The 56,049-nt window shown below is 68.1% G+C and carries 57 protein-coding genes and 1 riboswitch (2 of these 58 cut by a window edge); of the genes, 36 read left to right on the forward strand and 21 right to left on the reverse strand.

The window, feature by feature from the left end; genetic code table 11:
• Positions 1-422, forward strand: partial view of a Dps family protein gene (locus tag BEP68_RS04640; protein WP_053095544.1) — the 3' portion only. 133 nt of this gene lie to the left of the window's left edge; only the last 422 of its 555 coding nucleotides appear in the window; its start codon lies beyond the left edge, outside the window; it ends in the stop codon at positions 420-422.
• A gap of 9 nt (positions 423-431) precedes the next feature.
• Here the strand turns inward: BEP68_RS04640 and BEP68_RS04645 are convergent, their stop codons facing one another.
• Positions 432-965, reverse strand: coding sequence for a DUF6328 family protein (locus BEP68_RS04645; RefSeq protein ID WP_053095545.1), 534 nt, complete (start codon positions 963-965; stop codon positions 432-434).
• A gap of 69 nt (positions 966-1,034) precedes the next feature.
• On the opposite strand from BEP68_RS04645, the gene BEP68_RS04650 reads away from it, so the two are divergent.
• The gene (locus tag BEP68_RS04650; RefSeq protein ID WP_053095546.1) at positions 1,035-1,256 is read left to right on the forward strand and encodes a hypothetical protein; all 222 of its coding nucleotides are present in this window, start codon (positions 1,035-1,037) and stop codon (positions 1,254-1,256) included.
• A gap of 10 nt (positions 1,257-1,266) precedes the next feature.
• Here the strand turns inward: BEP68_RS04650 and BEP68_RS04655 are convergent, their stop codons facing one another.
• A complete protein-coding gene (locus BEP68_RS04655; protein ID WP_187249373.1) occupies positions 1,267-1,848 on the reverse strand; it encodes a 1-acyl-sn-glycerol-3-phosphate acyltransferase in 582 nt (193 codons plus the stop codon).
• A 95-nt stretch (positions 1,849-1,943) separates the two neighbouring features.
• Between BEP68_RS04655 and BEP68_RS04660 the strand changes: the two genes are divergently transcribed.
• Positions 1,944-2,087, forward strand: a complete 144-nt coding sequence (locus BEP68_RS04660) for a hypothetical protein (RefSeq protein WP_164481686.1) — start codon at positions 1,944-1,946, stop codon at positions 2,085-2,087.
• Positions 2,088-2,113: 26 nt separating this feature from the next.
• Here the strand turns inward: BEP68_RS04660 and BEP68_RS04665 are convergent, their stop codons facing one another.
• A complete protein-coding gene (locus BEP68_RS04665) occupies positions 2,114-3,592 on the reverse strand; it encodes an MDR family MFS transporter (protein WP_053095548.1) in 1,479 nt (492 codons plus the stop codon).
• A 171-nt stretch (positions 3,593-3,763) separates the two neighbouring features.
• On the opposite strand from BEP68_RS04665, the gene BEP68_RS04670 reads away from it, so the two are divergent.
• On the forward strand, positions 3,764-5,809 hold the full coding sequence (locus BEP68_RS04670) for an ABC transporter ATP-binding protein (protein WP_187249374.1): 2,046 nt from the start codon (positions 3,764-3,766) through the stop codon (positions 5,807-5,809).
• A 7-nt stretch (positions 5,810-5,816) separates the two neighbouring features.
• On the opposite strand, the gene BEP68_RS04675 is transcribed toward BEP68_RS04670, so the two are convergent.
• The 7 genes from BEP68_RS04675 to BEP68_RS04705 are packed head-to-tail and all read right to left on the reverse strand — an operon-like array spanning position 5,817 to position 13,152.
• On the reverse strand, positions 5,817-6,590 hold the full coding sequence (locus BEP68_RS04675; protein WP_187249375.1) for an SDR family NAD(P)-dependent oxidoreductase: 774 nt from the start codon (positions 6,588-6,590) through the stop codon (positions 5,817-5,819).
• Between the two features lie 20 nt (positions 6,591-6,610).
• A complete protein-coding gene (locus BEP68_RS04680) occupies positions 6,611-7,558 on the reverse strand; it encodes a glycosyltransferase family 2 protein (protein WP_187249376.1) in 948 nt (315 codons plus the stop codon).
• A gap of 36 nt (positions 7,559-7,594) precedes the next feature.
• Positions 7,595-8,734, reverse strand: coding sequence for a cysteine desulfurase family protein (locus BEP68_RS04685; RefSeq protein WP_187249377.1), 1,140 nt, complete (start codon positions 8,732-8,734; stop codon positions 7,595-7,597).
• A gap of 5 nt (positions 8,735-8,739) precedes the next feature.
• The gene (nadC, locus tag BEP68_RS04690; protein WP_187249378.1) at positions 8,740-9,591 is read right to left on the reverse strand and encodes a carboxylating nicotinate-nucleotide diphosphorylase; all 852 of its coding nucleotides are present in this window, start codon (positions 9,589-9,591) and stop codon (positions 8,740-8,742) included.
• Complete coding sequence (gene nadB / locus BEP68_RS04695; protein ID WP_187249379.1) at positions 9,591-11,105, reverse strand: L-aspartate oxidase; 1,515 nt, start codon at positions 11,103-11,105, stop codon at positions 9,591-9,593. The genes nadC and nadB overlap by 1 nt, the downstream gene beginning before the upstream one ends.
• Positions 11,102-12,439, reverse strand: a complete 1,338-nt coding sequence (gene nadA / locus BEP68_RS04700) for a quinolinate synthase NadA (RefSeq protein WP_053095554.1) — start codon at positions 12,437-12,439, stop codon at positions 11,102-11,104. Before nadA ends, nadB begins: the two co-directional genes overlap by 4 nt.
• Complete coding sequence (locus tag BEP68_RS04705) at positions 12,436-13,152, reverse strand: NUDIX hydrolase (protein WP_053095555.1); 717 nt, start codon at positions 13,150-13,152, stop codon at positions 12,436-12,438. The genes nadA and BEP68_RS04705 overlap by 4 nt, the downstream gene beginning before the upstream one ends.
• 243 nt (positions 13,153-13,395) lie before the next feature.
• Between BEP68_RS04705 and BEP68_RS04710 the strand changes: the two genes are divergently transcribed.
• The 13 genes from BEP68_RS04710 (at position 13,396) to BEP68_RS04770 (ending at position 29,678) form a co-directional block, all read left to right on the forward strand.
• On the forward strand, positions 13,396-15,087 hold the full coding sequence (locus tag BEP68_RS04710; RefSeq protein WP_053095556.1) for an ABC transporter substrate-binding protein: 1,692 nt from the start codon (positions 13,396-13,398) through the stop codon (positions 15,085-15,087).
• A gap of 39 nt (positions 15,088-15,126) precedes the next feature.
• Positions 15,127-16,122: an ABC transporter permease gene (locus BEP68_RS04715; RefSeq protein WP_053095557.1), complete on the forward strand. Its 996-nt coding sequence runs from the start codon at positions 15,127-15,129 to the stop codon at positions 16,120-16,122.
• The gene (locus BEP68_RS04720) at positions 16,115-17,095 is read left to right on the forward strand and encodes an ABC transporter permease (protein WP_187249380.1); all 981 of its coding nucleotides are present in this window, start codon (positions 16,115-16,117) and stop codon (positions 17,093-17,095) included. The genes BEP68_RS04715 and BEP68_RS04720 overlap by 8 nt, the downstream gene beginning before the upstream one ends.
• Positions 17,092-17,955, forward strand: coding sequence for an ABC transporter ATP-binding protein (locus BEP68_RS04725; RefSeq protein ID WP_053095559.1), 864 nt, complete (start codon positions 17,092-17,094; stop codon positions 17,953-17,955). Before BEP68_RS04720 ends, BEP68_RS04725 begins: the two co-directional genes overlap by 4 nt.
• Positions 17,952-18,788, forward strand: coding sequence for an ATP-binding cassette domain-containing protein (locus BEP68_RS04730; RefSeq protein WP_072590993.1), 837 nt, complete (start codon positions 17,952-17,954; stop codon positions 18,786-18,788). Before BEP68_RS04725 ends, BEP68_RS04730 begins: the two co-directional genes overlap by 4 nt.
• A gap of 127 nt (positions 18,789-18,915) precedes the next feature.
• Positions 18,916-19,010, forward strand: a riboswitch (glycine riboswitch).
• Between the two features lie 155 nt (positions 19,011-19,165).
• The gene (locus BEP68_RS04735; protein ID WP_187249381.1) at positions 19,166-20,350 is read left to right on the forward strand and encodes a glycine cleavage system aminomethyltransferase GcvT; all 1,185 of its coding nucleotides are present in this window, start codon (positions 19,166-19,168) and stop codon (positions 20,348-20,350) included.
• Positions 20,347-20,724 (forward strand): glycine cleavage system protein GcvH, encoded by a 378-nt coding sequence (gene gcvH / locus BEP68_RS04740; protein ID WP_187249382.1) that lies wholly within the window; start codon positions 20,347-20,349, stop codon positions 20,722-20,724. The genes BEP68_RS04735 and gcvH overlap by 4 nt, the downstream gene beginning before the upstream one ends.
• 61 nt (positions 20,725-20,785) lie before the next feature.
• Positions 20,786-23,617 (forward strand): aminomethyl-transferring glycine dehydrogenase, encoded by a 2,832-nt coding sequence (gene gcvP / locus BEP68_RS04745; protein ID WP_222839188.1) that lies wholly within the window; start codon positions 20,786-20,788, stop codon positions 23,615-23,617.
• Positions 23,618-23,842: 225 nt separating this feature from the next.
• Positions 23,843-25,480 (forward strand): ABC transporter substrate-binding protein, encoded by a 1,638-nt coding sequence (locus BEP68_RS04750; RefSeq protein ID WP_150115049.1) that lies wholly within the window; start codon positions 23,843-23,845, stop codon positions 25,478-25,480.
• Positions 25,481-25,581: 101 nt separating this feature from the next.
• On the forward strand, positions 25,582-26,508 hold the full coding sequence (locus tag BEP68_RS04755; RefSeq protein ID WP_187249384.1) for an ABC transporter permease: 927 nt from the start codon (positions 25,582-25,584) through the stop codon (positions 26,506-26,508).
• Positions 26,501-27,445, forward strand: coding sequence for an ABC transporter permease (locus BEP68_RS04760; protein ID WP_053095565.1), 945 nt, complete (start codon positions 26,501-26,503; stop codon positions 27,443-27,445). Before BEP68_RS04755 ends, BEP68_RS04760 begins: the two co-directional genes overlap by 8 nt.
• A complete protein-coding gene (locus BEP68_RS04765; protein WP_053095566.1) occupies positions 27,442-29,115 on the forward strand; it encodes a dipeptide ABC transporter ATP-binding protein in 1,674 nt (557 codons plus the stop codon). The genes BEP68_RS04760 and BEP68_RS04765 overlap by 4 nt, the downstream gene beginning before the upstream one ends.
• A gap of 2 nt (positions 29,116-29,117) precedes the next feature.
• Positions 29,118-29,678, forward strand: a complete 561-nt coding sequence (locus BEP68_RS04770) for a PH domain-containing protein (RefSeq protein ID WP_187249385.1) — start codon at positions 29,118-29,120, stop codon at positions 29,676-29,678.
• 14 nt (positions 29,679-29,692) lie between these two features.
• Here the strand turns inward: BEP68_RS04770 and BEP68_RS04775 are convergent, their stop codons facing one another.
• Positions 29,693-30,478, reverse strand: a complete 786-nt coding sequence (locus tag BEP68_RS04775; protein ID WP_232224531.1) for a CPBP family intramembrane glutamic endopeptidase — start codon at positions 30,476-30,478, stop codon at positions 29,693-29,695.
• Positions 30,479-30,581: 103 nt separating this feature from the next.
• Between BEP68_RS04775 and typA the strand changes: the two genes are divergently transcribed.
• The 4 genes from typA (at position 30,582) to BEP68_RS04795 (ending at position 36,392) form a co-directional block, all read left to right on the forward strand.
• Entirely contained in the window at positions 30,582-32,495 is a 1,914-nt protein-coding gene (gene typA / locus BEP68_RS04780; RefSeq protein WP_053095568.1) for a translational GTPase TypA, read from the forward strand.
• Positions 32,496-32,660: 165 nt separating this feature from the next.
• Positions 32,661-33,545, forward strand: a complete 885-nt coding sequence (locus tag BEP68_RS04785) for a phospholipase (RefSeq protein ID WP_187249386.1) — start codon at positions 32,661-32,663, stop codon at positions 33,543-33,545.
• A gap of 173 nt (positions 33,546-33,718) precedes the next feature.
• Complete coding sequence (glsA, locus tag BEP68_RS04790) at positions 33,719-34,732, forward strand: glutaminase A (RefSeq protein ID WP_072590998.1); 1,014 nt, start codon at positions 33,719-33,721, stop codon at positions 34,730-34,732.
• Positions 34,733-34,760: 28 nt separating this feature from the next.
• Positions 34,761-36,392, forward strand: a complete 1,632-nt coding sequence (locus BEP68_RS04795; protein ID WP_072590999.1) for an MFS transporter — start codon at positions 34,761-34,763, stop codon at positions 36,390-36,392.
• 3 nt (positions 36,393-36,395) lie between these two features.
• Here the strand turns inward: BEP68_RS04795 and BEP68_RS04800 are convergent, their stop codons facing one another.
• Positions 36,396-36,944 (reverse strand): helix-turn-helix domain-containing protein, encoded by a 549-nt coding sequence (locus BEP68_RS04800; protein WP_187249387.1) that lies wholly within the window; start codon positions 36,942-36,944, stop codon positions 36,396-36,398.
• Between the two features lie 93 nt (positions 36,945-37,037).
• On the opposite strand from BEP68_RS04800, the gene BEP68_RS04805 reads away from it, so the two are divergent.
• The 7 genes from BEP68_RS04805 to BEP68_RS04835 all read left to right on the forward strand — a co-directional run bounded on the left by BEP68_RS04805 (position 37,038) and on the right by BEP68_RS04835 (position 41,963).
• A complete protein-coding gene (locus BEP68_RS04805) occupies positions 37,038-37,748 on the forward strand; it encodes an AzlC family ABC transporter permease (RefSeq protein ID WP_187249388.1) in 711 nt (236 codons plus the stop codon).
• A complete protein-coding gene (locus tag BEP68_RS04810) occupies positions 37,745-38,059 on the forward strand; it encodes an AzlD domain-containing protein (RefSeq protein WP_053095573.1) in 315 nt (104 codons plus the stop codon). Before BEP68_RS04805 ends, BEP68_RS04810 begins: the two co-directional genes overlap by 4 nt.
• A 35-nt stretch (positions 38,060-38,094) precedes the next feature.
• The gene (locus BEP68_RS04815) at positions 38,095-38,571 is read left to right on the forward strand and encodes a histidinol dehydrogenase (protein ID WP_230100669.1); all 477 of its coding nucleotides are present in this window, start codon (positions 38,095-38,097) and stop codon (positions 38,569-38,571) included.
• A gap of 9 nt (positions 38,572-38,580) precedes the next feature.
• Entirely contained in the window at positions 38,581-38,901 is a 321-nt protein-coding gene (gene fdxA / locus BEP68_RS04820) for a ferredoxin (RefSeq protein WP_042542002.1), read from the forward strand.
• A 3-nt stretch (positions 38,902-38,904) separates the two neighbouring features.
• Positions 38,905-40,017 (forward strand): succinyldiaminopimelate transaminase, encoded by a 1,113-nt coding sequence (dapC, locus tag BEP68_RS04825; RefSeq protein WP_187249389.1) that lies wholly within the window; start codon positions 38,905-38,907, stop codon positions 40,015-40,017.
• 144 nt (positions 40,018-40,161) lie between these two features.
• Positions 40,162-41,481 carry a citrate synthase gene (locus BEP68_RS04830; RefSeq protein WP_187249390.1) on the forward strand — a complete coding sequence of 440 codons (1,320 nt, stop codon included), beginning with the start codon at positions 40,162-40,164 and terminating at the stop codon, positions 41,479-41,481.
• A gap of 11 nt (positions 41,482-41,492) precedes the next feature.
• A complete protein-coding gene (locus BEP68_RS04835) occupies positions 41,493-41,963 on the forward strand; it encodes an SRPBCC family protein (RefSeq protein WP_053095575.1) in 471 nt (156 codons plus the stop codon).
• 75 nt (positions 41,964-42,038) lie between these two features.
• On the opposite strand, the gene BEP68_RS04840 is transcribed toward BEP68_RS04835, so the two are convergent.
• Positions 42,039-43,439 (reverse strand): DEAD/DEAH box helicase, encoded by a 1,401-nt coding sequence (locus BEP68_RS04840; RefSeq protein WP_053095576.1) that lies wholly within the window; start codon positions 43,437-43,439, stop codon positions 42,039-42,041.
• Positions 43,440-43,666: 227 nt separating this feature from the next.
• Positions 43,667-44,620: a 2,3,4,5-tetrahydropyridine-2,6-dicarboxylate N-succinyltransferase gene (dapD, locus tag BEP68_RS04845; protein WP_187249391.1), complete on the reverse strand. Its 954-nt coding sequence runs from the start codon at positions 44,618-44,620 to the stop codon at positions 43,667-43,669.
• 65 nt (positions 44,621-44,685) lie between these two features.
• Here dapD and dapE point away from each other — a divergent pair, with 65 nt between their 5' ends.
• The 3 genes from dapE (at position 44,686) to BEP68_RS04860 (ending at position 47,228) form a co-directional block, all read left to right on the forward strand.
• Positions 44,686-45,759 (forward strand): succinyl-diaminopimelate desuccinylase, encoded by a 1,074-nt coding sequence (dapE, locus tag BEP68_RS04850; protein WP_056278082.1) that lies wholly within the window; start codon positions 44,686-44,688, stop codon positions 45,757-45,759.
• Positions 45,741-46,958, forward strand: a complete 1,218-nt coding sequence (locus BEP68_RS04855; RefSeq protein ID WP_187249392.1) for a hypothetical protein — start codon at positions 45,741-45,743, stop codon at positions 46,956-46,958. The genes dapE and BEP68_RS04855 overlap by 19 nt, the downstream gene beginning before the upstream one ends.
• A 96-nt stretch (positions 46,959-47,054) precedes the next feature.
• The gene (locus BEP68_RS04860; RefSeq protein ID WP_067122349.1) at positions 47,055-47,228 is read left to right on the forward strand and encodes a DUF3117 domain-containing protein; all 174 of its coding nucleotides are present in this window, start codon (positions 47,055-47,057) and stop codon (positions 47,226-47,228) included.
• Positions 47,229-47,319: 91 nt separating this feature from the next.
• Here the strand turns inward: BEP68_RS04860 and BEP68_RS04865 are convergent, their stop codons facing one another.
• Positions 47,320-47,955 carry an O-methyltransferase gene (locus tag BEP68_RS04865; protein WP_053095580.1) on the reverse strand — a complete coding sequence of 212 codons (636 nt, stop codon included), beginning with the start codon at positions 47,953-47,955 and terminating at the stop codon, positions 47,320-47,322.
• 89 nt (positions 47,956-48,044) lie between these two features.
• On the opposite strand from BEP68_RS04865, the gene BEP68_RS04870 reads away from it, so the two are divergent.
• A complete protein-coding gene (locus tag BEP68_RS04870; RefSeq protein ID WP_053095581.1) occupies positions 48,045-48,431 on the forward strand; it encodes a twin-arginine translocase TatA/TatE family subunit in 387 nt (128 codons plus the stop codon).
• Positions 48,432-48,468: 37 nt separating this feature from the next.
• On the opposite strand, the gene BEP68_RS04875 is transcribed toward BEP68_RS04870, so the two are convergent.
• Genes BEP68_RS04875 through BEP68_RS04890 form a run of 4 tightly spaced genes read right to left on the reverse strand, consistent with a single transcriptional unit; the run spans position 48,469 to position 51,876 of the window.
• A complete protein-coding gene (locus BEP68_RS04875; RefSeq protein WP_082297768.1) occupies positions 48,469-48,942 on the reverse strand; it encodes a hypothetical protein in 474 nt (157 codons plus the stop codon).
• Positions 48,943-48,950: 8 nt separating this feature from the next.
• Complete coding sequence (locus tag BEP68_RS04880) at positions 48,951-50,069, reverse strand: Mrp/NBP35 family ATP-binding protein (RefSeq protein WP_056278087.1); 1,119 nt, start codon at positions 50,067-50,069, stop codon at positions 48,951-48,953.
• Entirely contained in the window at positions 50,066-50,611 is a 546-nt protein-coding gene (locus BEP68_RS04885; protein WP_053095584.1) for a DUF1003 domain-containing protein, read from the reverse strand. The genes BEP68_RS04880 and BEP68_RS04885 overlap by 4 nt, the downstream gene beginning before the upstream one ends.
• The gene (locus tag BEP68_RS04890; RefSeq protein WP_053095585.1) at positions 50,611-51,876 is read right to left on the reverse strand and encodes a magnesium transporter MgtE N-terminal domain-containing protein; all 1,266 of its coding nucleotides are present in this window, start codon (positions 51,874-51,876) and stop codon (positions 50,611-50,613) included. Before BEP68_RS04890 ends, BEP68_RS04885 begins: the two co-directional genes overlap by 1 nt.
• A 101-nt stretch (positions 51,877-51,977) precedes the next feature.
• On the opposite strand from BEP68_RS04890, the gene BEP68_RS04895 reads away from it, so the two are divergent.
• The 4 genes from BEP68_RS04895 to BEP68_RS04910 are packed head-to-tail and all read left to right on the forward strand — an operon-like array spanning position 51,978 to position 54,942.
• The gene (locus tag BEP68_RS04895; RefSeq protein WP_230100666.1) at positions 51,978-52,745 is read left to right on the forward strand and encodes a general stress protein; all 768 of its coding nucleotides are present in this window, start codon (positions 51,978-51,980) and stop codon (positions 52,743-52,745) included.
• Complete coding sequence (locus BEP68_RS04900) at positions 52,745-53,524, forward strand: DUF4870 domain-containing protein (RefSeq protein WP_187249393.1); 780 nt, start codon at positions 52,745-52,747, stop codon at positions 53,522-53,524. The genes BEP68_RS04895 and BEP68_RS04900 overlap by 1 nt, the downstream gene beginning before the upstream one ends.
• Complete coding sequence (locus BEP68_RS04905; RefSeq protein ID WP_187249394.1) at positions 53,524-54,174, forward strand: alpha/beta family hydrolase; 651 nt, start codon at positions 53,524-53,526, stop codon at positions 54,172-54,174. The genes BEP68_RS04900 and BEP68_RS04905 overlap by 1 nt, the downstream gene beginning before the upstream one ends.
• Positions 54,175-54,186: 12 nt before the next feature.
• Positions 54,187-54,942 (forward strand): metallophosphoesterase family protein, encoded by a 756-nt coding sequence (locus BEP68_RS04910; RefSeq protein ID WP_187249395.1) that lies wholly within the window; start codon positions 54,187-54,189, stop codon positions 54,940-54,942.
• Positions 54,943-54,946: 4 nt separating this feature from the next.
• Here the strand turns inward: BEP68_RS04910 and BEP68_RS04915 are convergent, their stop codons facing one another.
• Positions 54,947-55,837 (reverse strand): phosphotransferase, encoded by an 891-nt coding sequence (locus BEP68_RS04915; protein WP_187249396.1) that lies wholly within the window; start codon positions 55,835-55,837, stop codon positions 54,947-54,949.
• 8 nt (positions 55,838-55,845) lie between these two features.
• Positions 55,846-56,049: the 3' portion of an aminopeptidase P family protein gene (locus tag BEP68_RS04920; protein ID WP_072591008.1), read on the reverse strand. The gene runs 1,218 nt beyond the window's last position; only the last 204 of its 1,422 coding nucleotides appear in the window; the start codon falls outside the window, past its right edge; it ends in the stop codon at positions 55,846-55,848.

A 56,049-nucleotide genomic window follows, 5' to 3' on the forward strand; every position in this document is an offset into this window, starting at 1 on the left:
TCGTGCTGGTCGACCTGATCGAGCTCTCACTACAGGGCAAGCAGGCACACTGGAACGTCGTCGGACGCAACTTCCGGGACACCCACCGTCAGCTCGACGAGATCATCGACGCCGCGCGCACGTTCAGCGACACGGTCGCCGAGCGGATGCGGGCACTGCACGCGGTGCCAGACGGACGCACGGACACGATCGCGGAATCGACCTCTCTTCCTGCGTTCCCGATGGGCGAGGTCTCGACGACCGACACGATCGACCTCATCACCGCGCGCCTCGAGGCGACGATCGGGACGATCCGCGACGTGCACGATGCCGTCGACGAGGAAGACCCCACGTCGGCAGACATCCTGCACGCGGTGCTCGAGAGCCTGGAGCAGTTCGCGTGGATGGTGAGTGCCGAGAACCGCACTCCCGCGACCAGCTGAGCTGACGTCTCACTCTCGTTCGTCCTCCCGCGTACGGTCGGCCTCTCGCCGGACCAGGCGCGGGAGGACGAGCCAGAGGAGGAGGACGGCGACCAGTGAGGAGACGAGCGCGATGAGTCCGGCGGCGCGATCGACGGTGAAGTCGATGATGAGGGTGGTCACACCGATCGTCAGTGCGGAGATCGCCACGAGGTCGATCTTCACGATCCGAGCGGCCACCCGGACGAGTTCGGGTTTGCGGCGGCGACCGAACAGCGCCCGATGCATGCCCACCGGCGCGAGCGCCAGGATCGTCGCCAGCGCGGCGAGTGCCACCAGCACCACGTACAGATCCCGCTGGACCTCGTCCATGTCCTCGAAGCGGGGAGTGAAGGCGACGGCCAGCAGGAATCCGGTGAGGATCTGCGTACCGGTCTGCATCACTCGCAGCTCCTGCAGGAGCTCCTCCCAGTTGCGGTCGGCGCGCTCGTTCCGAGTCTCGTCGCGTCCGTCTCGTCGGTCGTCGAGCTCGCTCGACGGTGCAGATCGGTGGTCGGGTTCCATGCAGTCAGTTTTGCGGCACCGCTCGGAGTCTGTCCAGACTCTTGCGCAGATGCACTCGAGGAGCAGGGGATGACGCTTCCACCGATCCGCGAGTGGTGGCCCGGGCTGTCGCTCGAGGCGCGAGTCGAGGTGCTCGGAGATACCGCGCCGCACCTCGGCGAGCGAACGCGGGATGAGATCAGGACGATCACCGGGGCTGTGGTCGGCATGGCCGAGACGCTGTCCGACGACGATCTGGAGTACGCCCGTTCCGAGGCCCGGTCGGAGATCGAGCAGGAGGACTCGGCCTGAGACGGCGTTGTCAGCTGTCGCCGTTCGCGTGCTCCTCGCGCAGCCGCGGCACGGTGCGGCGTTCGGGACGGAGACCGGCCTTGTCTGCGTAGAACGCCCGGATCCTGTCCATGTCAGCGGCGACGTCCCCCGTCAGCTCGATCGTGGGGCCGAGTCCGGTGGTCATCGTGGTGCGGTCGACGAAACCGAGAGTCACCGGCATCCCGGTCTCTCGTGCGATCCGATAGAAGCCGGACTTCCAGTACTCGTTGCCCCCGCGAGTGCCGTCGGGCGTGATCACGAGGCCGAAGACGCCGCCGGAATGGACCTGCTCCACGACGTCGTTGACGACCCGCGCCGGGTCGGCGCGGTCGACGGCGATGCCGCCGAGACGACGCATGATCGGACCCCGCCACCCGCGGAACAGGCTGTTCTTGCCGAGCCAGTGCACCTCGATGCCCAGTCTCCACGCGATCGCCAGCATGAGCACGAAGTCCCAGTTGGACGTGTGCGGCGCACCGATGAGGATGGTGGGTCTCTGAGGAGTGGCCTCGGCGGTGAGGGTCCAGCGGCTGACTGCCCAGAAGAAGCGGGCGAGGAGTCGTTTGAGCACTCGTCCACCGTAGGGCAGAACGTCTGATGATCAGCCGCCCCCGGCCGCCGCCGCATTTCCGCGCCATGCCGTCGCCACAGGCGTACGATCGAATGATGGCCAAGACACAGGACTCCGCCGAGCAGGACGCACCGACCGTGCTTCAGCCGCTGACCGGAACTCCGAACCTGCTTGATGACGACGCCGCCGGGTACTGCAGCGGCGGCGTCTGCCACTTCCCTGCGCCGAAGACGCAGTAGCAGGAGACGCCGCCGCAGCGGGACGATCAGTGCCCGCCGTGCGCTCCGCCGGAGACATCGTCTGCCGGCTTGCGGACGAAGGGGCTCAGCGCCACCGCAGCCAGCGAGATGATCGCGGCGATGAGGAATGCCATGCGGGCACCCGGCGCACCGGCGACCGCCGTGGGGAGCCCTTCGGCTTCTCCGGCGTGCAGGATGGCGGAGTACGTCACCGTCAGCACCGCCACGCCCGCCGCGCCACCGACCTGCTGGAGGGTGTTCAGCACAGCGGAGCCGTGTGAGTACAGCGAACGCTGCAGCGACCCGAGCGACGCGGAGAACAACGGCGTGAACGACATCGCGAGTCCGACCGACATGGCCGCCTGCACGATGATGAGGACCCACCACACTGTGTGCTCGCCGACGGTCGAGTAGTAGAACAGCGCGGCCGACACGAGGATCGTTCCGGGGATCAGCAGCGGGCGAGTGCCGCGTGCGTCGTACACCCGACCCATGATGGGGCCGAGCAGACCCATCAGCACCGAACCGGGAAGGAGGATGAGGCCGGACTCGAGGGCGTTGAGGCCGGCGACGTTCTGCAGGTACTGCGGCAGAAGGGTCAGCGTCCCGAACATCGACAGCGCGAGGATCGTCATGATGACGACCGAGAACGTGAAGTTCGCCGAGCGGAACACGCGCAGGTCGAGCAGTGCGTCGTCGACCCGCTGCAGCACCAGCTGGCGCCACACGAACAGCGCGAGTGCGACGGCACCCACGACGAGAGCGACGACCCCGGCGGTCTCGCCGGATCCGCCTTCGCCGCCGAACTGGCTGAGACCGAAGACGATGCCGCCGAATCCGAGAGCGGCGAGCGGGATGGAGACGACATCGAGGGGGACCACGCGGGTCTCACCCAGGTTGGTCATCCACTTGACGCCGATGAGCAGCGAGACGAGCGCGATGGGCAGGATGATCGCGAACAGCGCACGCCAGTGGAGCGTCTCGAGGACCGCACCGGCGAGCGTCGGTCCGATCGCGGGAGCGAGCGAGATGACGAGTCCGACGCGCCCCATCATGCGTCCGCGCGACTGGGCGGGGACGACGTTCATGATGGTGGTCATGAGGAGCGGCATCATGATGCCCGTGCCGGCGGCCTGGATGACGCGGCCGGCGAGGAGGATCTCGAATCCGGGCGCCACGAGGGCGACCAGGGTTCCGAGCGAGAACGAGATCATCGCGGCGATGAAGACCTGACGGGTCGTGAAGCGCTGCAGGATGAACCCGGTCGTCGGGATGACGACCGCCATGGTGAGCATGAATGCGCTCGTCAGCCACTGGCCGAGCTCGGGCGGGATGCCCAGATCGACGTTCAGATGGGGGATCGCGATGCCCATCGTGGTCTCGTTGAGGATCGCGACGAACGCGGCGACGAGCAGGAGCCAGATCACGCGCATGTCGCTGCGGGCGATCTCGCCGCTGCGCGCGGGAGGGGGCGTGGTGATCGACCCGGTGTCGACGGCAGACATACGGCCTCCAAGGCACTGAAGAGAGGGGGAGATCGCGCGAGTGCGCGGGGACCACTCAGCGTAACCACAGGTTCGGACATTTCATTCCGGATCCCTCTGAATCCGCTCTCAGCGGACGGACGCCCGCGCTGAGCGCGTCCCGGGGTCATGCGTGCTGACTACGCTGGCGACATGAGCATGGGTGGTGGACGCGGGGGATTCCGCGGTGTGGACGAGAGCGCACAGCGTCGGCTCAACGCCGAGGCACCGCGCATCAGCGGGCTCGGATCCAGGGTGATCGCGCTGTTCCGTCCGTACCGCTGGCGCATCTTCTGGACCGGCGTATTGGTTGTGATCGGCGCCGCCATCGCCGTGATCCCGCCGCTGATCGTGCAGCGCATCTTCGACGACGCGCTCTTCCCCGTCGACGGCGGTGTTCCCCAGCTGCAGCTCCTGATCTGGCTGGTCTCGGCGATGGTCGGGCTCTTCCTCCTCTCCGCCGTCCTCGGCGTCGCGCAGACCTGGCTCACCTCGACCGTCGGCAACAGCGTCACGGGCGATCTGCGGGTCCGGCTGTTCGAGCATCTGCAGGCCATGGAGCTCGGATTCTTCACCCGGACGAAGACCGGCGTCATCCAGTCGCGTCTGCAGAACGACGTCGGCGGCGTCTCGGGCGTCCTGACCAACACCGTGACCAGCATCCTCGGCAATGTCGTGACGGTCATCGCCTCCCTCGTCGCGATGATCCTGATCGATTGGCGGCTCACGCTGATCGCTGTCGTGCTCATGCCGTTCCTCATCATCGTGCAGCGACGCGTGGGGCAGGTCCGTGCGCGCATCGCCGGCGAGACCCAGGAGTCGCTGTCCGAGCTCACCTCCATCACGCAGGAGACTCTGAGCGTGTCGGGGATGCTCCTGTCGAAGGCGTTCAACCGACAGCGCACCGAATCGCAGCGGTACCAGGCCGAGAACCGCAACCAGGTGAGGCTGCAGGTACGGCGGGCGATGAGCGGGCAGGGCTTCTTCGCGGTCGTCCAGGTGCTGATGGCGAGCGTCCCCGCGGTCATCTACCTCGTCTCGGGCTACCTGATCGCCGGCGGCACCGGCGCGATCACCGCGGGAACCGTCGTCGCCTTCACGACCGTCCAGGCCCGTCTGCTGCAGCCGCTGATGGGCCTCATGCGGGTGTCGCTCGACCTCCAGACGTCGTCCGCGCTGTTCGCGCGCATCTTCGAGTACCTCGACCTGGTGCCCGAGATCCGGGACGCCCCGGATGCGATCACGGTCGCTGAAGCGCCGGGGCCACGGGGACGGATCGAGTTCGCCGACGTCGTCTTCCGCTATCCGGACGCGGCACCCGATGCTCGCCCCACCCTGCAGGGCGTCTCCTTCGTGGCCGAGCCCGGTCAGCACGTCGCATTCGTCGGTCCCTCGGGTGCGGGCAAGACGACGGTGCTGTATCTGGCGCCGAGACTGTACGAGGCGCATGGCGGCGCGGTGCTGTTCGCGGGAGCGGACGTGAAGACCCTCACGCAGGAGTCGATCATCGACCAGGTCGGCATCGTCTCGCAGGAGACGTACCTGTTCCACGCGACGATCCGCGAGAACCTGCTGTACGCCAGACCCGACGCGACGGACGAGGAGATGATCGCCGCCTGCACCGCAGCGAACATCCATCACATCATCAGCGGGTTCGAAGACGGCTATGACACCGTGGTCGGAGAACGGGGATACCGTCTCTCGGGCGGTGAGAAGCAGCGCATCGCGATCGCCCGAGTGCTGTTGAAGGATCCGCCCGTGCTGCTGCTCGACGAAGCGACGTCCGCTCTCGACACGGTGTCGGAGCGCGTCGTGCAGGAGGCGTTGGACGAAGCGGCCAAGGGGCGCACGACGCTGACGATCGCGCATCGACTCTCGACGATCATGGGGGCCGACGTCATCCATGTCGTCGAAGCCGGCCTGATCGTGGAGTCGGGCACTCACGCAGAGCTCCTCGCGCGGGGCGGTCTCTATGCCGAGCTCGCCGCGCAGCAGGTGGCCGCTTCGCGTGTGCTCGATACGGAGAGGGCCGTCGAGACGGCCGTCTCGGGAGGCGTGCGCGCGGCCCTCGCCCACCGTCGGGCCGACCGGGCTCCGGAGGATTCCGCCGGGGCGGATGCGGTCGACGCGCTCACCGCTCCGGTTCCGCTGCTCGACGTGTCCCGTGCCGACGAGCGGGTCTACCCGGCCGAGGGGTGAGACGTGCTCAGTGCACCGACAGGCCGCCGTCGATGAACAGCGACTGCCCGGTGACGTAGCTCGAGCCGGCGCCGGCGAGGAACACGGCCGCGGCCGCGAAATCCGACGGCAGTCCGTTGCGTCCGATCATGGTCCGTGCGGCGAGGGCGGCGATCTGCTCGGGGTCCTCCTGCAGCCGGGCGTTGAGCGGGGTGAGCACGAACCCCGGGACGAGACTGTTGCTCGTGACTCCGGTGCCTCCCCATGCCTCGGCCTCCGAGCGCATCAGCGACTCCACGGCTCCCTTCGAGGCGCCGTAGACGCCGCTGCCGACGAACGCGCGATGCGCCTGCTGGGAGCTGATGTGGATCAGGCGCCCGTAGCCCCGCTCGGCCATGCCGGTGGCATAGCGCTGGCCGAGCAGGAAAGGTGCGAGCGCATTCACGGTCATCGTCGCGTCCCAGTCGTCCTCGGTGATCTCGGCGAACGGCGGGCGGATGTTGATCCCTGCGGAGTTCACCAGGATGTCCGGCTCGCCGAACGGCTCGACGGCCGCTTCAGCGAGGGCTCGGATTCCCTCCCGCGTGCCGAGGTCTCCGACGACTCCTGCCGCCCGGCATCCGGCGCGGGTGAGCTCCGCCACGGTCTCGGCAATCCGCGCTTCACCGCGCGCCACGATCACGGTCGAGGCGCCTGCGCTCGCGAGTGCCGTCGCGATGCCGCGTCCGATGCCCGAGCTGCCACCGGTGACGACGGCGGTGCGCCCCTCGAGCGAGAAGAGGTCGGCGAGGTACTGGTTCATCGGTCTCCAGAGTGCGCGTCTCACCACGCCAGCGCGGCGGTGAGGGCGGGATCGGGGCGGGCGGCGGCGTGCTCGGGGAGTGCTTCGATCTCGGCGACGAACGCGTCGACCTCGTCTGAGTAGTCCGGTTCGGTGTGCGTGCGCGCGATCTCGAGCAGCGGCGGAATGTCCATGGCCAGGATCAGCTCGAGACGGGCAGTGACGGCGGCCTGTGCCCCCGCCTCGTGCAGCACGCGGATTCCTCCGCGCAAAGCCGTGAGATAGTCGCGCAGCACGGGGAGCTTCGCACGCCCCTGCGTGATCGAGGTGCCGTCCGCGCGCAGGCGCCAGCGCACCACGGTGTCGGGGATGACATCGAAGCTGCGCGCCCGTGTGTACATCAGCTGGGCGACCACCTGATCCTCGTAGGCGACGCCCTCGGGGAACCTCAGGTCGTTCCAGAACTCGGTGCGGCTGACCTTCGACCAAGCCACGATGTTCGCGCTCGCTCGAGGGTGCTCCGCGATCGTGGTGGCGAGTCGTTCGGGCGACGTCGCTGCCGACACCCACGGCTGCACGCGCCCCGCGACGTAGCGCTCGCCGTCGAAGCGCGACCGCACGTAGGCGCCGGCGACGAAATCGCTGCCGGTCTCGGCGAGCGTCCCGACGAGTCGTTCGAGGGCCGAGGGCGTGAGTTCGTCGTCTGCGTCGAGGAAGCCGATCAGGGGAGTGTCGACGAGGTCGATGCCGACGTTCCGCGCGGCACCCAGGCCTCGGGACGCCTCGTGCTGCACCGCCCGGAACCGTGGATCCGATGCGGCGGCCGCGGCGAAGATCTCCGCCGTGTCGTCTCTGGATCCGTCGTCGATGAGGATCGCGTTCCACCGCGTCTCGGTCTGCGAGCGCAGCGACTCGAGTGCGGCAGGAGCGAAGGCGCCGATGTCGCGGCCGGGGACGATCAGGGTCACGATCGGGGCGGAGGCGGTCACGAGCCGAGTCTATGGCCGGCCGGTCGGGCTCGTCGTTCAGGGGTGGGTGACCGCGCGCACCGATTCGGCGACCAGCCCGGCGAGCCGTTCGGCCAGGTCGTGCGGGAGCGCCTCGCGTCCGAAGGTGAACCGCACAGAGGTCTGCGCGACCGCGGGGGAGATCCCGCATGCGAGAAGCACATGCGAGGGCTCGTCGCTTCCGGCGGCGCAAGCAGAACCGCTCGACGACACCACGCCCCGACGCTCGAGCTCGAGCAGGACAGCCTCCCCGCTGACTCCGGCGAACGTGAAGCTCGCCGTGCCGGGCAGCCGTGTCACGGGGTCGCCGGTGAGGGCCGCCTGCGGCACGAGTGCGTGCACCGCGGTGATGAAGCGCCCCGTCGACTCAGCGACCCGGGCGCTCGCCTCCTCGCGCTCCGCGTCGGCGAGCTCCAGCGCTGTCGCGAGGGCCACCGCGCCCGCGACGTTCTCGGTGCCCGAACGGCGTCCTCGTTCCTGGCCGCCCCCGTGCATGAGCGGCTCGAGCGCGACGCGCCCTCGCACGGCGAGCGCTCCGACCCCCTTCGGAGCTCCGAGCTTGTGCCCGGCGATCGCGACGGCATCCGCTCCGAGGCCGCTGAGCGGCAGCCACCCCGCAGACTGCACGGCGTCGACATGCACCGGGACGCCTGCCTCCCTCGCGGCTGCTGCGAGGGAGGCGACGTCCTGGACCGTGCCGATCTCGTTGTTGGCGTGTCCGAGGGCGACCAGTGCGGTGTCATCGCGCAGGGCCTGGGTCAGAGCGGCGACGGAGATCCTGCCGAGGCCGTCGACGGGGATCGGCGTCACCTCGACGTCGTGGAAGCGCCGCAGGTGGTCGGCGGATTCGAGGATCGACTCGTGCTCGATCGGCGAGACGACCAGATGCCGGCGACCGCGTGCGAGGGCTGCCAGCACGATGCCCTTCACCGCGAGATTGTTCGATTCCGTTCCACTGGATGTGAAGATCACATCGCCCGCGCGCATGCCGAGCACTCGGGCCACCCGCGACCGCGCGTCGTCGAGTGCGCTCGCCGCGGCCTCACCGTACGTGTGGTGGCTCGACGGATTGCCGAAGACCCCGGTCAGAAACGGGCGCATGGCCTCGACGACCTCCGGTCGCACCGGAGCCGTTGCGGCGTGATCGAGATAGAGCATCCCCGTCAGTCGATCCGCACGTCGAGACCGAGATCGAGCGCCCGGGCGGAGTGCGTCAGGGCGCCGACCGAGATGACGTCGACCCCGGTCGCCGCGATCGCCCCGACCGTGTCGAGAGCGACCCCGCCCGAGGCTTCGACCTGCGCGCGATCGCCGATCATCGAGACTCCGGCGCGCAGGTCGTCGAGAGAGAAGTTGTCGAGCAGCACCGTGTGCGCACCCCCGTCGAGCACGGCGGGGATCTGATCGAGCCGGTCGACCTCGACGACCACGTGCGTCGTGTGAGGCAGTCGGGAGAGCGCATCCCGCAGAGCCGAGGCGAGGTCGACGCCCGAGCGCTTCAGCACCGCGAGATGGTTGTCCTTGGCCATCACCGCATCGGACAGCGAGAACCGGTGGTTGTGACCACCGCCCGAGAGCACCGCATGCCGTTCGAACGCTCGCATGCCCGGGGTCGTCTTCCGCGTGTCGGCGATCCGCGCCGATGTCCCCTCGACCGCGCGCACGTAGGCGGCGGTGGCTGTCGCGACACCGCTCATCCGCTGGGTGAAGTTCAGAGCGATGCGCTCGGCGGTGAGGATGCCGCGGGCCGAGCCGGATACCGAGGCGAGCACGTCGTCCGCATCGAAGGCGTCTCCGTCGCCCACATGCACGTCGACCGCGATCGCCGGATCGGTGAGGTGGAACGCGGCCGCGAACACCTCGCCGCCGCTGAAGGTGCCCGCTTCGCGGGCGACGAGATCGGCAGTGGCGGTGGCATCCGCGGGAAGCAGGGTCGCGCTCGTCAGGTCGCCCCAGGGGGCGTCTTCCTCGAGGGCTGCGCTGACGACGCGGGTGATGTGGGCGGCGGTGAGCATCAGACTGTCTCCAGGAGAGGTGAGGCGAGGGGTTCGCGGAAGTGCGCACCGACGGAATCGGTGCGAGCGAGCGCGGCAGACGCGGTCGCGCGGGCGAGCAGGAGGAGGTTCGCATCCTCGCGCTCGGCGACGGTGGCCGGCTCGGGAACCGCGCTGAGCCAGCGGCCGACAGTGGCTGCGACGTGTCGCAGACCCTCTTCCGAGCGCAGCGGGCCGACGTGGTCCCACATCAGGCGCTGCAGCGCTGCGCGACTGAAGTCGGCGCCGACAGCGATCTCGCCGGTGGATTCCGACTCCTCGGACAGAGGTGCGCGAGGCGCCGAGCCGCGCTGCGAGCTGACGGGAGGATGCTGCCAGGGCGTGCCGAGCGCGGCTGCCGCGCGGGCTCCGAAGACCGCGCCTTCGAGCAGCGAGTTCGAGGCGAGACGATTCGCACCGTGCACGCCGGTGCGCGCGACCTCGCCCACGGCGAAGAGCCCGGGGACGGAGGTGCGCCCGTCGAGGTCGGTGACGACGCCTCCCATCAGATAGTGGGCGGCGGGTGTCACCGGGATCGGAGTGGAGGCCCAGTCGAGACCGCGTTCCCGCGTCACGCGATCGATCGTCGGGAACCGCTGCGCGAGCCTGAGTCCGCCGATCCTGGTCGCGTCGAGACGCACGGGGGAGCCCTGTCGGGCGGACTGGCGGGCGATCGCCCGCGCGACGACGTCGCGCGGGGCGAGCTCGCCGTCCGGGTGGCTGTCGAAGACGAATCGCCGACCGTCGGCGTCCACCAGCGTCGCCCCTTCGCCGCGGACCGCTTCCGAGACGAGGAAGGCGGGACCCTCGGCCAGGATCGTCGGATGGAACTGCACGAACTCGAGGTCGGCCACCGCGGCCCCGATCCGCACGGCGGCGGCGATGCCGTCGCCCGTGGTGCCGAGGGGATTCGTGGTGTGCGCATACAGGTGCCCTGCGCCGCCCGTGGCGAGCACGACCGCGTCGGCGGAGAGCTCCGAGACCGCCCCGCCGACCTGGACACGCACGCCGCGCACGACGCCGTCCTCGGCGATCACGTCGGCCAGGAAGGCGCCCTCCACGACGGTGACATCCGCGTCGCGGACCGAGGCCACCAATGCCCGGGTGATCGCTGCTCCCGTGGCATCCCCTCCGGCGTGCACGATGCGTGCGTGACGGTGCGCGGCCTCCCGCCCGAGCAGCACCCGCCCGTCGGGTGAGCGGTCGAACGCGACGCCTCGGGCGATCAGCTCCGCGATCCTGGTCGCGCCCTCGTGCACGAGAACATCGACCGCGGCGGGATCCGAGAGTCCTGCTCCGGCATCGATGGTGTCTGCGGCGTGCTGTGCCGCCGAGTCGCCGACGCCGTAGATTCCGGCGACGCCGCCCTGCGCGTACCCTGTGCAGCCGTCGCCCAGCGCACCCTTCGTCACGATCGTGACCGAGTGGCCGGTCTCGTGCGCGTGCAGGGCCGTCGTGAGTCCGGCGATGGCCGAGCCGACGACGACGACGTTCATCGGGCGCTCGCCGCCACGGGCGGCTTCGCCGCCAGCATCCGTTCGAGGGCGATGCGGGCGGGGTCGGCCACGTCCGCCGTCACCGTGATCCGATTCGGCGTGCGGCCCGCGACGAGCTCTTCGAGCACCCAGGCGAGATACCCGGGGTGGATGCGGTACATCGTCGAGCAGGGGCACACCACCGGGTCCAGGCAGAAGATCTCGTGCTGGGGGAACTGCGCCGCGAGGCGACGGACGAGGTTGATCTCGGTGCCGATCGCGAAGGTGGTCGGCGTGGTCGCCGCGGCGATCGCCCGACGGATGTAGTCGGTCGATCCCGCCTCGTCCGCCGCGTCCACGACGGCCATCGGGCACTCGGGGTGCACGATCACCCGGACCCCGGGGTGCTCGGCCCGCGCCTGGTCGATCTGATCCACGGTGAAACGGCGGTGCACCGAGCAGAACCCGTGCCAGAGGATCACCTGCGAGTCGACGAGCTGTGCCGCGGAGGATCCGCCGAGCGCCTGGCGCGGGTTCCACATCGGCATCCGCTCGAGCGGTACGCCCATCGCCTTCGCGGTGTTGCGGCCGAGGTGCTGGTCGGGGAAGAAGAGCACGCGCTGACCGCGCTCGAATGCCCACTCGAGTACGGTCTGCGCATTCGAGGAGGTGCACACGATTCCTCCGTGGCGCCCCACGAAGCCCTTGATCGCGGCCGACGAGTTCATATACGTGACGGGGATCACCGGCACCCGTCCACCCGCATCGGGTGTGTCGAGGTCGCCCAGCACGTCTGCGAGCTGCTCCCAGCAGTCCTCGACCTGATCGATGTCCGCCATATCGGCCATCGAGCATCCGGCCGCCAGATTGGGCAGGATCACGGCCTGGTCGGGTCCCGAGAGCAGATCAGCCGTCTCGGCCATGAAGTGCACTCCGCAGAACACGATCGCCTCGGCGTTCGGACGCTCCTTCGCCGCGGTCGCGAGCTGGAACGAGTCGCCCACGTAGTCGGCGTGCCGCACGACCTCTTCGCGCTGGTAGAAGTGCCCGAGCACGACGGCGCGGTCACCGAGGGTGGCCTTCGCGATGCGGATGCGCTCGTCGAGGTCGGCCTCGCCGGCCTCTCGGTACTCGGCGGGGAGCTCTCCCTGCCGCGGAGCGCCGGTGGGGATGACGTCGCCCATCGACGACCCGGGACCGTATCCGGGGCGGGAGTCGAAGTCCCAGGGGCCGGCGGCGAGGTCGGTCGCGCACGTCGCGTCGGTCGAGGCGCCGGACACGATCGACTGGATCGCGTGATCGACAGAGGCGTCGATCGGCTGGACGACCGGTGTGGGAACGAAGGTGATGCTCATCGGGTGCTCGTCTCCTCGGGGCCGAGGGGGCCGTGATCGGCCAGCTCGACGTCGGTGTTGTAGCGGTACAGGCGGGCGGGTCGGTGGTTGCCGGTGCGGAACCGGTCGGTGGGAAGGAGGTTGCCGGCGGATTCGACCTGGCGGCGGAAGTTGGCCGGATCCAGGTGCTTGCCGAGAATGGCCTCGTACGCCTCGCGGAGATCCGCCAGGGTGAACTCGGCAGGAAGGAAGCCGTGGGCGACGCGGCTGTAGCCGACCTTGTTCCGCAGTCGCCACAGGGCGTACTCGACGATCTTCGTGTGATCGAAGGCCAGCGCCGGGAGCTCATCGAGGTCGACCCAGCGCACGTTCTCCGGAGCCTTGCCGGATGCCCGATGCGCCGCGCTCTGCGCGTCGACGTCATCCTGGCGGAGCAGTGCCCAGTACACGATCGACACGACGCGGGTGGGGGAGCGGTCGACGGCCCCGAAGGCGTAGAGCTGCTCGAGATAGCTCGGCGTCAGTCCCGTCGTCTCGGCCAGAGTCCTGGCTGCGGCGTCGACAGCCGATTCGGTCTCGGTGAGCCAGCCGCCTGGGAGGGCCCACTGGCCGGCGAACGGCTCGCGCGTGCGCAGCACGAGTGGCAGCGCGAGCACCGCCGAGCCGTCCTCGGTGCGTCGAAGGGTGAGGATCACGGTCGACACGGCGACGTCGATGCCTCTGCTTTGGGTCATATATACCTTAACCTCCTGTTCTGATCTTAGTGTCATCTCGACTGTTAGTGCATCTTCGTGACGCCACCGCCCCTGAGGCCGAAACGTTATATACCAGCGTTCTGGACTCTTGTCGCTATGAAAGGGATTTGTTAGGTTACTGTCCTAACAAATCCCTTTCGGGATCTGTTGCGAACTCCATCCGGAGTTCGACTCCACCCGGAGAAATCCCTCCTGCAGTGCAGCACCGAGAGGAAATACAGAATGATCCGTAACGGAAGGCGCAAGATCGCGCTCACCGCTGTGGCGGGGGCATCCGTCCTCGCCCTGGGCCTGACGGCCTGTGGCGCAGGCGGAGGCAACGAGGGGAGCGGTGGCGATGGCGACCGTGCTCTTCGTGTCTGGGCCGGCAGCCAGACCCCCATCACCGCGAACTACAACCCGTTCGCCCCGACCGTGCTCCACGGTGCACTCGGGCCGATCTACGAGCCGCTGTTCTTCTTCAACAAGACGGCGGATTCCGAGCCCGTCGGTCTGATCGGAGACTCGTACGAATACAACGAGGACGGCACGGTGATCACGATCGCCATCAAGCCCGATCTCAAGTGGAGCGACGGAGAGCCGCTGACCGCCGCCGACGTCGCGTTCTCCTTCACCTACGAGGCCAACAACCCTGAGGGCAACGGTCTCGTCTCGGCGGAGGCTACCGACGACACCACGGTCGTCCTCACGTACACGACCGCGCAGTACACGACCGAGTTCCAGCGCCTCGGTTCGACCTACATCCTCCCCGAGCACGTGTGGGCGGAGGTCACCGACTTCGCGAACTTCGCCAACGAAGAGCCTGTCGGCTCCGGCGCCTACGTGGTCGACAAGACGACGAGCGAGTCGTACACGCTCGTCGCGAACGAGAACTTCCGCGACGCCGACGAGCTCGGAGTCAAGAAGGTCCAGTACATCGCGGTCGACAACAACCAGACCGCACAGGACCTGCTCGCCGCCGGCAAGCTCGACTGGACGGGCATGTTCATCCCGAACCCGGACGACGTCACGGGCAACGGAGCGATCGATTGGATCAACACGCCGCAGGACCCGACCGTCCTGTACACGTGCTCGAACGCCGAGCTCGGCTGCACGGGTCCCCAGACCGACGTCGCGGTTCGACAGGCGCTCAACGTCGCGATCGACCGCGCGGCCATCAAGGACAAGGCGTTCGTCGGTCTGACCGGCGACATCTCGCCGACCTTCGCGCTGCTGCCCCGTGACGAGAAGTGGGTCGCGGACTCCGCCAACGAGATCAGCCCCCAGGAGGCGAACGCCGACGAGGCTGGCGAGATCCTCGAGGCCGCCGGCTACACGAAGGACGGCGACTTCTACGCGAAGGACGGCGTGCCGCTCGAGCTCAGCCTGATCTCGGTCGACGGCTGGACCGACTACAACGATGCGGCGAAGCTGATCGCCGAGCAGGCAGAGGCTGCCGGCATCAAGATCACGGCATCCACGGTGCAGTGGCAGGAATTCTCGGACGCCCGTCAGGGCGGTGACTTCCAGCTGATCGTCGGCGGTGTGGTCGGAACCTCGGTGGCCGACCCGTTCCAGATCTACCGCGACTGGTTCGGCGGCACGACCGTCGGTTCGACCGCAGCGGTGGGCTCGGAGGTGCCCGCGGGGCGTTGGAACTTCAGCCGATACAGCAACCCCGTCGTCGACACGGCCGTCCAGGCCGCGATCAGCACGAACGACGAGGCAGAGAAGAAGGAGCTGTACGGCACGATCCAGACCGAGATCGTCCGTGATCTGCCCTACATCCCGCTCGTGATCAACGCGACGCAGACCTTCTACAACACGAAGGACTTCACGGGATGGCCGACGGAGGAGGACCTCTACGCCTTCCCGCCGTCCTGGGGTGCGATCGCGGCGGGCTACGTCCTGACGCAGCTCGAGCCGGCGAACTAAGCACATGGAGTCGGGGGAGCAGGAAGCACGGTCAGTGACATGAAGTTCTATGCACGAAGAATCGGGTTCTACGCGTTCACGCTATGGGCCGCGATCTCACTCAACTTCCTGCTTCCCCGGCTCATGCCGGGGAACCCGGCGGACATCATGATCGCCAAGATGCAGCGAGCGGGCGGCGAGGTCTCCGAGACCACGATCCGCAACATCAAGCTGCTTCTCGGCGGTGATGACTCGTCCCTCTGGGATCAGTACATCGCGTACTGGGGGCGCATGTTCCAGGGCGACCTGGGCATCTCCGTCACCAAGTTCCCCGCGCCGGTGAGCGAGCTGATCGGGCAGGCGCTGCCCTGGACGCTCATCCTCGTCGGCACGGTGACCGTGATCTCCTTCATCCTCGGCGTCGTCCTCGGCGCCTGGGCGGGATGGAAGCGCGGAACGTGGGTCGACCACCTCATCCCGGCGACCACCGTGCTGCAGTCCATCCCGTACTTCTGGATGGCGCTGCTGCTCGTCTCGGTGTTCGCGGTCGGGCTCGGCTGGTTCCCGATCTTCGGCGGCTACGACGTGTTCGACTTCCCGGACGGTCCCGAGCCGACCTGGGCGTTCTTCATGGATGCGCTCTCGCACGCCATCCTGCCCGCACTGACGATCGTGATCTCGTCGGTGGGCGGCTGGATGTTCGGGATGCGCAACATGATGGTGCAGACCATGGCCGAGGACTACGTGCTCACGGCCGAGGCCAAGGGGCTCCGTCCGCGTCGCATCATGACGACGTACGCCGCCCGCAATGCCGCGATCCCGTCGATCGCCGGCTTCTCGATCACCCTGGGATTCGTTGTCGCCGGCTCCATCGTCATGGAGCAGGTCTTCACCTACCCGGGCATCGGGAAGCTGATGTTCCAGGCGGTCACGAACAACGACTACGCGCTGATGCAGGGACTCTTCCTCGTCATCACGATCACGGTGCTCGCCGCCAACTTCATCATGGACCTCGTCTATGGCTTCATCGACCCGAGGGCTCGCCAGAATGTCTGACACCGAGAACACAGTGCTGATCACGAAGGATCAGCCCATGACCCAGCCTGCGAGCACGATCTCTCTCGCCACCCAGCGGGGCCGCAGACGCCGCCGCGTCCTTCCCACCTCATCGACGAAATTCATCATCGGCGCGAGCATCGTGATCGCGATCGTGCTGTTCGCGATCATCGCGCCGATCTTCTCGCAGGACCCTCGAAGCACCGACAACCCCGCACTGATCCCGCCCTCGCCGGAGCACTGGTTGGGCACCACCAAGCTCGGCAACGACATGTTCGCCCAGCTCGCCATCGGCGCCCAGGGCTCGCTCCTCGTGGGCGTGGTAGCGGGCGGAATCGCCATCATCCTGTCGCTTGTCTTCGGAGTCCTCGCGGGGTACCTCGGCGGATGGCGCGAGGACACCCTGGCGCTGCTGACCAACGTGATGATCGTGATCCCCGGCCTGCCGCTGGTGATGGTGATCTCCTCCTTCGTCCCGCAGCGCAGCTGGCAGCTCGTCGCGTTCGTGCTCGGCATCACGTCCTGGGCCGGTGCCGCCTACGTGCTCAGGCTGCAGACCCGATCTCTGCGCACGCGTGACTACGTCTACGCGTCCAAGGTCGCGGGAGAGCGATCCTTCCGCGTCATCCTGGTCGAGATCATGCCGAACCTGCTGCCGTTGCTCACCGCGCAGTTCCTGTTCGCGATCATCTTCGCGATCCTCGGCGAGGCCGGTCTCTCGTACCTTGGTCTCGGCCCCAACTCCTCCATCACCTGGGGGACGATCCTCAACGACGCGCAGTCAGGGCAGGCGCTCGGACGAGGCGCCTGGTGGTGGTTCGTCCCACCGGGAATCATGATCGCCATGCTCGGCGCCGGACTCTCGCTCATCAACTTCGCGATCGACGAGGTCATCAACCCCAAGCTCCGCAATGCACCCGACGCCGCTCGGCGCGTGCGCAAGGCGGCCAAGACGAAGGGGGTCGCCGCATGAGCGCTCCGGATGCCGTGCTGACCGCACGGGACGTGTCGATCGAGTACGAGGTGGATCCGCCCGTGAAGGCGGTCCGCAACGTCTCTCTCACACTCAACCGAGGCGAGATCCTCGGCCTCGCCGGTGAATCCGGCTGCGGCAAGACGACGCTCGCCTACGGCATGAATCGGCTGCTCAAGGCTCCTGCGCTCATGACCAGCGGCGAGATCGTGTTCCATGACCGCGACGGCCACGACATCGACATCGTCGCTCTCGACGGCGATGGGCTGCGGGCCTTCCGCTGGGACAAGATCTCGATGGTGTTCCAGGGTGCGATGAACTCGCTCAATCCGGTCATCAGCGTCAAGGCGCAGATCTTCGACATCTTCGAGACCCATCGCCCCGGCATGTCCAAGAAGGACAAGCAGGCGCGGGCCGAAGAGCTGCTGACCCTGGTCGGGGTCGACCCGTCGAGACTGACGAGCTTCCCCCATGAGCTGTCCGGTGGCATGCGTCAGCGCATGATGATCGCGATGGCGCTCGCGCTGGACCCTCAGGTGATGATCATGGACGAGCCGACCACGGCGCTCGACGTGGTCGTGCAGCGCGGGATCATCCGCGAGATCATGCGGTTGCGTGAGCGGCTGGGCTTCGCGGTGATCTTCATCACGCACGACCTGCCCATGCTGATCGAGATCAGCGACCGCATCGCCGTGATGCTGCAGGGGCAGATCGTCGAGGAGGGCACCGCGGAGGAGATCTACCGCACGCCCCAGCACGAATACACCAAGAAGCTCCTGTCGAGCTTCCCGAGTCTGACCGGCGAGCGCGGAGATTTCGTCCGCACCGGCAACCAGCCCAGTCAGGAGGAGGTCCGATGAGTGCTCCCACCCTCGAAGCCCGCAACCTGGTGAAGGACTTCACGCTGCGATCCGGCCTCAAGACGTCGGTCCTGCACGCGGTGAAGGACGTCTCGTTCACCATCGAAGCGGGGAAGACGGTCGCTCTCGTCGGCGAATCCGGGTCGGGCAAGTCGACGATCGCCCGGATGCTGATGAAGCTCGAGACGCCGACGGGCGGGCAGATCCTGCTCGACGGCAAGGACTCGGGCATGCGAGGCCGCGCCGTGGAGGACTACCGCTCCCAGGTGCAGATGGTCTTCCAGGACCCCTTCGCGTCACTCAACCCGTTCCACACGATCATCCATCACCTGGAGCGGCCGATCCGGCTCCACCACCCCAAGCTGTCTGGCTCCCAGGTGCGGGCGCGGGCGATCGAGCTGCTCGAGCGCGTGCGGCTGTCGCCCGGCGAGAGCTTCGCCGAACGTCGCCCGCATGAGCTGTCCGGTGGCCAGCGGCAGCGCGTGGCGATCGCTCGTGCGCTCGCCCCGGGAGCGCGGTTCATCGTCGCGGATGAGCCGGTCTCGATGCTCGATGTCTCGATCCGACTGGGAGTGCTCAACCTGCTGGCAGATCTGCAGCGGGAGGAGAACCTCGGCGTGCTCTACATCACGCACGATCTCGCGACGGCACGTCACTTCAGCGACGAGATCATGGTGCTCTACAAGGGCGATGTCGTCGAGCGCGGCCCCGCCGACGAAGTCATCCTCAATCCGCAGCACGAGTACACCAGGACATTGCTGGGCGCCGCGCCCGAGCCCGAGAACCTCGGGCGTCTGAGAGACGAGGTCAGAGCCGAGCTGGCGGGTCGCTGACCTCCAGTGCATGACGCCGCGCTCGCCTGGCGCCCCACCTTCGGGGCGTCGGGGGAGCGCGGCTTTCTGCGGCCTGTGCCGACGACGTCGACCCGCTAGACTGAGGCCACAAGTGAAGACAGGCCGAATGACCCACGCGGGAGAGCCCCGGCGAATGCAGCCGGGCACCGAAGGAGCAAGCCTCCCCGCCAATCTCTCAGGTACGCGTACCGCGCGGTTCCGGCCACTCTGAAAAGCGATCTCGAGCGACGCCGCGTCAGCTCGGATCCGCCGACGGTGAAAGCCCAGTCTCTGGGCGAAGCTCTCAGGCTCATGACAGAGGGGGAGTTCCCAGGAGCAGCGTCGCTGTTCCGCCCGATCCAGCCCGGGAGAACTCCATGTCCGACCCCCGCTACACCCCGCTGCGTGAGCGCCACGAGGCGCTCGGTGCATCGTTCACCGACTTCGGCGGTTGGCAGATGCCGGTGCGATACACGTCCGACCTCGCCGAGCACCACGCCGTGCGGCAGGCGGCCGGCATCTTCGACATCTCCCATATGGCGGAGTTCCTCGTCACCGGCGACTTCGCCGGGGAGTTCCTCGACTACTCGCTCGCGGGCCGGCTGTCGGCGATGGCGGTCGGCAAGGCGAAGTACTCCCTGATGCTCGCCGACGACGGCGGGATCATCGACGACGTCATCGTCTACCGGCTCGCAGACGACCGCTTCCTGGTGATCGCGAACGCGGGGAACCGCGGATTCGTCGACGCGGCGTTCGCATCGCGCGTCCGTTCGTTCCCATCGCGGATCGAACGCGAGATGCCCGCCAGGGCCGAGGGAGAGGACCGCAGCTTCGCGGGTTTCATCGGCGACAGGGGCGTGGACGTCGAAGACGTCTCCGACGACTATGCCCTGCTCGCGGTCCAGGGCCCCGCCTCCGAGGCGATCGTCTCGTCGACGCCGGGCATCACCGATCTCGGCACCCCATGGGCGGAGCAGAAGTACTACGCCTGGGCCGATGCGCTGTTCCAGGGTGCACCGCTGCTGCTCGCCCGCACGGGCTACACGGGTGAGGACGGATTCGAGCTTCTGGTGAGAGCCGCCGACGCACCCGCCCTGTGGGACGCCCTCGTCGAGGCGGGTGAGCCGCACGGGCTCGTCCCCGCGGGCCTCGCCGCGCGCGACACCCTCCGGCTCGAAGCGGGGATGCCTCTCTACGGTCACGAGCTCTCGCGCGAGACGAAGCCGTCTCAGGCCGGTCTCGGCCGAGTGGTGGTGTCCGACAAAGACGACTTCATCGGCAAGGGAGCGGTGCATGCCGCATCCGACGCTCCGGTGCTCGTCGGCCTGGTGGCCGAGGGCAAGCGTGCCGGACGCGCGGGCTACTCGGTGGTCGACGCGGACGGCATCGTGCTGGGCGAGGTCACCAGCGGTGCACTGAGCCCGACGCTCGGCCACCCGATCGCGATGGCCTACGTGGCACCTTCTTCCGCTGCCGCGGGAACCGCAGTATTCCTTGATGTGCGGGGGACCAGGATCCCCGCGACCGTGACCGCCCTGCCTTTCTACCGGAGGACCAAATGACCGATCTCAACGCACTCAGCTATACCGACGAGCACGAGTGGATCGCCGCTGACGGTGACACCGTGACCATCGGGATCACCGACTACGCGGCCGACAAGCTGGGAGACGTCGTGTTCGTCGAACTCCCCGCCGTCGGCAGCGAGATCACCGCAGGGTCGGTCGTCGGTGAGATCGAGTCGACCAAGTCGGTCGGCGAACTCTACGCCCCGGTCACCGGCACGGTCGTCGAGATCAACGACGCCGTCGTCGACGACCCGTCGCTCGTGAACGCCGAGCCGTTCGACGGAGGCTGGCTCATCAAGGTCTCCGTCGCCACCGGTGCGCTCGAGGGCCTGATGGACCGCGACGCGTACGTCGCTCTCACGGAGGGCTGATCGTCCAGTGGTCTCTTTCGCCGATCGTCATATCGGAACCACCGCCGCCGCCCAGCGCCAGATGCTCGACACGCTGGGCGTCGAGTCGAAGCTCGAGGACTGGAGCCCGGTCGAGGCGCTGATGCGTCAGGCCGTGCCCGCTTCGATCTTCACCCCCGCCTCCACCGAGTCCGTGATCCCGCGCGCAGCGAGCGAGACCGAGGCGCTCGCCGAGCTGCGAGCGCTCGCGTCCCGCAACACGGTGAACCGGCCGATGATCGGTCTCGGGTACTACGGCACGATCACCCCTCAGGTGATCCAGCGCAACGTGCTCGAGAATCCGTCGTGGTACACCGCGTACACGCCGTACCAGCCCGAGATCTCGCAGGGTCGCCTCGAAGCACTCATCAACTTCCAGACGATGGTCGCCGAACTGACCGGCCTGACCACCGCGAACGCGTCGATGCTCGACGAATCGACCGCTGTGGTCGAGGGGATGCTGCTGGCACGCCGCGCGTCGAAGAAGGCGTCGAACGTCTTCGCCGTCGACGCCGACGCGTTCCCGCAGACGAAGGCACTGCTCGAGACCCGTGCCGAGGCCGTGGGCATCGAACTGGTGTCCGTCGACTTCGCGGCGGGCGAGGAGCTGCCCGCCGAGCTGTTCGGCGTCTTCGTGCAGTACCCGGGGGCCTCCGGGCGAGTCTGGAACCCGGCGGCCGTGATCGATGCGGCGCACCTCGCGGGCGGGCTCGCCGTCGTCGCGGCCGACCTCCTCGCGCTCACCCTCATCGCGTCGCCCGGCTCGCTCGGGGCCGATGTCGCGGTCGGGACGACGCAGCGCTTCGGCGTGCCGATCGGCTTCGGAGGCCCGCACGCGGGCTACATGGCTGTGCGCGCAGGGCTCGAACGTCAGCTGCCCGGCCGTCTCGTCGGCGTCTCTGTCGATGCCGACGGCAAGCCGGCGTATCGGCTGTCGCTGCAGACCCGCGAGCAGCACATCCGCCGCGAGAAGGCGACGAGCAACATCTGCACCGCTCAGGTGCTGCTCGCCGTGATGGCGTCGATGTACGCCGTCTACCACGGTCCCGATGGACTGAAGGCGATCGCCCGGGAGGTCGCGGCCAAGACCGCGATGCTGCGCGACTGGCTCGCCGATGCGGGTGCGGACGTCGTCCACGACTCGTTCTTCGACACCCTCCAGGTGCGGGTGCCGGGGCGCGCTGCCGAGTTCGTGGAGCAGGCCCATCACGGTTTCGGCATCCTGCTGCACGCCGCGGATGCCGATACGATCGGCATCTCGATCGACGAGACCACGACGGTCGCCGAGCTCCATCAGGTCGCTCAGGTCTTCGGCGGTGCCCGGGAGCGCGCATTCGGATTCTTCGGCTCCGGTTCGCTGGGCGGCCTCCCCGGCGATCTGCTCCGTCAGGACGAGTACCTCACGCACCCCGTCTTCCACGCGCACCGCAGCGAGACGGCGATGATGCGCTATCTCAAGAGCCTCGCCGATCGTGACTATGCGCTCGACCGCGGCATGATCCCGCTCGGGTCCTGCACGATGAAGCTCAACGCGGCGACCGAGATGGCATCGATCACGTGGCCGGAGTTCGCGGGCATCCACCCGTTCGCGCCGGCATCCGATGTCGCGGGGTATCTCGACATGATCACGCAGCTCGAAGCCTGGCTCGCCGAGGTCACGGGGTACGACGCCGTCTCGCTGCAGCCGAACGCCGGCTCGCAGGGCGAGCTGGCCGGCCTCCTCGCCATCCGCGGATACCACCTCGCGAACGGCGACACGCAGCGCACGGTGTGCCTGATCCCGTCGTCCGCGCACGGCACCAACGCGGCCTCCGCAGTGCTCGCCGGAATGAAGGTCGTCGTCGTGGCGTGCGATGAGCTCGGGAACGTCGACCTCGACGACCTGCGGGCGAAGATCGCGGCGCACGCCGACGAGCTCTCGGCGCTGATGATCACCTACCCGTCGACGCATGGCGTCTACGAGCAGGACGTGGTCGAGATCACGACCGCGGTGCACGACGCCGGCGGCCAGGTGTACGTGGACGGAGCGAACCTCAACGCGCTGCTCGGCTACGCCCGGTTCGGCGATCTCGGCGGCGACGTCTCGCACCTCAACCTGCACAAGACGTTCGCGATCCCGCACGGCGGCGGCGGCCCCGGTGTGGGCCCCGTCGCGGCCAAGGCGCACCTCGCGGCCCACCTGCCGTCGCACCCGCTCGCGCAGCGGGCGGAGCATGCGGGCGGATTCGTCTTCGAAGGCGGCGCGGTGTCGGCGGCACCCTACGGATCTGCGGGCATCCTGCCGATCTCCTGGTCCTATGTGCGGATGATGGGCGCCGACGGCCTCCGTCACGCGACCGCGGCCGCGGTGCTGTCCGCGAACTACATCGCCGCGCGCCTGGGCGAGCACTTCCCCGTGCTGTACGCGGGGGAGGACGGCCGGGTGGCGCACGAGTGCATCCTCGACCTGCGTCCGCTTCGCGAGGAGACCGGGATCACCGTCGACGACGTCGCCAAGCGACTGATCGACTTCGGCTTCCACGCACCGACCATGTCGTTCCCGGTCGCGGGGACTCTGATGGTCGAGCCCACCGAGTCCGAGGACCTCGGCGAGATCGAGCGGTTCATCGAGGCCATGATCATGATCAAGGCCGAAGCGGATGCCGTCGCCGCCGGGCGCTGGCCCGCGGACGACAACCCTCTCGTCAACGCTCCGCACACCGCAGTCTCGCTGATCGCGGGGGAGTGGGAGCACGCCTACAGCCGTGAAGACGCCGCCTATCCGGTGCACGCTCTGGTGGCAGGCAAGTACTGGCCGCCCGTGCGCCGCATCGACCAGGCGTACGGTGACCGCAACCTCGTGTGCGCCTGCCCGCCGATCGAGGCATTCGCCTGAACCGAATCCTGAGGGGTGACGGCGTCGTGTCCATGCGGACACGACGCCGTCACTCGTTTCCGTGCATTTCCGCGTGTTTCGGGGATGTTTCAGTTGGTCACCACTCAGTAACGGTTCATTAGCCGAGAGCGGCGTCCACGAAACCGCGGGTTACAGTCAACTATCCCTACGCGTTCGACGATGAGCGCGCAGTCTGATGAATACCCGTCCACAGGAGGACACAAAGTGAAGCGCAACAAGATCGCCCTTGCGGGCACTGCGCTGTTCGCGATCGGCGCCCTGGCGCTCGCGGGCTGCGCGAGCGGTGGAAGCGGCAATGAAGGCGACGGCGGCTCCGGTGCGAACACCGACGCCGACGCCATCATCACCACGAACGGCTCGGAGCCCGAGAACCCGCTGATCCCCACCAACACCAACGAGGTGGGCGGCGGAAAGATCCTCGACGAGATCTTCGCCGGTCTGATCTACTACGACGCCGACGGCAAGCCCGTCAACGACGTGGCTGAGGAGATCACCACGGAGGACCCGCAGAACCTCACCGTCAAGATCAAGGAAGGCCTGACCTTCACCGACGGTGAAGAAGTCACCGCCGACAACTTCATCAAGGCGTGGAACGAGGGCGCCAAGGCGTCGAACGCTCACCTCTCCAGCTACTTCTTCGAGGACATCGAGGGCTTCAGCTACGACACCGACTCCGAGCTCACGGGTCTCAAGCAGGTCGATGACTACACCTTCACGATCGCGCTGAACAAGCCGGCATCCGACTTCGCTCTGCGTCTCGGCTACTCGGCCTTCTACCCGCTCCCCGACGTCGCGTTCGAGGACATGGAAGCGTTCGGTCAGAACCCGATCGGCAACGGTCCGTACATGATCGACGGCGAAGACGCGTGGCAGCACGACGTCCAGATCGACCTCGTCCGCAACGACGACTACGACGGTGGCCGTCAGGCCGCCAACGGCGGTCTGACCATCAAGTTCTACGCCACGCAGGAGGCCGCATACGCCGACCTGCTGTCGAACGAGGTCGACGTCATCGACGCGATCCCGACGAACTCGCTCCCGGTCTTCACCGACGAGCTCGGCGACCGTGCTGTGAACCAGCCCTCCGCTGTGTTCCAGTCCTTCACCATCGGCCAGTTCCTCCCGCACTTCAGCGGCGAAGAGGGCCAGCTGCGTCGTCAGGCGCTGTCGATGGCGATCAACCGCGAGGAGATCACCGAGACGATCTTCTCGGGCACCCGCACCCCGGCATCCGACTTCACCTCTCCGGTCATCGACGGCTGGTCCGACTCGGTTCCCGGCAGCGAGGTCCTCGACTTCGACCCCGAGAAGGCGAAGGAGCTGTGGGCTGAGGCCGACGCCATCGCACCGTGGGACGGCGAGTTCAAGATCGCGTACAACTCCGACGGCGGCCACGACGCCTGGGTCGACGCGGTGAGCAACAGCATCAAGAACACGCTCGGCATCGAGGCATCGGGTGACCCGTACCCGACCTTCCAGGACCTTCGCACGAAGATCAACGACCGCACCATCACCACGGCTGCGCGCTCGGGCTGGCAGGCCGACTACCCGGGTCTGTACAACTTCCTCGGACCGCTCTACGCCACCGGCGCAGGCTCCAACGACGGTGACTACACGAACCCCGAGTTCGACGAGCTCATCTCCGCCGGCATCAGCAACCCCGACGCCGAGGCTCAGATCGAGGACTTCACCAAGGCGCAGGAGGTCCTGTTCCAGGACCTTCCCGCGATCCCGCTGTGGTACTCGAACGTGACCGGTGGCTTCAGCGAGAACGTCGACAACGTCACGTTCGGCTGGAACTCGGTTCCGCTGTACTACGAGATCACGAAGGCCGGCGAGTAAGTCTGACGGCACTTCACCTGTGAGGCGGTGACGATTCTTCGTCACCGCCTCACAGGCTTGTGTTCACGTAGCTTTCTTTCCCCTCAAGAAGGGACAAGCGGATGCTCGGTTACATTCTGAGACGTCTCCTGCAGGTGATCCCGGTCTTCTTCGGAGCCACCCTGCTCATTTACTTCCTCGTGTTCGCCATGCCCGGCGACCCGATCCTCGCCCTGTTCGGCGACAAGACGCCCAACCCGGCGGTCGTCGAGCAGCTGCGCGCGCAGTACCACCTGGACCAGCCGTTCATCGTGCAGTACTGGTACTACATCACCGGCGTCTTCCAGGGCGACCTGGGCACGACCTACTCGGGCCGCCCGGTCTCGGCTGTGCTCGCCGCCACGCTTCCTGTCACCGGCCGACTCGCAGTCATGGCCATCGCCATCGAGTTCGTGCTCGCCATCGTCATCGGTACCATCTCAGCGCTGCGCAAGGGCAAGCTGTTCGACAACGTCTCGCTCGTCGTGGCGCTGGTCGCGATCGCGATCCCGATCTTCGTGGTGGCGTTCCTCGCGCAGTACTTCCTAGCGATCCAGCTCGGCTGGTTCAAGCCCACGGTGGGTGCGGACAACGACTGGGGCGGGTTGTGGCTGCCGGCGATCGTGCTCGGTTTCAGCCTCTATGCGGTGAGCATGCGTCTCATGCGCAGCTCGGTCATCGAGACCCTGAACCAGGACTGGGTGCGCACGGCGTACAGCAAGGGGCTCTCGCGCAACCGCGTGGTGCCCGTGCACGTGCTGCGCAACTCCCTGATCCCGGTGATCACGAACTCCGCCACGAACTTCGGCGTGCTGCTCGTGGGCGCCACCGTCACCGAGGGCATCTTCAACGTCCCCGGTGTGGGAAACACGCTCTTCCAGGCGATCCAGCGCGGCGAGGGACCCACGGTCGTCTCGTTCGTGACCGTGTTCGTCATCCTGTACGTGTTGGTGAACCTTCTCATCGACCTGCTCTACGGTCTGCTCGACCCGAGGATTCGCTATGCCTGATCCCACATCTCAGAAGCACTACGTCGCTCCGATCGAGACGGAGTCGATCGCGGTCGACGCCGTTCGGATCTCGGACAAGCCCAGCAACCTCTGGCGTGACGCCTGGTTCGACCTGCGTCGTCGTCCGCTGTTCTGGTTCTCGGTCGTCCTCGCGCTGTTCTTCCTCGTGATGGCGCTGTGGCCGACTCTGTTCACCGCGACGCCGCCGAACAACGACTGCCAGCTGTCGAACAGCAACGGCGGTCCGACGGATGGACACCCGCTCGGGTTCACGTTCCAGGGCTGCGACATCTATGCGCGCATCGTCTGGGGCGCGCAGACGTCGCTGGCCGTCGGCCTCATCGCGACGCTGATCTCGTCCGTTCTCGGCCTGATCATGGGAGCTCTCGCGGGCTTCTACGGCGGATGGCTCGACTCGGTGCTCTCGCGCATCGGCGACATCTTCTTCGCCATCCCGTACATCCTCGCGGCCGTCGTCGTGATGACCGTGTTCCGGGATTCCCGTTCGGTGTGGACGCTCGCGTTCGCCATCGGAGCGTTCGCCTGGGCGTCCACGGCTCGCGTCGTGCGGGCCGAGGTGCTCCGCGTGCGTCAGGCGGACTTCGTGATGGCGTCGCAGGCGCTCGGTCAGTCGAAGTTCAAGATCCTCCTGAACCACGTGGTCCCGAACGCCATCGCTCCGCTGCTCGTCGTCTCGACGCTCGGCCTCGCCGCCGCGATCGTCGCGGAAGCGACGCTCTCGTTCCTCGGGGTGGGTCTCGGCAGCGACGTGATGTCGTGGGGAAATGACATCGCGAAGGCTCAGGCATCGCTGCGTGTCGCGCCGATGGCGCTCATCTATCCGTCGATCGCCCTCACCCTCGCGGTGCTGGCGTTCGTCACCCTGGGCGAGCTCATCCGAGACGCCCTCGACCCGAAGGCGAGGGCACGCCGATGAGCGAGCGAATCACCGAGCAGGTCCCGCTGCTGAGCATCCGCGACCTGAGCGTCGCGTTCCGCACGCAGGAGGGTCTGCGCGAAGTGCTCCACGGAGTGAGCTTCGACGTCATGCCCGGAGAGACCGTCGCGATCGTGGGCGAGTCGGGCTCGGGCAAGTCCACGACGGCCACGGCCATCGTGAACCTGCTGCCCGGCACCGGCCAGGTCACCGCGGGATCGATCACCCTCGAGGGGCGAGAGCTCACGACGCTCAACCGTCGCGAGATCGAAGCCGTCCGAGGCCGGGACATCGGCTTCGTGCCGCAGGACCCGATGTCGAACCTCAACCCCGTCTGGAGCATCGGCTTCCAGGTGAAGGAGGCCATCCGTGCGAACGGCATCGCCCAGGGGCGCGATGCGGCCAAGGCGCGCACCGTCGAGGTGCTGCAGCAGGCCGGACTCGCCGACGCCGAGAAGCGTCTGCACCAGTTCCCGCACCAGTTCTCGGGAGGCATGCGCCAGCGCGCGCTGATCGGGATGGGCCTCGCGGCCGACCCCAAGCTGCTCATCGCCGACGAGCCGACCTCGGCTCTCGACGTCACCGTGCAGCGCGTGATCCTCGACCACATGGCGTCGCTCACCCGTGACAAGGGCACCTCGGTGCTCCTGATCACGCACGATCTCGGTCTCGCAGCCGAGCGTGCGGACAAGATCATCGTGATGAACGGCGGCAACATCGTCGAGTCCGGTCCCAGCCGCGAGATCCTCGAGAACCCGCAGCACCCGTACACGAAGCGACTGGTCGCCGCGGCGCCCAGCGTCGCATCGCAGCGCATCCAGGCGGTGGTGGAGGACCGGGGGATCGAGACGCTCGACGACCTCGCCGACATCCCGCCGACGGTGCGCGTCGCCGGACTCACGAAGGACTACCGGATCCGCCAGGGGAACTTCCGCAGTGAAGCGTTCCGCGCTGTCGACGACGTGTCCTTCGAGATCCCTCGCGGCAAGACGCTCGCGCTCGTGGGCGAGTCGGGCTCTGGCAAGTCCACGGTCGCCAAGATGGTGCTGAAGCTCGAAGAGCCGACCAGCGGAACCATCGAGATCGACGGGCAGGATGTGTCGAGGCTGTCGAATGCGCAGGCGTTCGGTCTGCGTCGGCGCATGCAGCCGGTCTTCCAGGACCCGTACGGCTCGCTCGATCCACTGCGCAACATCGGCAACACCATCGCCGAGCCGATGCAGATCCACGGCGTCGGCGATCGCGCCTCGCAGCGCGAGCGGGTCGAGGAGCTGCTCGACCAGGTCTCGCTTCCGCGCGTCCTCGCGACCCGGTATCCGAACGAGCTCTCGGGCGGTCAGCGTCAGCGTGTCGCGATCGCACGCGCTCTCGCGCTCAAGCCCGACATCATCGTCCTCGACGAGGCGGTGTCGGCGCTCGACGTGCTGGTGCAGGATCAGGTGCTGCAGTTGCTGGCCGAGCTCCAGTCGGAGCTCGGGCTCACCTACCTGTTCATCACTCACGACCTCGCGGTCGTCCGAGTGTCGAGCGATCTGGTGTGCGTCATGGAGAAGGGCAAGATCGTCGAGCAGGGCACTGTCGACGAGATCTTCGCGAATCCCCAGCAGGAGTACACCGATCGTCTGCTCAAGGCGATCCCCGGGGCGACCATCACCCTCGGCGGTCACTGAGAGTGAGCATCGACCCTCGACCGGAGGCCGTACGGACTTTCCGTGCGGCCTCCGGGCCTGTCTCCCTCGTGCTGTGCTCGCTGCTCGCGATCTTCCTGCTCGGTGACGCCGTCGTACGCGCCGGCTGGGGCCAGATGCTCCTGCTCGCACCCTGGGTGCTGCTCGGACTCTGGGTGGTCTACGAGATCGCGTTCGTCTCGGTCGTCCGCATCGACGACCAGGGAGCGATGGTGCAGAACATGCTGCGTCGCACCTCGTTCGGCTGGAGCCGCGTGCGCGATGTAGACCTGCGCTGGCAGCTTGTCTTCTCGCTCGACGACGGCACCGACCTGTCGAGCTACGGAGGGCCGGCTCGAGCGCGGCCCGTGCGACGCGCGACCGGCGACGACGAGGCCAAGGCCCCTGTCGCGCTCCGCGACCTCACCGACGTCCGTGACCGCTGGCAGGCTGCTCTCTCCGGTGCGGAAGCGCCGATCCGCCGCACGTGGGACTATCGGGCGCTCATCGCCCTCGGTGTCATCGTGCTCTGGGCCGTGGCGTCGATCCTGATCGCGAACGGCTGACCTCGCCTCGGCTCTCAGCCGGGCAACCCGAACAGCGCCGGCCAGGTCGCCGCAGCCCACGGGTAGCCGACGAACACGGTCGCGTCGATCAGGAAGTGCGCGACGAGGAACGGCATGAGCCGTCCGCTGCGCTGGAACAGCCATCCGAAGAGCAGCCCCATCGCCAGGTTCCCGATGAAGGCTCCCGGCCCCTGGTAGAGGTGGTAGCTCGCGCGCAGCAGCGATGTGGCGACGATGATGGCCCACGGACCCCAGCCGAGCTGCCTGAGCCGGGCGAAGAGATATCCGAGCACGACGAACTCCTCCTGCAGCGATGCGCGCGCTGCAGCGAGGAGAAGCACCGGGATGGTCCACCAGTGGCTGTCGAGCCCCGCGGGATTCACCGCGACGAACAGCCCGAGTGCGCGGCCGGCGAGATACAGCCCGATGCCCGGGATGCCGATGGCTGCCACCAGGAGGATCCCGCGACCGACGTCCGGACCCACCCGGGTGCCGTCGAGACCCAGGCGCGCGAGGTGCGGCCTCGAGGATTGCCAGAGAAGGAAGCACACCAGCAGCACCGGGACGAGGGAGAAGCCGATCGACAGGATCTGGTAGATCAGGTCGAAGATCTCCCGATCGCTCCGGGAGGGGTTCAGGGTCGCGGTCTGGTCGGCGAGCGGCGTCTCGTCGGTGAGGCGGTACGCCAGCTGAACGACCGCATACACCGCTGACTGACCGAGGCCGAGCGCGAGGACGATCGCCACCTCCCACCACAGACGACTGCGTGAGGGAGCGGGGGAGAGGTCGGCGACGGTCACGATCACGATGCTACTTCGAGAGCGCTCAGGAACGACTCGCCCGAATACGATAGTCTGGAACGTCGGCTTCTCGGCAAAACCCCACACTCTTTAGGACATCTGCATGGCGCACGCCCTTCGCTCTGACCTCCGCAACGTCGCAATCGTCGCGCACGTCGACCACGGCAAGACCACTCTCGTCGACGCCATGCTGCGTCAGACCGGCTCGTTCGGCGAACACGCCCACGTCGATGAGCGCGCGATGGACTCGAACGACCTCGAGCGCGAGAAGGGCATCACGATCCTCGCCAAGAACACGGCGATCACCTACAAGGGCAAGCATGCTCAGGGCAAGGAGATCACGATCAACGTGATCGACACCCCCGGCCACGCCGACTTCGGTGGTGAGGTCGAGCGCGGCCTGTCGATGGTCGACGGCGTCGTGCTGCTCGTCGACGCCAGCGAGGGCCCGCTCCCGCAGACCCGTTTCGTGCTGCGCAAGGCTCTCGAGGCCAAGCTGCCCGTCATCCTCCTGGTCAACAAGACCGACCGTCCCGACGCTCGTATCGCCGAGGTCGAGGAAGAGGCCCATGACCTGCTGCTCGGCCTCGCGTCCGACCTCGTCGACGACGTGCCCGACCTCGATGTCGACGCCCTGCTCGACGTTCCCGTCGTCTACGCGTCCGGCCGTGCCGGCGCGGCCTCGCAGAACCGCCCCGCCGACGGATCGCTGCCCGACAACGACGACCTCGAGCCGCTGTTCGAGGCGATCCTCGAGCACGTCCCCGCTCCCGCCTACGACGACGAGCACCCGCTGCAGGCCTGGGTCACCAACCTCGACTCCAGCCCCTTCCTCGGTCGTCTCGCTCTGCTGCGCGTCTTCAACGGCACGCTGAAGAAGGGCCAGACGGTCGCCTGGGTCCGCGCTGACGGCACGCACCAGAACGCACGCATCACCGAGCTGCTCAAGACGCGGGCGCTCGAGCGCTACCCGGCCGATTCGGCGGGCCCGGGCGACATCGTCGCCATCGCCGGCTTCGAGAACATCACGATCGGCGAGACGATCGCCGACCCCGAGGATGTCCGGCCGCTTCCCGCGATCACCGTCGACGACCCGGCCATCTCGATGACGATCGGCACCAACACCTCGCCGCTCATGGGCAAGGTCAAGGGTCACAAGCTCACCGCTCGCATGGTCAAGGACCGTCTCGACAAGGAGCTGATCGGCAACGTCTCGCTCAAGGTCGTCGACATCGGACGCCCGGACGCCTGGGAGGTGCAGGGCCGCGGAGAGCTGGCGCTGGCCATCCTCGTCGAGAACATGCGCCGTGAGGGCTTCGAGCTCACCGTCGGCAAGCCGCAGGTGGTCACGAAGAAGATCGACGGCAAGACGTACGAGCCGTTCGAGCACCTCACGATCGACACGCCGGAGGAGCACCTCGGCGCGATCACGCAGCTTCTGGCGAACCGCAAGGGCCGCATGGAGAACATGACGAACCACGGCACCGGCTGGGTGCGCATGGAGTTCATCGTCCCGTCGCGCGGTCTCATCGGGTTCCGCAGCGAGTTCCTCACGACGACCCGAGGCACCGGCATCGCGAACGCGATCTCGCACGGCTACGAGCCGTGGGCCGGTTCCATCACGACCCGTCAGAACGGCTCGATCGTGGCCGACCGTCAGGGCGTCGTGACTCCGTTCGCGATGATCGCCCTGCAGGAGCGCATGTCGTTCTTCGTGCAGCCCACGCAGGAGGTCTACGAGGGCATGGTCATCGGCGAGAACTCCCGCGCCGACGACATGGACGTCAACATCACGAAGGAGAAGAAGCTCACCAACATGCGTGCGGCGAGCTCCGACACCTTCGAGTCGATGACGCCCCCGCGCCAGCTGACGCTCGAGGAGAGCCTCGAGTTCGCCCGTGACGACGAATGCGTCGAGGTCACGCCCGAGGTCGTCCGCATCCGCAAGGTGAACCTCGACGCGAACACTCGTGCGCGTGAGACCGCTCGCCTGAAGCGCCAGGACGCGAACGTCTGAGAATCGTCTGAGAGAAGGGGCCCTGTACCGCCGGAAACGGCGGTACAGGGCCCCTTTCTCACGAAACGTCCAGGAGTGCCGTTGCAGAATCGTTACCTTGCGCCTGGGGCGATCTCCCGATGAGTGTCCTGTGACGGGCGTACGACGACCCGAAAGTCGAACCCAATGCTTCACACCACCCGTGCGCTTCGGCGCGCCCACGCGGCGGCGACAGCTCGTAACGCCATCACGGCGCGTCGCCCGAAACTGATTCTCGGAACGATCACCGGAGGCGTGCTCGGCCTCGCTCTGACGGTCGGCATCGTGTCCGCCCCCGCGGCCGGCGCCGAGCTGCCGGACGCCGTCGCAGGCGTCACCTCGTTCGTCACCGGCGAGCCGGACGCCCCGGCCAAGAGCGCGGATGACTCGGCGCTCACGATGGTCGCCGCTCAGGATGCCGTCGCGGCAGCTGAGGCGCTGAACGCAGAGGTCGCGGCATCGGGCCTCGATCTGGGCGCCGCACCCTCGAGCGTCGACACGGCTGACGTGACCACGTGGGTCGATCAGCTGGCGGACCGTGATGACTTCTCGAACAGAGAGCTCTCGAGCCTGACCGCGTACGCAGTCACCGGAACGGACGAGATCGTCGCGGAGACCGCTGCGCTGCAGGCGTCCTATGTCGCGGCCCAGGAGGCGAAGGCCGCTGCGGACGCGGCTGCGGCCCAGGCGGCGGCTGAAGCCGCGGCGCTCGCTCAGACGAACACCGTCGACGGCGCGAAGGCCGCGGCTCGCGACATCGCGTCGAGTGAGTACGGCTGGGGCGAGGACCAGTTCTCCTGCCTGAACTCGCTGTGGACCAAGGAGTCCGGCTGGAACTACAAGGCGTACAACGCCTCGGGTGGCGCGACGGGGATCCCGCAGGCTCTGCCCGGAAGCAAGATGGCGTCAGCCGGTTCCGACTGGCAGACCAACGCGGCCACTCAGATCCGCTGGGGCCTCGGATACATCTCGTCGGTCTACGGCACCCCCTGCAGTGCGTGGGGCCACTCCCAGTCGGTGAACTGGTACTGAGCCGCAGCTCCGCACACCCTCCCTCCGAGACCCACCCCGCCTGCGTGCGGTGGTGGGTCTCGGTGTGTCCGGACATGTGTCGCAACAGGGCACTGCCTGCCCTAGGCAGCGCGACGCATTGGCACTACGGTGAGCGATGACGGCTGGGGGGTCGTGGACTCGAAGGAGAACGCATGGACGTCGCGGCGCTGGCAGGCATCCCGCAGCAGGTCTCGACGGGTGGGCTGCCCGGGTGGGACAGGGTCGACCAGCTCGTGCGTGAGGCTCATCGCCTGTATGCGCAGGACCACGGCGGCGCGGTCGCCGACTACATCCCGGTGCTCGCCGACGCCGACCCCGAGCTGTTCGGTCTCGCGGTCATCGAGGTCGACGGCGGCCTGCATGACGCCGGGGATGCGCAGCATCCGTTCTCGATCCAGTCGATCTCGAAGATGTTCGTCTACGCCCTGGCGATCCAAGAGCACGGGCATGAGCGGGTGCGCGACATCGTCGGCGTCAACAACACCGGCCTCGCCTTCAACTCCCTGATGGCGCTCGAGCTCAACGGCGGACACCCCATGAATCCGATGGTCAACGCCGGTGCGATCGCGACGACGGCACTGATGCCGGGGCAGACGGCTGTCGAGCAGTGGGAGCGCGTGCGCGAGGGGCTCTCTGCTTTCGCCGGCCGCGCGCTGAGCCTCGACGGCGTGGTGTACGCCTCGGAAGCCGCGACCAACGAGCGCAACCGGGCGATGGGCTGGCTGCTCCGCAGCTACGGACGGCTGGTCGGCGACCCCGACGAGGTCGTCGACGTCTACACGCGTCAGTGCGCTCTCAGCGTCACGGCCCACGACCTCGCGGTGATGGGGGCGACGCTCGCCGACGGCGGCGTGAATCCGATCACGGGCGAGCGGGTGGTCTCTGCGGACGTCTGCCGCGACACTCTCGCAGTGGTGGCATCCACGGGCCTCTACGAGGCCTCGGGTGAGTGGCTGTTCGAGATCGGGCTGCCCGCCAAGTCGGGTGTGGCAGGAGGGATCGTCGCCGTCGCGCCGGGCAAGGGTGCCGTCGCCGGATTCTCACCGCGCCTCGACGCGGCGGGAAACTCCGTGCGATCGCAGCTCGCCATCGGTCACCTCTCCCGCGCTCTCGGACTGAACCTGTTCGCCTCCGCGCCCGCGCCGACCGCTCGGTCGACGGACTGACCTCCTTCCCCGCTCAGAGGACCCTGCCATGACACTCACTGCTCCGGCATCCACGAAGACCTCCTGGATGCCGCTCGTCAGTCTCTTCCTCGCCCAGGTGCTCATGTCGTTCAACGTGGCAGCCCTGCCGATATCCCTCGGTGGCATGGTCAGTGAGTTCGGCGTGCCGCCGACGGTCGCCAGCACCACCATCGTGATGTACGGCCTCGCCGTGGCCGCCCTCGTGATGACCGGCGCGAAGCTCGGGCAGCGGGTCGGCTGGGTCCTCATCTTCCGGATCGTGATCGGCTTGTTCGCCGCGTCGTCGGTGCTGATGATCGTGTCCCCGAGCGTGGGCTGGGCCATCGCGGGTCAGGCGGTCGCCGGCGCCGCCGCAGCGATCATCGTCCCCTCGATCGTGGCGCTGATCGCCGAGAACTATCGGGGCGCGCAGCAGGCGACGGCGATCGGTGCGATCGGGTCCGCCCGAGCCATTTCGGGAGTCACCGCGTTCCTCATCGGCGGCACGCTCGGCACCCTGGTCGGATGGCGGCCGATGTTCTTCATCGTGTTCGGCATCGCCGTGGTCGTCTTCGCGTTCAGCTTCACGCTGCGAGGTGATGGGGGAGACGCGTCGATCCGCATCGACCTCGTGGCGTCGCTCCTCATCGGCGCGGCCATCGTGCTTCTGACCCTGGGTTTCAACAACCTCAACGGGTGGGGTGCCGTCGCTGCGACCGAGGCCGCACCCTTCAACATCCTCGGGCTCTCGCCTGCGCCCGCCTTCGTCGTCGTCGGGATCGTGCTCGGTCAATGCTTCTTCGTCTGGACTCGCCGTCGGATGGCCGAGGGCAAGGTGCCGCTGATCGACCTCAGCATCCTGGACTCGTCGAAGGAGCGCGCTGCCGTGTACGCGATGTTCATCGTCGTGGCGCTCGAGGCGTGCGTGAACTTCACCATCCCCCTGTACATCCAGATCGTGCAGGGAAGGACGCCCTTCGACACGTCGCTCGCGATGATGCCTTTCAACCTGACCGTGTTCATCACCGCCACACTCGTCGTCCGGTTCTACAAGCGCTACCCGCCGCGGGTCATCGGCGTCTTCGGCTTCATCCTCACCACGGTCGCGCTCGTCTGGCTGTCCTTCGTGGTGAACAACAACTGGGAGACGCTTCCGACGATCCTCGGGCTGGTCGTGTTCGGCATCGGTCAGGGTGCGCTCGTGACCCTCGTCTTCAACGTGCTCGTCACCGCGGCGCCGGCTGAGCTCGCGGGTGATGTCGGCTCGTTGCGCGGCACCACGCAGAATCTCGCCTCGGCGGTCGGGACCGCTCTGGCCGGCGCACTCCTCGTCTCGCTCCTCGGGGTGAGCATCGGCCGCGCGGTCGTCGAGCACCCCGAGCTGCCGCCGTCGCTCGTCGCGCAGGTCGACATGGACAACCTGAACTTCGTCAGCAACGACGACCTGCGCGCAGCACTCGAGCAGACGGATGCGACGCCCGAGCAGGTCGACGCGGCGGTGGCCGTCAACGAGGAGTCGCGTCTGGGGACGCTGCGACTCGGCCTGCTGCTGCTCGCGGGACTCAGTGCCGTGGCGATCCTGCCTGCATCCCGGCTGCCGAAGTACAAGCCGGACGAGATCCCGGACCCGTCACCGGTCTCGGGCTCCGCGCCGAAGTGATGCTCAGCGCAGCTCCGAGATGAGCACCGCACTGGTCGAGGCGACGGTCGCCTCGAACACGTGGGGCGCGTCTCCGGCGTACGAGAGATAGTCGCCCGGGTTCAGCAGCACGGGGGCGTCCGACGGACCGATCCGAGCCTGGCCGGAGATGAGGATCACGTGTTCGGTCGTTCCCACGTGATGCGGATCGGAGCGGCGTGGATCCCCCGGATCCGCGTGGATCAGGTACACATCCCGCCTCGCACCCGGCGGGCTCGCTGAGAGCAGGGTCGCGCTGTACGCGGCGACCGACGACGGGACGCCCGTGAGGTCATCGGCGCGGATGAGCGTCGGCGCGTTGCTCTGCTGATCGACGAGGACGGCGAACGGCACCCCGAGCGCGACGCCGAGCGCCCAGAGCGTCTCGACGCTGGGGTTGCCGGCACCGGACTCCAGTTGGGAGACGGTCGCCTTCGAGATTCCCGCTCGACGCGCCAACTCCGACACGGACAGTCCGGCTCTCTCCCGCTCTCTGCGCAGAGTGCGGGCGATGCGCGTTCGGAGTTCCTCCATGTGTTCATCATGTCAAACGATCGTTCGCTTGACTATCCCGGACACCGCGTTCAGAATGATGGTCATGTGTTCACCGCAGCGAACGATCGTGCGATGAGCGCCGACCGCGAGGTCTGGCGTGAAGCGCTGGGAGTCGTGCTCGCCACCAGCGCCTATGGCATCTCATTCGGCGCGCTGGCCGTGGCATCCGGACTCGACGTATGGCAGGCGTGCGTGCTGAGCCTGCTGATGTTCACGGGCGGGTCGCAGTTCGCCTTCGTCGGAGTCTTCGCCGCCGGAGGAGTGTCCGCACTGCCGTCGGCGATCGCGTCGGCCGCGCTGCTGGGAGTGCGCAATGTCGCATACGGTATGCGGATGTCACCCGTCGTCGGCACGACCACCGGACGGCGGATAGCGGCGGCGCACTTCACGATCGACGAGTCGACCGCCGTGGCCATCTCGCAGACTGATCCGCGGCTGAGGCAGGTCGGCTTCTGGGTCACCGGGATCGGCATCTTCATCGGCTGGAACATCACGACCCTAATCGGGGCACTCGTCGGCGACGTGCTCGGTGACCCCAAGACCTGGGGGCTGGATGCTGCGGCGGCCGCGGCGTTCCTGGCTCTGCTCTGGCCGCGCCTGAAGGAACGTCAGGCCATAGCGGTCGGGGTGGCTGCGGCGGTGGTGGCGGCCGCCCTCACGCCGTTCATCATGCCCGGGCTGCCCGTGCTCGTGGCAGCCGTCGTCGCGATCATCGTGGGCTGGTTCAACTGGCTCGGTCGAGTCGATGCCTCCGCACCTGACGGTGGGGAGGCCGCCGCGTGAGCATCTGGAGTGCGATCCTTCTCGCTGCGGTGATCTGCCTCGCTCTGAAGGCCGCCGGGTACCTCGTGCCGCCCTCGGTGCTCGAGGCACCGCGACCGGCGCGCATCTCCGATCTGCTCACCGTGGCCCTGCTCGCCGCGCTCGTGGCCGTGCAGACCCTCGGAGCCGGGCAGGCCGTCGTCGTCGATGCACGGGTTCCCGCTCTGCTCGTCGCGGCCGGGCTTCTCTGGCTGCGTCAGTCGTTCCTCGTCGTGGTGGTCGCGGCCGCCCTCGTCGCGGCTCTCCTGCGCCTGTTCGGGCTCGCTGTCTGAGCGCCCCTTCGCGGCGGCGCGCGTAGGATCGACTCGTGCGTATCGGATGGATCTCCCGGGTGCTCTCCTGGATCGCCGCGGCTCTCGTCGGCGGCGTGTTCGGCGTCGCAGGGACGATCGGTCACAGCCTCATGTGGGGTCCCGTGCCCGTCGGACTCATCGTCGGAGCGATCGCGTGCGGCGCGATCCTCGTCGCGATCCGCGCGCTCACCCACGACCGAGGCGCGACTCTCGCCGCGGGGCTCGGCATGCTCGGCATGCTGGTGCTCATCTCCGGCGTCGGGCCCGGGGGATCGGTGGTCGTCGAAGACACGCTCAGCGGTCGCATCTGGACCTATCTCGTCGCGGGGCTCGTGCTCCTCGCTGTCGCATGGCCCTCGTTCTCGCGGCTTCCGACTCGCACCGAGGCGCAGGCGTCGACGGCCGCGGCATCCGGCACGGCGCCCGGCGCAGACGAGGCGACCGCCCCTCGTGCCCCCGTCCTGGGCGATCGGACCGGCGGCGAGTCGTAGACTGGAGGGGTGACGTATGTGATCGCCCTCCCGTGCGTCGATGTCAAGGATCGCGCCTGCATCGACGAGTGCCCCGTTGACTGTATCTACGAGGGCGAACGCTCGCTGTACATCCACCCCGACGAATGCGTCGACTGCGGCGCGTGCGAACCCGTTTGCCCGGTCGAGGCGATCTACTACGAAGACGACCTGCCGGATGAATGGCAGGACTACTACAAGGCCAACGTCGAGTTCTTCGACGAGGTGGGCTCCCCGGGCGGTGCGGCCAAGGTCGGCGTCATCGCACACGATCACCCGATCATCGCCGCTCTCCCGCCGCAGGGCGAGTAGTCCGTGAGTGTTCGCGATCTCGCCGACTACCCGTGGGATGCGGTCGTTCCCTACCGCGAACGCGCCGCGCGTCATCCGGACGGAATCGTCGACCTGTCGGTCGGTTCGCCCGTCGACCCGACGCCCGAGCTGATCCGCCGGGCGCTGTCGGAGGCGACCGATGCGCACGCCTACCCTCAGACCGTCGGCACTCCCGCCCTTCGTGAGGCGATCGTCGAGTGGTACGCGCGGCGCAGGGGAGTGAGCGACCTGACCGTCGACAACGTCCTGCCCACCATCGGCTCGAAGGAGCTGGTGGCTCTGCTGCCGACCCTTCTGGGCCTGGGGGAGGGCGACATCGTGGTGCATCCCCGAATCGCCTACCCGACCTATGAGGTGGGTGCTCGCGTCGTGGGAGCGACCCCGCTGCCGTCCGACGATCCGACGGAGTGGCCTGACGGCACCAAGCTCATCTGGATCAACACGCCCGGGAATCCGGACGGCCGTACCTGGACCGTGGAGGAACTGGCTGCTGCGGTCGAGCGGGCTCGAGAGCTGGGAGCCGTGCTCGCGAGCGACGAGTGCTACGCCGAGCTCGGCTGGGACGGCCGCTGGGCGACTGAGCCGATTCCGTCGATCCTCGATCCTCGCGTGACCGGTGGCAGCAGGGCGAATCTGCTCAGCGTCTACTCGCTCAGCAAGCAGTCGAATCTCGCCGGCTATCGTGCGGCATTCGTCGCAGGGTGTGCGCGCATCGTCGGCGAACTGCTCACCGCCCGCAAGCACCTGGGCCTGATGCCGCCAGAGCCGGTGCAGCACGCCATGGCAGTGGCGCTGGGCGATGACGAGCACGTCGCCGCTCAGAAGGCGCTCTACCGAGCGCGACGCGACATGCTGCGGCCTGCGCTCGAGGCGGCGGGGTTCCGGATCGACGGCTCGGAGGCCGGGCTCTACCTGTGGGCGACGGAGGGGCAGGACGCGTGGGCGAGCATCGAGCGGCTCGCCGAGCTCGGCATCCTGGCGGGTCCCGGTCCGTTCTACGGTGAGTTCTCGACCCAGCACGTGCGACTGGCTCTGACTGCTCCCTCCGACAGGATCGCTGAGGGCGCGCGGCGTCTGCACGCACAGACCGTGTAGGTTCTGGCCTCAGATCAGTGGTTCTTTTGTCGGTTGTCACAGTAGGCCTGTGTGCCTACTAGGCTGTAAAGGCGATTCGGTCGTGTATCGACGATCTCGAACTGACCTGGTGCACAGCGCCGTGACATCGCCACATCCGACTTGATGAAGATCCATGAGGAGGCCCGCGTGAGCGCAGCGGCAGAGCAGCAGGCGACGGCGAAGCTGACGATCGGCGATACGACCGCTGAATTCCCACTCGTGCGCGGCACGGCCGGCAACGACAGCATCGACTTCTCGACGCTGACGCGGCAGACGGGTTACACGGGACTCGACTACGGGTTCGTCAACACGGCGTCGACGAAGTCCGCGATCACGTTCATCGACGGAGACAAGGGCATCCTGCGCTACCGCGGGTATCCGATCGAGCAGCTTGCCGGTTCGACGAGCTACCTCGAGGTCGCCTGGCTCCTCATCTACGGCGAGCTTCCCTCCGCCGCCGAGCTCGCCGAGTTCGACGAGAAGATCCGTCGGCACACACTGCTGCATGAAGACCTCAAGCGCTTCTTCTCGGCGCTTCCGCACACCGCGCACCCCATGTCGGTGCTGTCGTCTGCCGTCGCAGCCCTCTCGACCTACTACGAGGGTCAGACCGACCCGCACAACCCCGAGCACGTCGAGCTGAACATGATCCGGATGCTGGCCAAGCTGCCGGTCATCGCGGCGTATGCACACAAGAAGAGCATCGGCCAGGCGTTCCTGTACCCCGACAACTCGCTCGGCTTCGTCGAGAACTTCCTGAAGCTCAACTTCGGCGTGCATTCCGAGGAGTATCAGGTCAACCCCGTGATGTCGAAGGCCCTCGAGCTGCTGCTGATCCTGCACGAGGACCACGAGCAGAACGCGTCGACCTCGACTGTGCGTCTCGTCGGCTCGACGGGCGCGAACCAGTTCGCCTCGATCTCCGCCGGCATCCAGGCTCTCTCCGGCCCGCTGCACGGCGGTGCGAACGAAGCCGTGCTCACCATGCTCGGGCAGATCCGCGATTCCGGTCAGAGCGTCTCGCGCTTCGTCGAGCGGGTGAAGAACAAGGAAGAGGGCGTGAAGCTGATGGGCTTCGGGCACCGGGTCTACAAGAACTACGACCCGCGCGCCAAGCTCGTCAAGGAGGCGGCGGGCGAGGTGCTCGCCGAGCTCGGCGTCACGGATCCGCTGCTCGACCTCGCTCAGGAGCTCGAGGAGCTGGCTCTCGCCGACGATTACTTCAAGGAGCGTCGTCTCTACCCGAACGTCGACTTCTACACCGGCGTGATCTACAAGGCGATGGGCTTCCCGACGCGCATGTTCACCGTGCTGTTCGCGATCGGCCGTCTGCCCGGTTGGCTCGCACAGTGGCGCGAGCTGCAGCTCGACCCGCAGACCAAGATCGGTCGCCCGCAGCAGCTCTACACAGGATCTCCCGAGCGCACCTTCCAGACCCGCTGAATCGACTCGCGATGCCTGTCGTGAGCGCGGAGGCCGTCGTGCCGGTGGATCCGGCGACGGCCTTCGCCGTCTCACAGACGACGGGTGCGATCCGACGCCGGTGGGATCCGTTCATCAGTGAGCAGCACTTCCTCGATGGCGCCGATGTCGCGGCCAAGGATGTACGGACGTTCACCAGGCAGCGCTTCGGCTTGTCGATGGTGAGCCGGTATGTGTCCTACGCCCCGCCGAGGAACGTCGGGATGGTCATGGAGACCGGGCCGTGGTTCTTCACGAAGCTCGGCGGAGGCTGGCGGTTCACCGAGGTGCCTGAGGGCACGCTCGCCGTCTGGAAGTACAACTTCTCGTGTCAGCCGACCTGGCTCGCGCCGATCGCCGAGTGGATCGGCGCGCGGGTGCTCGGGTTCGAGATCCGTCGGCGCATCGCCGGTTTCGCCCGAGGGTGCTCAGACCCGCAGGTGCTGGCCGCCGTTCGCGGCTGACCTCGCGCAGGCGGGACGAAGAAGGCGGGTGCCCCGACGCTGAGCGTCGGCGCACCCGCCTGTATGTCTCTCGGGTCAGCGGCCCTGCGAGCCGCGACCACGGCCGCCCTGGCCACCGGAGCGGGATCCGCCCTGGCCACCCTGACGGCTGCCGGCCGTGGCGCCCTGGCCGCCCTGGCCCGAGCGGGGACGACGGCTGCGGCGCGACGGCGGGTTTGCCGCTGAATTGCGCTCGCCGCCGGCGGGGCGCTGCTTCGACGACTGACGCTGCTGCTGCTGGGGCTGAACCGGAGCCGGACGCACGTGCGGCGCACGCTCGGGGACGAGCTCGGTGACGGCGTTCGACGTGACGGGCTCGAGTGCGGCGGTGATCGACGCCTTGCGCAGGAGGTCCTTCACATCACGACGCTGCTCGGGGAGGACCACCGTGACGACGGTTCCCGCGGCTCCCGCACGGGCGGTGCGGCCGGAGCGGTGCAGGTATGCCTTGTGCTCCATGGGCGGATCGACGTGGACGACGAGGTCGACGTTGTCGACGTGCACGCCACGGGCGGCGACGTCGGTCGCGACGAGGACGCGCACGCCTCCGTCGGCGGGATCTGACGAGAAGGCGCCGAGGTTGCGCTCACGCGCGTTCTGCGAGAGGTTTCCGTGCAGATCGACAGCGGGGATGCCCGCCGCGGTCAGCTGCTTCGCGAGCTTCTTCGCCTGGTGCTTCGTGCGGGTGAAGAGGATGCGGCGACCGGTGCCCGAGGCGAGCTCGCGCACGAGAGTGGTCTTGTTGTCGGTGGAATCGACGACGAGCACGCGGTGCGTCATCTCGCCGACGGGCACGCTCTCCTCGTCCACCTCGTGGCTCACGGCGTTCGAGAGGAACCGGCGGGCGAGGGTGTCGATGCCGCGGTCCAGCGTGGCGCTGAACAGCAGGCGCTGTCCGCCGGCGGGCGTGGCGGTGAGGATGCGGGTGACACCCGGCAGGAAGCCGAGGTCGGCCATGTGATCGGCCTCGTCGAGCACAGTCACCTCGACGGAGTCGAGCTGCACGACCCGCTGCTTCATCAGGTCTTCGAGGCGGCCGGGGCACGCGACGACGATGTCGACGCCGTTGCGCATGGCCTGTTCCTGGGGACGCTGGCTGACGCCGCCGAACACGGTGGTGACGCGCAGGCCCTTCGCCTCGGCGAGGGGCGCGATGGTCGCGGCGATCTGGGTCGCGAGCTCACGGGTCGGAGCGAGGACGAGTCCTCGGGGGTGCCCGGGGCGGCTCTTGCGCGACGAGGCGGCGAGGCGGGCGACGAGGGGGAGCGCGAAGGCGATCGTCTTGCCGCTGCCGGTGCGGCCGCGGCCGAGGAGGTCGCGTCCGCCGAGCGAGTCGGGAAGCGTGTCGCGCTGAATCGCGAACGCCTCGGTCTTGCCGTCCTTCGCGAGGACGGCGGCGAGGTCGGCGGGCACGCCGAGATCGAGGAAGGAAGTCATGAAGTATCTCCGAGAAATGCACGCACGAGCCGAGGGGCCGGGTGCGGAAGGTGGGCGACGGCGCGGGATCGCGCATCGTTTCGCCGTTCGAAATGGCCAGAACCAGGCAAGTGGCGCGGGAGCGTGTCGACGACGCAGACGTCTCGCAGTGCGAGTGGCGTCACCGCGACACTATCACGGCAGTCCCGGAGAAGGCTGAGACGGCCCGCTCTCAGCGAGTCGCGCGATCAGGCGTGGAGTGCGTCGTTGAGGGTCACACCGACGCCGGCGCGCTGCACGGCTTCGACCGCGCCGCTCAGCGAGTTGCGGCGGAACAGCAGTCCGTCGCGTCCGGACAGCTCGGAACCCTTGGCGGTCTTCCTGCCGCCGTCAGGCGTCGCCGGGCCGTCGACCAGCACGACCTTCGTGCCGGCCGTCACGTACAGTCCGGCCTCTACGACGCAGTCATCGCCGAGCGAGATGCCGATGCCCGCGTTGGCTCCCAGCAGCGTGCGTGCCCCGATGGAGACGCGGTGTGCGCCGCCGCCCGAGAGCGTGCCCATGATCGACGAGCCGCCGCCGATGTCGCTGCCGTCGCCCACCACGACGCCCTGGGAGATACGTCCTTCGACCATCGACGCACCGAGGGTGCCTGCGTTGAAGTTCACGAAGCCCTCGTGCATGACGGTCGTGCCGGGGGAGAGGTGCGCGCCCAGGCGGACGCGCGACGCATCTGCGATGCGCACACCGGCAGGCTGCACGTAGTCGGTGAGCCGGGGGAACTTGTCGAGCCCCTGAACCTGGATCCCTGAGCGCTGGAGCACGGGTCGAAGCCGCGCGGCATCCACGGGGTGCATGGGGCCGGCGTTCGTCCACGCCACGTTCGGCAGATGCGCGAAGATGCCGTCGAGGTTGAGTTCGTTCGGTCGCACCAGGAGGTGCGACAGTGTGTGCAGCCGCAGATAGGCGTCAGCGGTCGAGGCCGGCGCCGCATCGAGATTGATCTGCAGCTGTACCGTCTGCACCGAGACGTTGCGACGTTCGTCCGGACCGGTGAACTCCTCGAGCGCCGCGAGCGCGGTGGCCGCGTCGTCGGCACCGGGCTCGACGGCCGTCACCTCGGGGAACCAGGCATCGAGTACGGTGCCGTCGCCGGCGATCGTCGACAGTCCAGTACCCCACACGGTGCGCGCCTCAGTCATACCTCCACGGTATCGCTACCGGCGACGGGGGATGGTCCAGATGTCGGGGTAAGTAGGCTGGGGGCATGATGCTCGATCTGACCGCGTCCTCCGTCGACCTGACCCGTGCGATCTGCGACATCCCGAGCGTGTCGGGTGACGAGAAGGCGCTTGCGGATGCCATCGAGCAGGCGATCTCCGCGTATCCCCATCTCGAGGTGATCCGCCACGGCAACACGATCGTCGCGCGCACCGATCTCGGGCGAGCGCAGCGGGTCGCGATCGCCGGACACATCGACACCGTGCCGATCAACGGCAACGTGCCGACGAAGGACGTCGAGATCGACGGCGTCGAGTACATCTGGGGCCGGGGAACCGTCGACATGAAGAGCGGCACCGCTGTGCAGCTGAAGCTCGCCGCCGAGCTCACCGAGCCCTCGGTCGACATCACCTGGATGTGGTATGACAACGAAGAGGTGGAGGCCTCGAAGAACGGGCTGGCGCTCCTCGCCGCGGTGCGGCCGGATCTCTTCCAGGCCGACTTCGCGATCCTCGGCGAGCCGTCCAACGGCGAGGTCGAGGGTGGCTGCAACGGCACGATGCGCGCGATCGTGCGCACCACCGGCGTGCGTGCGCACGCGGCACGTGCGTGGATCGGTGAGAACGCCATCCATCGGGCAGCCCCGATCCTCGCGCGCCTGGCCGAGTACCGTGCACGAGAGATCGCGGTCGACGGACTCCTGTATCGGGAGAGCATGAGCGCCGTGCGCATCACAGGCGGGGTCGCAGGCAACGTGATCCCCGATGCCTGCGAGGTCGAGGTGAACTACCGGTTCGCTCCGAGCAAGTCGGCAGCAGATGCAGAAGCGCACATCCGCAACCTCCTCGCCGGCTTCGACGTGGAGATCACGGACGCCGCAGAAGGCGCGCGGCCTGGCCTCGACGCGCCGATCGCCCAAGACTTCGTAGCCGCCGTCGGCGCCGAGCCTCGCCCGAAGTACGGCTGGACCGATGTCGCTCGGTTCTCCGCCCTCGGCATCCCCGCCGTGAACTACGGACCGGGAGACCCGCACCTCGCGCACCATGACGAGGAGCGCGTGCCGCTCGCGCAGATCGACGCCGTCGAGCGAGGACTGCGCGCATGGCTCAGCTCGCGCTGACCGCGACCCGCCGGTGGGCCGCAGCGCCACTGGCGCTGCGCGTGGCCCTGATCTACCTCGCCGCTCGCGCGGTGACGACCGCGATGATGATCGCGGCGGCGACGCAGTCGACATCGCTGTCGAGGTTCGGCGCAGAACCGGGCCTCGCCGATTTCATCGTCGGGTGGGACGCGCAGTGGTACTGGCTCGTCGCCGAAGAGGGATACCCCTCGGATCTGCCGCTCACCGAATCGGGTGACGTCGCTGAGAACGCCTGGGCGTTCATGCCGGTGTTCGCCTTCGCCGCCAAGGCGATCGGCTTCGTGTTCGGGTCGTGGGGGATGGGCGCCTTCCTGCTGTCATTCGTGGCCGGCTACCTCGCCTGTCTCGCGCTGCACCGATTGCTGCGCGATCGGATCGGCGCGCGTGCGGCGATGTGGGCGGTGGTGTTCTTCGCCTCCGGACCGATCGCGGCGATGTTCCAGGTGGGGTACGCCGAGACCCTGTTCCTGCTGCTGCTCTTCCTGGCTCTCGATGCCACGGTGCGACGGAACTACGCATGGCTGTATCTCCTCATCCCCGTGATGGCGTTCACCAGACCGGGGATTCTCGCGTTCGCGCTGTACCTGGGTCTGCACGGCATCCTCCGCTGGTGGCATCGCAGGGATGATCCGCTCGCCCCGCGGGAGATCATGCACATCGTGGCGCTCGGCGCACTCGCCACGGTCGCGGGCTTCTCGTGGCAGGTCATCGCCGGCGTCGTGACCGGCGATCCCGGTGCGTACCTGGCGACCGAGCTCTCCTGGCGTCGCAACTGGCTCGTGGGGGGTGTGGACGGGTTCGTGCCTTTCGAAGGGTGGGTCCAGGCATCCCAGTTCTGGTTCGGTCAGTGGGGACTCCCCGGCTCGTGGGGGCCGGTCGCCGTCGCGCTCCTGGTGGTGGCAGCGGGTGCCGCCCTGCTCTACGTGCCGCAGGTGCGTGCGCTGGGTCCCGACCTGCGGCTGTGGAGCGCGAGTTACCTCCTCTACCTGCTCGCGGTGTTCTTCCCTCAGTCGAGCACCTTCCGGCTGCTGCTGCCCGTGAGCCCGATCTGGGGAGCACTCGCGGTGCCGCGCTCGCGCGTCTGGCGGCTCGGGGTCCTGGCCGTCTGCCTGCTGGGGCAGTGGCTGTGGATATTCCACATCTACGCCCTGGGGAACACCTTCTGGCAGGTGCCGTGAATGTTAAGGCTTGATGCATTTCTTCATAGGGGACATCCAGGTTCCGGTAACACCCGATAAACTGATCGCATACCACCGGAGGAAAAGGAGCCCACGATGGCAGCGATGAAGCCGAGGACCGGAGACGGACCCATGGAGGCCGTGAAAGAAGGGCGACTCATCATCGTGCGCGTCCCGCTCGAAGGCGGCGGCCGTTTGGTCGTCTCCGTGAACGACGCAGAGGCGAAGGAGCTTCACGACGTGCTGGCAGCCGTCGTGACGCCCGCCTGATCGAACTCGAATTCGCGCACGCGGATTCACGAAGAGGGCGACGGATCGATGATCCGTCGCCCTCTTCCGTCCCTTCACGACGGTGTTCGGCTCAGCTCTCGCCGACGCTGATCAGCTGCAGCAGCCCCTCGCCGGAGGCAGAGACGGTCGCGAGCACGGCTGATGACTCCTGAGTCTCCTGCACGAGCGAGCGGTAGGCGGAGGTCACCTCGTCGCGCTGCACCGGATCGGCGACACGGCCGCCTCCGAGAATGCGGGGGACGAGAACCATTCCGCCTCGACGCACCAGCCGCAGGCCATGCTCGACGTAGTCGATGACGTTCTCGGGGTCGGCATCGACCAGCACGATGTCGTATGACGCCTCGTTCATGCGGGGCAGCACGTCGGCCGCGCGACCTGTGATGAAACGCGCCTTCGTCGCGGGGACGCGTGCGTCGGAGAAGGCCTGACGGGCGGCGGCGAGGTGCTCGGGCTCGTTGTCGATCGAGGTCAGCACCGCCTGCGGCGCGCCGCGCAGCAGCCAGAGCCCCGAGACTCCGGCGCCCGTGCCGATCTCGACAATCGATCTGGCACCGGTCGCGGCGGCCAGCACGGCGATCTGCGAGCCGACGGCCGCGCTGATCGGCGACGCGCCGAGTTCGATGGCGTGCGCACGCGCGCGGGCGATCGGCGACGGCTCCGCGATGGACTCGCGGATGAAACGTGCATTCGCATCGTTCTCGCTCATTGCCTGATTCTCCCGACTGAGATATGTGTTCTCCCAGGGTATGCGCTCGGTGCGCGGCACAACGGCAGGCGCGGCGGTAGCCTGGACAGATGCAGTTCGGGATCACCTTCGAGAAGCTGCTGCTCATCGGTCTGATCGCTGTGCTTCTCATCGGACCGGAGCGGCTGCCCCGCTACGCCGAGAGCGTCGCCAAGCTCGCTCGGCGCGCCGGCGAGTTCCTCCGCGACACCAAATCGCGTGTCCGCGACGAGATGGGTCCCGAGATCGACGACGTCGACTGGCGCAAACTCGATCCACGGCAGTACGACCCCCGGCGCATCATCCGCGACGCGCTCTTCGAAGACGACGCTGCGCCCGGTCCCGCCCGTGCGGAGGCAGTCGTTGCGGAGCCGACGGTGAAACCGGTGCGGACGGCGAGGGTGCGACCGGAGTTCTCGGTCGCGAGTCCTCCGCCGTACGATTCCGAAGCGACATAGCCCGAGTCTCCGCCCGGCGGAGCTCCGCTGCGAAGGCTCAGCCGATGCGCGCGCGCAGCGTGGCGAGGTCGTCGTCCGTCACCAGTGACCGGGGGATGGCGGTGATCGCCGACGCGCCACGCAGCTTGAGCAGTACCGCGTCAGCGCCTGCTCGCACGCTCTGGAAGGTGCTGTAGTCGATGTCGGACGAGCGATGCCCCGCGCCGATGTGCAGGGCAGTGTCGCCCAGTCGCACCCAGACGACGGTGCCTGGCGGGGTCGCCGAATGCACGGCACGCCGTGCTCCGACGATCGTCATCACGACGGCATAGACCATCAGACCGATGCTCGCGACGGGGAGCAGACCCGACAGCCCCGGGTTGCCTCCGGTCGCGCTCAGATTCAGGATGCTCAGCGCGAGCGCTGCAGCGAGGGCGATCCACATCACGATCGCCGCAGGACGAGTGAGCGCGTAGACCGCCGCATCTCGAGCCATTCCCCGAAGCAACCGCTCATCGACGGTGACAGTCATGGTCGGGCCTATCCGACATTCATGGGAAGCGACCGGCCGGCGAGTCCGCGCCCCTGTCCGGCGAGAGTGCGGGCCAGATCACGGATCGCCGTCGCCGCCGCATCGGCGCCGTCGCTCAGGACGACCGGCACACCGTCGTCGCCTCCGGAGCGCAGCGCGGGGCTGAGCGGGATCGACGCCAGCAGTGGGACGGACTGCGTCTCGGACAGCGCCTCTGCGACGGCGGCACCTCCACCCGAGCCGAACAGGTCTATCACGGTGCCGTCCGGCAGGGTGAGCGCGCCCATGTTCTCGACCACGCCGATCACCCGCTGACCGGTCTGACGCGCCACCAGCCCGCTGCGGATCGCGACGTCGGATGCGGCCGCCTGCGGGGTCGTCACGACGAGCACCTCGGCGTGCGGCAACAGCTGCCCGATCGAGATCGCGATGTCGCCGGTGCCGGGGGGCATGTCGATCAGCAGGATGTCGAGGTCGCCGAAGAACACGTCCGTCAGGAACTGCTGCACTGTGCGGTGCAGCATCGGACCGCGCCAGGCCACCACGGCCTCGCCGTCGCGCAGGAACATGCCGATGGAGATCGTCTTCACTCCGTGGGCGACGGGCGGGAGCATGAGATCGTCGATGCGCGTGGGCTGTGTCCCCGCGGGGATGCCGAGGAGCCCGGGGATCGAGAAGCCGTGCACATCGGCGTCGACGAGACCGACTGCGAGACCCTGCGCGGCGAGTGCGACCGCGAGGTTCGCCGTCACCGTGGACTTGCCGACCCCGCCCTTGCCGCTGGAGACGAGGATCACCCGCGTGAGCGAGTCCGGGCCGAAGGGCATCTGGCGCGGCGGCCGGCCGTCGCGCAGCTTCTCGGTGAGCGCCTTGCGCTCGGTGGGCGTCATGACACCGACCTCGACGTCCACCTCGGTGATCCCCGGCACGGAGGCGGCGGCCGCGCGGACGTCCGATTCGATGCGGGCGGCAGCCGGGCAGCCGACGATCGTGAGGACGATCGCGACGTGCGCGCGCGGACCGTCGACGTCGATCTCCCTGACCATGTCGAGATCGCCGATGGGGCGTCGCAGCTCGGGATCTGTGACCGCGGCTACGGCCGCCCGCACGGAATCAGCGGTGCTCATGATGATGCGGCGCGGCCGCGGGGGCGTCGCTCGACCGGCTCGTCGTCATGGTCTCCGAGCTCGGCGAGCAGCGACTTGAGCTCCTGCCGCAGCACATCGCGGGTCACGACCTGGTTGTTGCGCTCCTCGAGCGACATCCGCAGCGCGACGATCTCACGGGCGAGGTACTCGGTGTCGGCGAGGTTGCGCTCGGCCCGCTGACGATCCTGTTCGATCTGCACTCGGTCACGGTCGTCCTGGCGGTTCTGCGCGAGAAGGATCAGAGGGGCCGCGTACGACGCCTGCAGCGAGAGCATGAGGGTGAGGGCCGTGAAACCGAGCGCCGCGTCATCGAAGCGCAGGTGGTCGGGCAGCAGTGTGTTCCAGCAGATCCAGAGCACACAGAACAGAGTGAGGATCAGCAGGAACGCGGGGGTGCCCATGGCGCGGGCGACCCACTCGGTGAAACGGCCGAAGCGATCACGCGACGTCGAGCGCTGGCGGGAGGTGCCGCGGCCCAGGGGTGCGTCGAGCCGAGGCGAGCGCGAGCGGGAGCGGGGCATCAGCGCACCTCCTTGGAGACCGTCGGCTCGTCGCTGTCGTGCGTGCGCCAGTCATCGGGCAGCAGGTAGTCGAGGACGTCGTCGATGCTGATCGCGCCGACCAGTCGGTGGGCGGCATCGATCACGGGGAGCGAGACGAGGTCGTAGCTCGCCAGCATCCTGGCGACCTCAGCGGCGGACGCGGTGACCCGCACCGGCTCGAGGCTGTCGTCCATGATGGCCCCGAGACGTTCGTGCGGCGGGTAGCGCAGCATCCGCTGGAAGTGCACCATGCCGAGCAGCCGACCGGTCGGCGTCTCGAACGGCGGCAGGGTCACGAATACCGCGGCTGCAAGGGCGGGGTGCAGCTCGTGGCGCCGGATGAGGGCGAGCGCCTCGGCCACCGTCGCGTCGGCCGACAGGATGATCGGCTCGGGCGTCATGAGTCCACCGGCCGTGTCGGGGCCGTAACGGAGCAGCATCCTGACGTCCTCGGCCTCTTCGGGCTCCATCAGCTCGAGCAGCTGCTCGAGACGATTCGGCGGAAGCTGCGCGAGGAGGTCCGCGGCGTCGTCCGGTTCCATCTGGTCGAGGATGTCGGCGGCGCGCTCGTCGCCGAGTCGATCGAGGATATGCACCTGCTCGTCTTCGGGCATCTCCTCCAGGGCATCGGCCAGGCGGTCGTCCGAGAGCTCCTCGGCCACCTCGATCATGCGCTGCTGGGGGAGGTCGAGCAGGGTGTTCGCGAGGTCGGCTGCGTGGAGCTCCGAGTACGACGCGACGAGCTGCTCGGCCGACTGGGACTCGCCGGGGGAGTGCTGCTCGGCGACCTCGCTCCAGGCTGCGAACGTGGTCGGTCCCTTCGCGAACGGAGAGGCGCTGGTCTTCGGTCGACGCAGGAAGAGCTGACTGATCGCCCATTCCCCGATGCGGTTCGGCTCGATGGCGACGTCTTCGATCACGGCGGTGCCGCTGCCGTCGACGAGGCTCACCCGACGCCCGAGGAGCTCGGCGAGAACGCGCACCTCGCCGGCGCGCGGTGAGAATCGGCGCACATTGATGAGACCGGTGCTGATCACCTGGCCCGCGCGGATCGACGTCACCCGTCCGATGGAGAGGAAGACCTGTCTGCGCCCGGGGATCTCGACGACGAGGCCGATGACGCGGGGAGCACCCGTACTTCGGTACACGATGACGACATCACGGACTTTGCCGAGCCGGTCGCCCACGGGGTCGAAGACGGCGCAGCCAGCAAGGCGCGCGGCGAATACCCGTTGTGTGCTCACTCGTCCAGCGTAGTCGCCGGTGTCGCAGGGGTGGCCCCCGGCGGCACCGCTGCACGACACACTCCCGGCCCTGTCACCACAAGGCATGGAACAATGGCGGGATGAGCATGCTGAACCGTCCAGCCGACAGCCGCGATGAGGGCGAGATCGTCGCCTCCACACGCGATTACGAAGGCGCCCAGAAGACGGTGTCGAAACTGATCGCCCAGGAGGTGCCCGCCCGGGACATCGCGATCATCGGACAGAGCGTCCGGACGGTCGAGCGCATCACCGGGCGTCTGGGCTATGCAGCAGCCGCCCGATCGGGAGCGATCAACGGCGTGCTCATCGGTCTCTTCCTCTCTGCGATCCTCGTGATCGGCAACCCGGAGGTTCCGATCCAGCTGTTCGTCGGATTCGTCTTCATCGGCGTCGCACTCGGGATGCTTCTGAGCCTCGTCACGTATGCGATCGTGCGGCGACGCCGCGACTTCGCGAGCGTCACGCAGTTCGCGGCCGATCACTACGAGGTCCGCGTCCAGGCCGCTTCGCTCGCGAAGGCCCGTCTCGCCCTGGGTGCGGCCACGCCGGCACCGGCGCGGGCACCGGTGAACCTCGACGAGCCGCCGCGGTACGGCGAGCGCATCACCCCCGGCGCGCACGAACCGGCCGGACAGCCGACGACCACGACACAGCCGACGCCCGAAGAGCCGACGCCCGGAGCCGATCCGACTCCCGGCAGCGAGCCGACACCGCCGCTGGGCGGCGGTGAGACTCCGCCTGCAGAGCCGGCCGTCCCGCCGAGGCCCGCGGATCCGGAGCCGCCGTCTCCCGCGGCGCCCGGGACCGGTGGCGCGGGGGTTCCTCCGAAGTCTGCGGAGCCCGCCTGATGTCAGACGCACCCCGCGATCCGTCGACCCCGTCCGAGCGATCGGCGCAGCCCGCACCGCCGCCCGTGCCTCCCGTTCCGCCCTTCCCTGACGGGCAGCAGCCCGCGGCGCCGGCCCGTCCGCTGAACCCGTACGCCCCGCCGCCGGCGCCCGGCTCAGCCCCGCAGCAGTCGCACGGCTACGCACCGCCACAGGGCTCCGCGTACGCACCGCCGCAGGGCTCCGGGTACGCACCGCCGCAGGCCCCGGGGTATTCGGCACCCCAGGCCCCGGGGTATGCGCCGCCTCAGGCGCCGGGCTACGCGCCGCAGCAATCGGCACCGGGCTACGCGCCGACGGCCTACCCCGTACAGGGGTACCCCGTCGGCGCCTACCCTGCGGCCGTCCCCCCGCGGGGTCTGCTTCCGTGGGCACTGGGCCTGCTGATCCTCATCCCGTTCCCGTTCGTCGGCGGACTCGCGTCCGGACTCGCCATGGCCGTGAGCGGCGGGGCGTCCCGTCGATACGGCGGGGTCGCGCGTGAGAACGCTCGCGCTGCGCTGAACTGGGGGCTGACGTACCTTCTGGTCTCCACGGTGCTCCTGGTCACGCACTTCGTGCTGCTGTTCGCGCTGACCTCCGATTCGCCGACCACCGGCTTCTACCCGCTCGGCATCCCCATCACGCTCTATTTCGCGCTCTCGGTGCTGCACGTCGTGCTCGTGATCGTGGGCATGGTGCGTGCGTCGAGCGGCAAGGTCATGCGCGTGCCGTTCGCCATCCCGTACCTGCGGGCCTGATGATCGAGATCCCTGTCGAGCTGCCCTCCGGGGTGACGACGGTCTCTGCCGACTGGGCGCCCGGCGACAACGGCGCGACAGTCCTGATCGCCCACGGCGCCGGTGCGGGCAAGGACCATCCATTCCTCGTGGGATTCTCGGATGCGCTCTCGGACCGGGGATTCTCCACCCTGCGGTTCAACTTCCCCTACGTGGAGCAGGGGCGCAGGATGCCGGGGCCTGCGGCGCACGCGATCGCGACGTGGAACGCGGCGGCGGCCTTCGCGCGCGATCTCGACGCGGAGGCCGCCATCTGGGCCACAGGCAAGTCCTACGGCGGACGCATGGCATCGATGGCCGTGGCCGAGGGACTGGCGGTCGACGGTCTCGTCTACCTCGGCTACCCGCTGCACGCTCCGGGCAGACCGGAGAAGCCGAGAGCCGACCACCTGCCGGCGGTCGCTGCGCCGCAGCTGTTCGTCGAGGGTACGAACGACCCCTTCATCCAACCTCTGACACAGTTCGATGACGTCGTCTCCACGTGTCAGGACGCCCGCGTCGTCTGGATCGAGGGTGGCGGTCACACCTTCGAGGTGAAGGGGCGCAAGCGTGCGGCATCCGACATCGGCGCGTCGCTCGCGCCGATCGTCGCGGAGTTCGTCCGGCCCTGACAGCATGGCAGGGTGAGTCTCGAACGCATCGCCCTGATCTCCGATGTCCACGGAAACCCGACCGCTCTCGAGGCGGTGCTCGCCGACATCCATCGCCGGGGCATCGCCCGCATCGTCAACCTCGGAGACACGGCGGGCAAGGGACCACGAGGCGAGGACGCCGTGCGGCGCTGCCGCGACGTGTGCGAGGTGAACGTCCGCGGCAACTGGGACGACTTCCTGCCGACCATCCCCGACGACGGGCCGTCCGAGATGCTGTGGTGGCGAGATGAGCTGTCGGCGTCGAGCAGGGCGTGGCTCCGGTCGCTTCCGCTGAGTGTCGATCTGGTCCTCAGCGGTCATCGGATCCGCCTGTTCCACGCGTCGGCGCAGAGCCCGCACGTCCGCGTGCACTTCGCCCACACGCCCGAGCAGTTCTCCGCGATGTTCGAGGCGACGGAGATGACCGGCGACGGCGCGCTGCCCGATGTGGTGGGCTACGCCGACATCCACGACGCCTACATCGAATCGAACGACGGACGTACGCTGTTCAACGTCGGAAGCGTCGGGAACCCGCTCGACACACCCGTTCCGTCCTACGTGATCCTCGAAGGAGGACAGTCGGCGGACGATCCCTTCGGGATCCAGTTCGTGCGCGTGCCCTACGACGTCGAGGCCGAGATCGCCGTCGCCGAATCGCTCGACATGCCGACCGCCGATGTCTGGGCCGTCGAGCTCCGCACTGCCGTATATCGAGGGCGGCAGGCATCGCAGACGGCGACGCCATGATCGCTCAGAGGTTCGCGAGGTCCGGATCGTCGAGCAGACGCCTCATCGTCGACCGTCCCAGACCGCTCATGGCGGGGTTCGAGGACTCGTAGTACCAGACGAGGCCCATCGCCTGCTGCAGCGCCCAGGCTGCTCCTCGCTGCCACTCGCTGTCGGAGACGCGCAGACGGTCACGCACGACGGACCGCCCCCGAGCGTCGAACAGATGCCACGCGGCGACGAGATCGAGCGCAGGGTCGGCAGGGCCGAAGCCCCCGCCGTCGAGGACACCGACGAGACGATCGTCGGCCACCAGCAGGTTGAACGGCGTGAGGTCCCGGTGGCTCATGACGTCCGCACCCTCGCGGGGCGCGTCGCGCAGCGAGCTCCAGAGTCGATCCACGCGATCAGGATCGACCTGGTGCGCGCTGCGCTCGATGCAGAGCGCGACCCACTCGTCGTGGTCGCGGAGAACACCACCGCGGCCGCGCCCGTCGAACTTCCGTCCGCGGGTCTCGGCCGACCGCAGCGCAGCGATCAGCCCGGAGACGTCCGAGACGAGCGACTCCGACGATGCGTGGCCGGCGGGGGTCGCGGCGACACCCGCCAACCAGGTCTGGATCGACCAGGCAGACGGATGCTCCTCGGTCGCCGCGGCGAGTCCGACAGGCCGCGTCGCCGGCACGACGCAGACGTCGGCGAGCTCAGCCATCGCCGCGGCCTCGGCGCCGAGGACATCGCGCGATTCTGCGACGAGCGGGAACCGTGCCGCGAGGTCGTCGCCGATCCGGAAGATCGTGTTCACCGTGCCCGTCGAGCGGACGCGCTCGATCGGCAGGTGGGCGAGCTCGGGGAACGTCTGCGCGATCAGCCGCGCAGCGCGATCGTCCGTGAGTGCGAGCTCGCCCTCGTGCATCCGTGAGGTCAGTGCTGGACTCGTGCGATCCAGGCTTCGACCTCGTCCGCCGTGCGCGGGATGTCCGCCGAGAGGTTCACCGGGCCGTCCTCGGTCATCAGGATGTCGTCCTCGATTCGCACACCGATACCCCGGTACTCCTCGGGAACGGTGAGGTCGTCGATCTGGAAGTAGAGGCCGGGTTCGATCGTGAAGACCATTCCCGGGGCGAG

The sequence above is a fragment of the Microbacterium sp. 4-7 genome (genome assembly GCF_014332665.1).
Lineage (GTDB): Bacteria > Actinomycetota > Actinomycetes > Actinomycetales > Microbacteriaceae > Microbacterium.

Coding starts and splice junctions, on each gene's coding strand:
- BEP68_RS04645 (WP_053095545.1), bottom strand. CDS start 965: ATGGAACCCGACCACCGATCTGCACCGTCGAGCGAGCTCGACGACCGA.
- BEP68_RS04650 (WP_053095546.1), top strand. CDS start 1,035: ATGACGCTTCCACCGATCCGCGAGTGGTGGCCCGGGCTGTCGCTCGAG.
- BEP68_RS04660 (WP_164481686.1), top strand. CDS start 1,944: ATGGCCAAGACACAGGACTCCGCCGAGCAGGACGCACCGACCGTGCTT.
- BEP68_RS04665 (WP_053095548.1), bottom strand. CDS start 3,592: ATGTCTGCCGTCGACACCGGGTCGATCACCACGCCCCCTCCCGCGCGC.
- BEP68_RS04670 (WP_187249374.1), top strand. CDS start 3,764: ATGAGCATGGGTGGTGGACGCGGGGGATTCCGCGGTGTGGACGAGAGC.
- BEP68_RS04675 (WP_187249375.1), bottom strand. CDS start 6,590: ATGAACCAGTACCTCGCCGACCTCTTCTCGCTCGAGGGGCGCACCGCC.
- BEP68_RS04685 (WP_187249377.1), bottom strand. CDS start 8,734: ATGCTCTATCTCGATCACGCCGCAACGGCTCCGGTGCGACCGGAGGTC.
- nadC (WP_187249378.1), bottom strand. CDS start 9,591: ATGCTCACCGCCGCCCACATCACCCGCGTCGTCAGCGCAGCCCTCGAG.
- nadB (WP_187249379.1), bottom strand. CDS start 11,105: ATGAACGTCGTCGTCGTCGGCTCGGCCATCGCCGGACTCACGACGGCC.
- nadA (WP_053095554.1), bottom strand. CDS start 12,439: ATGAGCATCACCTTCGTTCCCACACCGGTCGTCCAGCCGATCGACGCC.
- BEP68_RS04705 (WP_053095555.1), bottom strand. CDS start 13,152: ATGACCCAAAGCAGAGGCATCGACGTCGCCGTGTCGACCGTGATCCTC.
- BEP68_RS04710 (WP_053095556.1), top strand. CDS start 13,396: ATGATCCGTAACGGAAGGCGCAAGATCGCGCTCACCGCTGTGGCGGGG.
- BEP68_RS04715 (WP_053095557.1), top strand. CDS start 15,127: ATGAAGTTCTATGCACGAAGAATCGGGTTCTACGCGTTCACGCTATGG.
- BEP68_RS04720 (WP_187249380.1), top strand. CDS start 16,115: ATGTCTGACACCGAGAACACAGTGCTGATCACGAAGGATCAGCCCATG.
- BEP68_RS04725 (WP_053095559.1), top strand. CDS start 17,092: ATGAGCGCTCCGGATGCCGTGCTGACCGCACGGGACGTGTCGATCGAG.
- BEP68_RS04730 (WP_072590993.1), top strand. CDS start 17,952: ATGAGTGCTCCCACCCTCGAAGCCCGCAACCTGGTGAAGGACTTCACG.
- BEP68_RS04735 (WP_187249381.1), top strand. CDS start 19,166: ATGTCCGACCCCCGCTACACCCCGCTGCGTGAGCGCCACGAGGCGCTC.
- gcvH (WP_187249382.1), top strand. CDS start 20,347: ATGACCGATCTCAACGCACTCAGCTATACCGACGAGCACGAGTGGATC.
- gcvP (WP_222839188.1), top strand. CDS start 20,786: ATGCTCGACACGCTGGGCGTCGAGTCGAAGCTCGAGGACTGGAGCCCG.
- BEP68_RS04755 (WP_187249384.1), top strand. CDS start 25,582: ATGCTCGGTTACATTCTGAGACGTCTCCTGCAGGTGATCCCGGTCTTC.
- BEP68_RS04760 (WP_053095565.1), top strand. CDS start 26,501: ATGCCTGATCCCACATCTCAGAAGCACTACGTCGCTCCGATCGAGACG.
- BEP68_RS04765 (WP_053095566.1), top strand. CDS start 27,442: ATGAGCGAGCGAATCACCGAGCAGGTCCCGCTGCTGAGCATCCGCGAC.
- typA (WP_053095568.1), top strand. CDS start 30,582: ATGGCGCACGCCCTTCGCTCTGACCTCCGCAACGTCGCAATCGTCGCG.
- BEP68_RS04785 (WP_187249386.1), top strand. CDS start 32,661: ATGCTTCACACCACCCGTGCGCTTCGGCGCGCCCACGCGGCGGCGACA.
- glsA (WP_072590998.1), top strand. CDS start 33,719: ATGGACGTCGCGGCGCTGGCAGGCATCCCGCAGCAGGTCTCGACGGGT.
- BEP68_RS04795 (WP_072590999.1), top strand. CDS start 34,761: ATGACACTCACTGCTCCGGCATCCACGAAGACCTCCTGGATGCCGCTC.
- BEP68_RS04800 (WP_187249387.1), bottom strand. CDS start 36,944: ATGGAGGAACTCCGAACGCGCATCGCCCGCACTCTGCGCAGAGAGCGG.
- BEP68_RS04805 (WP_187249388.1), top strand. CDS start 37,038: ATGAGCGCCGACCGCGAGGTCTGGCGTGAAGCGCTGGGAGTCGTGCTC.
- BEP68_RS04830 (WP_187249390.1), top strand. CDS start 40,162: ATGAAGATCCATGAGGAGGCCCGCGTGAGCGCAGCGGCAGAGCAGCAG.
- BEP68_RS04835 (WP_053095575.1), top strand. CDS start 41,493: ATGCCTGTCGTGAGCGCGGAGGCCGTCGTGCCGGTGGATCCGGCGACG.
- BEP68_RS04840 (WP_053095576.1), bottom strand. CDS start 43,439: ATGACTTCCTTCCTCGATCTCGGCGTGCCCGCCGACCTCGCCGCCGTC.
- dapD (WP_187249391.1), bottom strand. CDS start 44,620: ATGACTGAGGCGCGCACCGTGTGGGGTACTGGACTGTCGACGATCGCC.
- dapE (WP_056278082.1), top strand. CDS start 44,686: ATGATGCTCGATCTGACCGCGTCCTCCGTCGACCTGACCCGTGCGATC.
- BEP68_RS04855 (WP_187249392.1), top strand. CDS start 45,741: ATGGCTCAGCTCGCGCTGACCGCGACCCGCCGGTGGGCCGCAGCGCCA.
- BEP68_RS04860 (WP_067122349.1), top strand. CDS start 47,055: ATGGCAGCGATGAAGCCGAGGACCGGAGACGGACCCATGGAGGCCGTG.
- BEP68_RS04865 (WP_053095580.1), bottom strand. CDS start 47,955: ATGAGCGAGAACGATGCGAATGCACGTTTCATCCGCGAGTCCATCGCG.
- BEP68_RS04870 (WP_053095581.1), top strand. CDS start 48,045: ATGCAGTTCGGGATCACCTTCGAGAAGCTGCTGCTCATCGGTCTGATC.
- BEP68_RS04875 (WP_082297768.1), bottom strand. CDS start 48,942: ATGACTGTCACCGTCGATGAGCGGTTGCTTCGGGGAATGGCTCGAGAT.
- BEP68_RS04880 (WP_056278087.1), bottom strand. CDS start 50,069: ATGAGCACCGCTGATTCCGTGCGGGCGGCCGTAGCCGCGGTCACAGAT.
- BEP68_RS04885 (WP_053095584.1), bottom strand. CDS start 50,611: ATGCCCCGCTCCCGCTCGCGCTCGCCTCGGCTCGACGCACCCCTGGGC.
- BEP68_RS04895 (WP_230100666.1), top strand. CDS start 51,978: ATGAGCATGCTGAACCGTCCAGCCGACAGCCGCGATGAGGGCGAGATC.
- BEP68_RS04900 (WP_187249393.1), top strand. CDS start 52,745: ATGTCAGACGCACCCCGCGATCCGTCGACCCCGTCCGAGCGATCGGCG.
- BEP68_RS04905 (WP_187249394.1), top strand. CDS start 53,524: ATGATCGAGATCCCTGTCGAGCTGCCCTCCGGGGTGACGACGGTCTCT.
- BEP68_RS04915 (WP_187249396.1), bottom strand. CDS start 55,837: ATGCACGAGGGCGAGCTCGCACTCACGGACGATCGCGCTGCGCGGCTG.